Here is a 55,167-nt window from a genome sequence, read left to right as displayed (position 1 = left end):
GGTATCACGTAACGGCAAAGCTCCCAGCCGCGATAGTGCTGGCTTTGAGGAGATTCAATATTCGGGGCCGGTGACATCTTACCAGACGATCATGCGTGCAGGTGCCAATGAAGGTATCGAAGATAGTCGCCTTGCGAAGCACCGGCCGGACATTCAAGCACGTTTTGCGAAGTTCATTGAGCTTTGCCATGCCGAAGGTCGCCTGAACACATCGCTCTCATCAGAGTTGAAAGCTAGCTTTGGCCTCAAAAAGTCAGCAATTCGCGTTCTCGACCCAGATCAGCCTTCGCCCACGATTACCAGCATGCCGGACGATTTGATTCATTATTCAGAGCCGCGAACACTAACAGTCCGAGAGAACGCTCGCCTCCAGAGCTTCCCAGATTTCTTTGAATTCAAAGGAAAATATACGAGCGGGGGAGAGCGCCGCAGACAAGAAGTTCCTCGTTTCACACAGGTCGCAAATGCTGTGCCACCATTAATGGCAGAAGCGATTGGCAAAATGATTGCGTTCAAATTGAGCGGGGGCGAAGCTACTCCCCGAATAGCTTATCAAACAGTTCCTGAAAATCTAATAGATCGACTCTGAGGGTTTTCATTGCCTCGACGGTGATTTCGTCGCCTTTGCGGTCATAAAGCTTTCTTGAAAAACCATCACGCTCAACTCGGATATGAGCCAAATCGTTTCTACGTGGCATAACCTTACTTCTGTAAGATTCAAAGGTATCCTTAAATTCCTGATGGATACCCGCCGCTTTCATGATCTTGATCAGTAATCTGAAGCGCTCGTCACTGGAATACACCAGATGATGCTCTTCCAATTCCTTCACGTGCTTGATTTGTTCTATGGCCTTCAAGGCCTTGTCCAATTGGTCGCGCTTCTCGACAATGCGGTCCTTTACTATCTGCAAAGAGCTTTCTTGCAACTCTTCATGAGTGTCAAAGAGCTTGGCAAGATTCACATTGACAACCTGATCTATGTCGCTTGTTGCTCCCATCACGATGCCGCGTGAGTGGTCTATATCAAGCACCTTCCGCACAAGATTTTCAAATACTCCTTCAACTACGTCCGGCAATTCAGGACGGTGAGCTGTAAAGACGCCCGCAATCTGCTTTTGCGCGATCATAGCGGCCAAATTCGTAGTGGCCTGTCCTGAATAAAAGATGATATCTTTATAGGCGAAGGCATCGCGAACTTCCGCGACTCCTTCGTCCCCCTTCTTTCCCGCGCCAAGATCATAGTCCATTAGCACGAGATCGATGTGGTCGCCGTATATTGAGCTTGAAAGGAACTGGGTTGCTTTTTCGACGGCGGGCGCAAATTCAACAGCCAGACGGAAGCCTTGCTTGCGAATAAGCGCGTCAATCCGCTGCCTCTGAGACTCTACAAGCCCTTGATTGTCTTCAACCCACAACACGTTGAAATCGAGTCTCATTATCGTGCAATCCTTATCAAGAATGCAGCTCCCTTAGCGCCATTTGTCTCAATCACTTCGATTGTTCCGTTCATTTCACCCAGAACGTGTTGAACGTGATACAAACCAAGTCCCGAACCATCTGTTTTAGTGAATCCTTTTTCAAAAACCCGTTCCGTATCTTCGATAGTGGCGTCAAAGCCGCGACCGTTGTCTTCGACAAGGATGTGAACGGTATCTCTGGCGGGGTGGGTGATGTTGAAATTGACCTTCGTGGCACGCGCTTTGCGGGCATTGGATATAAGATTATCGACAACGACTGAGACATCTATTGGCTTGAATTGCTTTGAAAACGATTTGCCATCTCCAATTACCGACAGACTCATCGGGCCGGAGAGAAAATCTTTCGCTACCTGATTTATATACTGCTCAATATATTCAGCGACATCCGCCTCTATTTTCTCGGATTCCAAGCGAAAATTTGCTTTCGTCGCGAATTTGGTGACCCCCATAATTCTGCGGTTCAAAAGTGAAATACCATCCAGAGCTGCTACCACCTCGGCCTTCGAGACAGATGTTTTTCCTTCCAGACCGACGACGAAATTCTCAATTCTCTGCTGCACATCGACCGCATACATCGTAACTTGATGATGAAGGTTGAGTATCGTGTCGACATCCAACGTCGAAACCGAAGTAAGAAATAGGTTCCTCTTCTTTTCTTCGGTTAGCTGTACTGTTGCCGTTTCTGCGATGCGTTCGGCGTCCGAGGCTCGCTTGAGTGCCGCTTCTTTTGCACGGCGCTCCTCATCCGCTTGCCGCCTTGCTCGCTCCTCCGAAATTCGCATTTCTTCGAACCGGCGTTCTGCCTGTTCAATATTCGCAAACAGCGCTCTGTCTTTGGTTTTCTCTGCAATGGCACGGAGACTCGTGAGCGAATTCTCAAACTGTGAGGATCGCTCGTTGAGAATGCCGATTAATTTCGTGCTGTATTCAAGGAGTTCGACGTCTTTGTCATCAACAAGCTTTGCGACCGCGTTGGCAACCCTTGCGCGGCCTGGGTCAGTCATTAGTCGCGATACATCTCCGAAGTTTTTGTCCTCGGAATCGACAAACGTGACCGGCACAACATACTTCTCAAGTCGTATGAGACAATGATCGCGGAAGCAGCGCCTCAGTTGCACCACAGCGGGCGTTTCAATTAGACCTGTGTTTCGGCTAGACGCTTCTTGAAAATCGGCATCAGCGCCTGACACATCTAGGCGTCCTATCACGTCACGAGTGCCGAGAAATCTGGCGTAGCCTTGCTGCTTACGCCTATCCATCCGGAACCAATCGTCGCCTTCTTCCCCGATGGGATAAACTCGAAAGCCATTTCGGAAGACAAAAACTGACCCAAACTGCACGGATGGAACACCCATGCGACGCGCGAAGGTTATTTTGGCAGACTGGTTGAGGAAAAACACCTGACATCTAAAACCTGAAGGCTGGAGCAGGTTATAGGGGTTCGGCTCGCGGATACGATAAATTAGCTCTCCTCGGTCAATCAGAGTTGTCTCAAGGGTGTTTTGATGGGCGTCAATAAAGACTTCTATTGAAGTGGTTTTCTCAGCCAAGGCAGAGAAGATAAAGTTGCCTACCTCACCATTGACTAGCTTCGCTTCGTTGGGCTCTTCGCTCTTCCTGAAGGCATTATTACGTTCGTCGTCATCACCTTCGGCTTCATTGGGTGCGTGAAGAAAAATTTTGAACCCATCAGTAGCCGCGCCAAATGGGTTTATCAGCTTCGCGAGCGCAGATTTTAGCTGAAGTATCTTTTCGCGGTTCCAAAATTGTCGCGTTCGCTCAATTGTTATTACGGTTCCGTGGGCAAGTTCAGGGACGATGGCGGGAGCCTCAAAACCCTGACCATTTTGGCTGTAGACGACATTTATAGAATCAAAATGCTTCCGGTGGTTTTCATCAAACTTTTCCCAGTTAACATAGACGGAATGAACCTTCCCTCGAAGTTCCGTCGCTGGAAGAGTCTGCAATCGAACCGCCGCGCCAAGTCTATCCGATGAAAATCGGCCTATACCCTTGCTACCGGCATAGTTTTTGCGCTCCGCGATACTATCTCGAAAATCGGCTTGCCGGTTTACATCCTTCTTTGCGGAATAGGCGACAAACAACCATTTATCGCGAATGTCGTCGTACGACATCCCAACACCATTATCCGCGATCAGAATTTTCCCATCGTCAAAAACTATATCGACCCGCGTTGCGTCCGCATCGAATGAGTTTTTCACCAACTCAAAGATAGCAACTTCATCGTCTGTGATCAGGTCGCTACCTAGAACGCTCTTTAGGCCGCTGCTAACGTCGAAGTGAAGGTCTGCCAGATTGAACTCCTCGGACAAGTCGAATTGTGGACGTGTAATACATATGCATCTTTGTCGAATTAATTTTCAACCACGGCAACTGTGGATTGGAAAGATAATCACCTCTTTAAACGCCAAACTATCTTGGTCGCCGTCTGTAGCCCTTGTTTTCTGGAGAGTTTGCCTTCTCTTGGCCCTCAGCGAGAGTATTTTTTCCTTTGCTATTTAAAGACCTCCTGACGATGGTGGTCCAAGTATTTCTTGTTTCCTGCGGACAGCATAATAGGCTGCCACGGCACCTGAAGACCAAACGCCTCAATGACTGATGGCGTTAGGCGTTTCGATAAGATCACTGCGCCGGTATCATCAAAAGAAATGAGTCCCCTGTCGAAGAGGCTATCAAGGTGCACTGCCAACAAAATTCCGTTGTCTGGGTCGAGGCGTTCCTTATGAGTCGCAACGGACCAAGGTTTTATGTGTGATGCTCTTAAAAGTTCGGGGATGTCGACGGAAGAAATGACGCACTTGCCCCCGAACCTTTCCAGAAGAGATCGTCGGAATCTTGTTTGACCCAATCGCGCAGCACGCATCGCTTCGCTTTCGGTTCGAGGATCGACGTTCAACTCGTCGCTTTCGGCATACGGAGGCATCTTCGCTCCTATCAGCGCAGCTAAGAACCCTCGGATAGCCGCGTTGGAGGGAAAATCGAAATCAAGCCCGAACGGAATCTCCTCCCGGCCGGTGTGCTTTCTCTTCGGGAAGGCTCTCATGGTGTTATTATGGTAGAAAAAGCTGTTTTGGGGACGCACTGCGCCAGCCAATTTAAACTCCTCCATCATACTTTCCCAAATTGGTGCTACGACCAGCGGAAACGCACTACTCTCGCGCTTCACGTAGCATGTTAACTTCCCGAGCGTCGCTCGTTGAGTTTGAACCCGCGCCGGACCAATTTCAAATCCTGCTGCTGCCAGAGCTGAAAGCACCGCACGCTGCTTGTCAGTACCGAGCCCGTCTGCGTCAAATGTCCACCTGACATTGACTGGAGTTGTATCCTGCACTTCGGTCGCGAAACCTATTCCGGCATAAGTAAATGGATCGCGATTTCGTTCTCGATGAAAAATGTGAGAAGGATATTCATCGGAAACCAATTTACAAATTTCTGGTTGGCCCAACTTAGTTCCAGATTTCGCGCTCCATATTAGTTCTGAGCCATCCCAAAAGCTGTTATGGTCTGGGCCGTTTCTGCCGGGCGTGCCTACATTGCAGAATACAAAAAAATCACCATCGTACTCGGCATAACCCGTATCCCAGTTTCCAGGGCGCTTAGCCGATGGTACGCCAAGAGCATCTTGTAGTTCAGCGCGGGTGAAGGTTGTGCCGATGGCGGCTGTAAATTTCATTTCTTAGGCTCCAGTTCTGGCTGCAGAAACTGCACTAAACTGCAACCGTAAATTTAGCGTAATTAGGGGCCTATCAAAATAATATGCGTCGGGTGTCTGCGTTAACGATGACCTGCCACTGCGAATTTCATCCAGGATGGATTAGAGTCCGGCCCCTTATTGAACCGCTCCCAAACCGCTGGGGCTCTAGTCGCCGTTGGATGAAATTCGCAGTGGCAGGTCAAGAGGCAAACAGGCGGCCATGCTTCCTATCCATCCGGGACAGGAGGCATACCGACCGTTTAAAGGGACTTACAATCCGGATCAGTTACTAAATCGTGAAGAACTCAGATCGAGCCTTTGTAAGTTCTTTTTCCTTCTCCTGGAGTGCTGCTTCACGTATTTTTGCCCACCGCTGCAATCTTATTATCTCGTTGTACTCATTGCGCCGGTCGGTAGTGCTCTGTTCAACGATATTGGCTGGGGGGTCGAATGGCGCTTGATCGCCCTGCCAAGGAAGCGTTCTATCGGGATTGGGTGTCAAAGGCATAAGTGAACCGGTAAACGCAATAATCTGGGGCTGATCGATTCTAATGGTTGTTCCGTCGAATGATGCGTGCGTTGTCTGCTCATATGTCGACTCGGAATACGACCCAGAAATACTAAAGGGTCCCCATCCGGCTGACACCGATGCGGAAATTGCGCTGGTGATTGTCGTTTGATCATTATGGGAAAAGTTTGCTGTTATCTGCAGATTTCTCGCAACAATCATATATTGAGGAAGAAATGGGAAGACTCCAATAGGCCTCTCAGGCGGGTCTATGTTGAGATTTCCGCCATCAGATAGCAACCGGTATCCGAAAGCTGCCTTCCACCACCACCAGCGATAACCAAAAATATCCCGTACCAACCATTTTCTATCTATACGCACTCGCATGTATTCGAAACGAATATCTACGGCGGTGACATCACTATCAGAGTGGGAATAGGTACTACTCCCCGATGCACCACCTCCGATGCTAAATAGACCCCATCCTGCGCTTCCGCCTCCACCCCAAGATGTAGATTTTGAATAATTATAGGTGTCAGTTTCGTTGATTGTTTTCTCAAAAAGTGCCCAGGACGTGCCGGGAGAATTCCATTGCGAAACTGGTGGTATCAAAAAATTTTGGACGTAGGGACCTCGGTTGGGAGATACCTTGTCGTGAAATTGAAAGGTATTTTTGAATCCATTCCAAATGGTGAGCGGATTCCCTTCCGAAAGGTAGATCACTCGCGCCTGATTATTTTCGAACTCATTTCGCTTTCCCACAGTCTGCCAGTTATTAAGCGCATTCTGCATTTTGCCATATAGCTGCTGCAATTTTCCAGGAGCGGGATTTAAGCCATTTGCTTCTTGGGAGTACGCGTCCAGCGCGTCGTAGTAATAGCCGGAGAAGACTGTGTACGTTGCAAGATTATCCGAAATCCATTTGGTAAGTTCATCTATTTCTTTTTGCTCGTCTTTTGAAAGCTTTTTATACGGTAGAGCAGCGCTGTTTAATACCTGCCTATATTGCTCAGAAATAGAGCCGGTCAGTGGTGTGTATATAAACTTGGTGTCTATAAGATCATCCGTCAGAGAGGCCTGAATAGCCATATCATTACTATTGTCGCTCTCCCTGAGGTTGGTGCTTATGAATTGTCCCGGCTGCATCAGCGCATGAAACTCCCCGCTGGAAAGCCCATCGCCGAGAAATAATGGCTTTTCGAGTTCAGCGAAGATATTTTTCAGAAGCTTTAGATTGTCTGCCATAGCGCCCTCCATCTACAATCTGAGATATTTTTAACAAAAAAATAAAAGTTTACACAACTTTATTTTCATGGAATTCAATATGTGATTGCGGAGGATAGAATCATGAGAACTCTTGTAAAGTATATCATTACTGTTCTCGTTGCTTTTAGTATTTCAAATCAAGCATTTGCGGGTTGCGAATGCGCAATGAAACCAAAATACGTGGAGCGCTATGCCGTTCTTTATATAGCCTCATCTCCAGAAGGAGCAGAAGTTACTCTAACCAACGACGGCCAAACCCTAAGTGACAACACGGGGACGCCGTCTACAATATTTTTTCAAAAGAGCAAATTTCCCTACTCAGGCCAAACCTTGGGACTCCTAATTTACAAAGACTGCTTCAGACCGGAATTTGACCGGATCACAGTGAACCGGTGGTATCGTTCGAAAGCGGAAGCGTTGGCGAATCCCCATCAGGTTCGCCCACAGCTTCTGGCACTAAAGAATTGCACACCATGAATAGTGGCGACAGGAAAATAATTCAACTTTAGGGTAATTAAATAACCTGGGTCCGTTAGCTTGAACCGGGATGTTTCGCAATGAACAATGTTCGCCTTTCCGTCCTGTAGGTAAATCAAGAATCGATCTTGTAGGGCACGGAGCGACAAATTGTCGATTTCGTGTTCACCAACGACAAATTCGGGGCGTGTTGTGATCCAAATGTGTGAAAAAGCTTCCAAACTGCGATACCGATTCGTGCAGTGAAACTGCATTTCACATCGCGCTCAGAGTCTCCAAATGGAAGACACTTGGTCTAAGGTTGGTCTGATTGGAAAGCCACGACGCATTCACCTTTTGTGCGCATTGGTGAAGTCGTTAATTTTCATATAGTTATTGGTGATCTCGACGCGATTCGAACGCGTGACCCCCAGATTAGGAATCTGGTGCTCTATCCTGCTGAGCTACGAGACCACTTGAGATGATCCATACAAAAGCAAAGGCGCGAAGCCAAGCCCTTTTACGTCCTAGGGACAATTCGCTTTTGCGGTGCCGTGCGCCCTCGTCAGGCGCGCGGCAAATGGCGGCGGAGCCTCAGGCGCCGAGGCGCTGTTCGGCGAGGCGGACCCAATAGGAGACGCCGTGGGCGATAGCTTCATCCGTGAAGTCGTAGGCGGCGTTGTGCAGGCCTGCCGTGTCGCCATTGCCGATGAAGATGAAGGCGCCGGGGCGGGCGTTCAGCATGTAGGAGAAATCCTCGCCGCCCATCATCGGATCGACATCGGGGACGACGTTGCCCGCACCGGCGATGTCGCGGGCGGCGGCGAGTGCGTAGTCGGTCTCGTCGGCGTGGTTGAAGGTCACCGGATAGTTGCGCTGGAACTCGATATCGACTTCGGCGTCGTGGCTGGCGGCAATGCCGGCGACGATCTGCTTGAAGCGCCGCTCGGCGAGATCGCGGATGGCGGGATCGAGTGTGCGGACCGTGCCGGCGAAACCGGCATTGTCGGGAATGACGTTATAGGCGTTGCCGGCATTGAACTTGGTGACGGTGACGACCACGGACTTCAGCGGATCGGCACTGCGCGAGGCGATCAGCTGCAGGTTGGTGACGATCTGGGCACCGATGGCGATTGGGTCGATGGTCTTGTGTGGCAGGGCGGCATGGCCGCCGCGACCCTTGATGGTGACGGTGAATTCGTCCGTCGCCGCCATGATCGGCCCCTTGCGGATGGCGAACTGGCCGACCGGCAGGCCCGGCAGATTGTGCATGCCGTAGACCTCGGCGATTTCGAAGCGCTCCATCATGCCGTCCTTGACCATGGCGTCGCCGCCGGCGCCGCCTTCTTCGGCGGGCTGGAAGATCACGGCGACATTGCCGCTGAAATTGCGGGTCTCGGCGAGATATTTCGCGGCGCCCAGCAGCATGGCCGTGTGGCCGTCATGGCCGCAGGCATGCATCTTGCCGGGCGTGGTGGAGGCCCAGGGCTTGCCGGAGATTTCGGTGAGCGGCAGCGCGTCCATGTCGGCGCGCAGGCCGACGGTGCGGCCCGGTCCCTTGCCACGGATCAGGCCGACAACGCCGGTGCGGCCGATGCCGGTGACGACTTCATCGACGCCGAACGCCTTTAGCTTCTCGGCGACAAAGGCGGCGGTCTTTTCCACTGCGTAGAGGAGTTCCGGGTTCGTATGGATATGGCGGCGCCATTCGGTCACTTCGTCCTGAAGTTCGGCGGCTCTGTTCAAGATCGGCATATTGACTTTCCTGCTGCTCAATATCGGATTCGGGTTCGGCACTCGGTCTGGCAAACACGTCTCACCATCGCATCGCATGTTTCAAAGCGCTGCGCATGATCAAAAGGCTGTGATCCCAAACCATCCACTTTTCTGTCGAAAAAGAGTAAGATGGTCTGAATTCATGGAACTGGAGCACCCGTTTCGCCCTCGGCGAATGTATGGTCCTCCGGGTAAATAAACTCGTCGATCGCCTTTGCCTTCTCCTAGCCATATAGGTTAAATAGGCGGAGCTTTCGAGAGAATTTCGGACTTCTGAAGGATAGATCGTGCCGACGAAGCAGAATCGTTTGTATGCCGCCTTGCGGCTTGTTCCCATGGCCGCCGCCGCATCCATGCTTTTCGTGTCGACCGCTGAGGTGGCTAATGCCAATCCGCACGTCCTCGTCGATGCCAATACCGGTCGCGTGCTCGATCATCAGGAGGCCTTCAGCAAGTGGTATCCCGCCTCGCTGACCAAGCTGATGACGGCTTACGTCACCTTCCGCGCCATTCAGTCCGGGCAGGTCTCGCTCGACACGCCCGTCGTCATGTCCAAGCTTGCCTCCGCGCAGCCGGCCGCGAAGATGTACTTCAAGCCGGGCCAGAAGATGACGCTCGACAATGCCTTGAAGATGATGCTGGTCAAGTCGGCCAACGACCTCGCCATGGCCGTTTCCGAGACGATAGGCGGTTCGCAGCAGGGCTTCGTGGCGCGCATGAATGCGGAAGCGGCCCGTCTCGGCATGCTCGATACGCACTTCATCAATCCCAACGGTCTGCCCGGCCAGGGCCAGTATACGACCGCGCGTGACCTTGCTGTTCTGAGCGTCGCGCTGCGTCGCGAGTTCCCGCAATATGCCGGCTATTTCTCGCTGGAAGGCTTCACCAATGGCGTCAAGCAGGTACCGAATATCAACATGCTGATCGGCCGCTACGATGGCGCCGACGGCATGAAGACCGGCTTTATTTGCGCTGCCGGCTTCAACCAGATCGCGTCCGCCACCCGCAATGGCCGCACGCTGATCTCGGTCGTGCTCGGCACCGACAGCCTGGCGGCACGCGCCGACGATTCCGCCAATTTCCTGGAAAAGGGCTTCCAGAACCAGTTTTCCGGCAAGGACACGTTGGCAAGCCTCAGGCCCTATGGGCCGGGCCAAGATCAGGTCGCCGACCTCACCGCCGAGATCTGCAGCGCCAAGGGTGCGAAGATCCGCAGCGAAACGCGCGACGAAGCCGGCCGCATGAAGGTGACCTCGCCCTATATCCACGAAATGGATCACGAGCCGAACTTCGTTTATGCCGGCCTGATCGGCGGGCAGGACGCTGCGACCGCGAGCAAGGGCGACAAGACCGACCTGACGGCCAAGGGCGACAAGGCCACGAAGGGCGACAAGATCGCCACCTCGGGTTCCGCCGCCGGCATCCCGATCCCCATGCCGCGTCCCACCTTCTGATCGGATCCGAACCATGAGCAATCCGCAGCAGAGGGTGCCGGTATCGATCCTCACCGGTTTTCTCGGAGCCGGTAAATCGACGCTTCTGAACCGTATCCTCAAGGATCCGGATATGCGTGACGCGGCCGTCATCATCAACGAGTTCGGCGATGTCGGCATCGATCATCTTTTGGTCGAAAGCTCTGGCGATGCCATCATCGAACTCTCCGATGGCTGCCTCTGCTGCACCGTGCGCGGCGAGCTTGTGGATACGCTGGCGAACCTGATGGACGCCATGCAGACCGGCCGCATCCGGCCGCTGAAGCGCGTCGTCATCGAGACGACCGGCCTTGCCGATCCGGCGCCGGTGATGCAGTCGATCATGGGCAATCCGATCATCGCCAACAATTTCGATCTGGACGGCGTGATCACCGTCGTCGACGCCGTCAACGGCTTGCAGACCCTCGACAATCATGAGGAAGCGCGCAAGCAGGTGGCGGTCGCCGACCGGCTGATCGTTTCCAAGACCGGTATTGAGGGTGCTGCTCCCGTCGGTGCCTTGGAAAGCCGGCTAAGGATGCTCAATCCACGGGCGCAAATGCTGAAGGCCGACAGCGACGAGGCCGGCCGCGCGGCCATTCTCGTCAATGGTCTTTACGACCCCGCCTCGAAGATCGCCGATGTCGGCCGCTGGCTGCATGACGAGCTGGAGGCGGATGATCACGACCATGTTCATCACCACCACGACCATAACCATGACCATGACGGACATGGGCACCATCACCACCATGGACATCATCATGGCCACCGGCATCAGCATGCCCATGACGTGACCCGTCATGACGGCTCGATCCGGTCCTTCTCGATCGTCGAGACGCAGCCGATCGATCCGGTCGCGCTGGAAATGTTCATCGATTTGCTGCGGTCCGCGCATGGCGAGAAGCTCTTGCGCATGAAGGCGATCGTTTCCGTGTCCGACAGGCCGGAGCGTCCGGTGGTGCTGCATGGCGTGCAGAATATCTTCCACCCGCCGGTGCGTTTGCCCGCCTGGTCCGATCCGAACGACCGGCGCACGCGCATGGTGATCATTACCAAAGATCTGCCGGAGGATTTCGTGAAGGGCCTGTTCGACGCGTTCTTGAGCAAGCCGAGCATCGACACGCCGGATCGCGCCGCACTTCAGGACAATCCGCTGGCCGTTCCGGGCATGCGGTTTTGAGAACCTAATATCTACCTAGATCACGCAACCCGCCTCGCCCTTCGAGGACCCTGCGGGTCGCCTCAGGGTGAGGCTGATCTTTGTGCATTGCCGCCAAGTTCGTTATCGTTGAAGTCGGGCGGAACTCGCTCCATCCTCATGGTGAAGTGGGAGCGCAGCGACCCTCGAACCACGAGGATGGCCCACCGGCTGCAACTGTTTAACCCCTGCGGATCACGAACCGATGACCTTTGTCAGTCTTCTCGCTGGCAAGCAGGATATGCCCCTGCTCGTTGCAGAGATGCGGGATGTCGATGATCGCCAGGGGATCGGTCGTCTCAACGGTTAAGACCGCGCCGCTTGGCATGCCGCGCAGGCGTTTTTCCGTTTTGATCGCTGGATGTGGGCATTTCAGCCCGCGCAGGTCGTAGACCCCGTCGTCCAGGCTATTCACCCTTGGCCCAGAACTTCCAGAAGGGCGGCTTCTTGGTCGTGTCGGTCTGCGCGGTTTCCACCGGCGGCTGCGCGTAGGCGAGCGGCGCGCTGACCATGGGGTTCATCGGGTTGGCCATCGGGATCGGCACATTCGCGGGAATATTGGCCGCGACAGCGATATCGCCGGTCTGAAGCGGCTGCTCCGCGACAGGACCCACTGGAGCCGGAGCGGCGGTTGCCATGCGGATGCTCGCCGTCGTCGGATTGGCGATGGTAGCGCCGCGGGCGATCTGCTGTGCCGACTGGTTCGACATCATCGATTCCAGGTCGGCGACCTTCATCATCTTGCCAGCGGCGAGTGCCGTGCCGGTCGGGGCATAGGCGAGGTCGTGGCCCTTGCGCTGCTTGGCAACGACGGCCTTGCGCTCGGCTTCGGTCGGGTCATACCAGGCCATGCCGTCGAATTTCTTCAGGGAAGCGCTGTAGTCGGCCTGATATTGCTTGTCATAGGTCGCAAGCGCGGTTTGCAGTGCCGGCGGCGTCGTCATCACCGGGCATTTGCCGCCGGCGGTGAACGGGCCGCCGGACTGCTGGTTGAAGACGTATTTCTTCTCGCAGACCTCGACTTCCGGCGGGCGCTTCGTCACTTCGAAATTGTCGTAGCCGACCTTCAGCATCTTCCAGAATTCGATGTTGGAGCTGAGGCGGTGCTTGACCATGTTTTCCGCCGTCATGCGGAAGGGGAAGGCTTCCAGCTGGATTGTCTTCTGGCCGCCCTTGAAGGCGTCGCGCGCGAAGGCATAGATTTCCAGTACCTGCTGGTCGGTCATCGAATAGCAGCCCGACGACGAGCAGGCGCCGTGGATCATCAGGTTGTTGCCGCTGCGGCCATTGGCTGCGTCATAACGGTTCGGAAAACCGGTATTGATGGCGAGATAATATTTGGAATTCGGATTGAGGTTGGCCGGCGTCAGATTGTAGAAGCCTTCCGGCGCCTGCCGGTCGCCTTCCTTCACCTTCGGGCCGAGACGGCCGGACCAGGCACAGATGCTGTAGCTGGCGATCACCTCGAAGCGATTGTTCTGGTTCGCCTTGAGGATCTCCATCGTACCTTCTTCCTTGAAGATACGGATCATGATCGGCGAATTGCGGTCCATGCCCTTTTTGGTCATGTCGGCAAGGATGCGGTCGGGGAGCGGCTGCTCGACCTTGTTCTTTACCTTCGACAGGTCGATCGACGCGGTATCGAGCGCGTCGTTGCAGCTCGCGAGAGCGAGCGCCATCAGGGACATATAGGCAAGGTGACGGATGCGCATTCTGACAGAGTCCATAGATGCGAAGAGCGGCCGTACGATCTGTTTCGCCGCCCCCTTCGAAACATGAAACAGAAGCATAGACGGCTTATACTTGATAATTCCTTACCAGCCTATGACGCGCCCGTCGGGCGCCCGCAAGCTTTTCTTTGCCAATAATGCTTCGATAACAAGAATGTGGCCAAGATTTGGCCTCATTCCCGTTCCGAACGATCAGGAATCTCGAACCGAAGTTAGAGATTGCGACCCATATTGAGGAATTTCTGACGGCGGTCGCCGCGCAATTGTTCGCCCGAACGGCTGGAGAGCTCGCCGAGCGCGTTGAAAATCACGTCGCCGGCCGCCGCGATCACCGTCTGCGGGTCGCGATGCGCGCCGCCGAGCGGTTCGGGGATGATGCCGTCGATGATGCCGAGACCCTTGAGGTCCTCGGCGGTGATTTTCATGTTGGTGGCGGCTTCCTTGGCGCGGGTGGAATCGCGCCAGAGGATCGAGGCCGCACCTTCGGGCGAAATCACGCTGTAGATCGAATGTTCGAGCATGTAGACGCGGTTGCCGACGGCGATCGCGATCGCGCCGCCCGAGCCGCCTTCGCCGATGACGACGGAGACGATCGGCACTTTAAGGCCAAGGCACATTTCCGTGGAGCGGGCAATCGCTTCCGCCTGGCCGCGTTCTTCGGCGCCGACGCCGGGATAGGCACCCGCGGTATCGACGAGGGTGATCACCGGAAGCTGGAAACGGTCGGCCATTTCCAGGATGCGGATCGCCTTGCGATAGCCTTCGGGGCGCGCGCTGCCGAAATTGTGCTTCAGGCGCGACTTGGTGTCGTTGCCTTTTTCCTGGCCGAGGACGGCGACGGGCTGGCCGCGGAAGCGGGCGAAGCCCGCCTGAATGGCGGCATCCTCGGAAAACTTGCGATCGCCGGCCAGCGGTGTGAATTCCGTGAACAGCGCTTTGGCATAGTCGACGAAATGCGGGCGCTGCGGATGGCGGGCAACCTGGGTCTTCTGCCAGGCGTTGAGCTTGGAATAGATGTCGGCCATCGACTCGCGAACGCGAATCTCGAGCCGGCCCACTTCGTCCGAAGTGTCGATGCTCTCATCTTCGCTCGCGAGCTTCTTGAGCTCGTGAATCTTGCCTTCGAGGTCCGAGATGGGTTTTTCGAAGTCGAGATAATTGTGCATGAGGTGCGTTTCCGATCCTTTTGCCTGTGACGAGAGACGGCCCGTATAAATCTATGTGCCGGTCCTATTCCTGTTTTTTGCCCTGTTTGGCAAGGGGGTGATGCGTTTGCACCAGCTGGTGAAGGCGTTCTTCCAGTACATGTGTGTAGATTTGTGTCGTCGAAATGTCGGAATGGCCAAGCAATTCCTGCACCACACGCAAATCTGCTCCGTTGGCAAGCAGGTGGCTGGCGAAGGCGTGGCGCATGACATGCGGCGAGATCAGCGACGGCGTCAGGCCGGCGCGGATAGCCAGATCCTTCAGGTCGCGCGCGAAAACCTGCCGCGGCAGATAGCCCTGCTTGGAGGCGGCGGGAAAGAGCCAGGGGCTTTCCGGTGCCGGCTGCTTGGCGCTTGCCGCCACCTGCGTCTGAAGCTTGCCATAGGTTCTCAGCGCCGCGATGGCCGATTGCGACAACGGCACCAGCCGCTCCTTGTTGCCCTTACCGCAGATCATCAGGAAGCGCCCTTCCTGGTCCAGCACCTTGGCCGGCAGGGTAACGAGTTCGCTGACGCGCATGCCGGTGGCATAGAGCAGCTCGAGGAGAACCAGCATGCGCAGGTGCTGCAATTGGTCGGGGCCTTCTTCGGCTGCTTCCTTTTCCGCCTGGGTGAGAAGGCGCGTCACTTCCTCGACCCCCATGGTCTTCGGCAAGGCGCGGCCCTTCTTCGGCGCGTCGAGAATACCGGTCGGATCGTCCGTGCGCAGCCCCTCGGCATAAAGGAACTTGTAGAACTGGCGCATGGCCGAAAGCCGGCGTGCCTGTGACGACGGCTTGAAGCCCTGGCGTGAGAGGCTGGAGAGATAGGCGCCGAGATCGTTCGATCCGGCCTCGGTCAGGCGGACGCTACGCTCGGACAGAAAGGAGTGGAGGTCGTCGAGATCGCGCTCGTAGGATTGCAGCGTGTTGACCGCCGCGCCACGTTCCGCGCTCATCATTTCCAGAAAGGCTTCCATATGGACGCGGCTCAAATCCCTCGCCATGACTTCAGCCCTCATGGCTTCACCGAGCCGGTCGTCGGCGGGTTGATCCGTTCCGACGGTAGGCGGATCGTCACGTCGCGTGGCTGCGGATCGACGAAGAGAACCAGAGCCCACATTGCCCCATACACCGATCCGGCGATGACCGCGCAGATGACGAGGAAGCGAAACAGGGTCGGCATCTAAAAAATCTCCTCGTCCCAATCATTGGTCCGGTGACATATTGTAATCATATCCATCAAGCGTTAGCCGAAGGATATTGCAGAGATGTTTACGTCGCTGCGTCTTGACGCTACGGGCGCATTTGACGATACCGTTTCCAAACAAATTGTGAATGGGCCGATGAGTGAACAAGTCCTAACCCTTGGAGAAAGCCTTAAAGACAGGGCGCGCGCCGCACTGGGCACGCGTAATCTTGTCTTCGTCGGGCTGATGGGGGCCGGTAAATCTTCGATCGGTCGGGTGGTGGCAAACCAGCTGGGCATTCCTTTCGTCGATACGGATATCGAGATCGAGCGCGTGTCGCGCATGACGATCCCGGAACTGTTTGCCGCTTACGGCGAAGAGGAGTTCCGGGCGCTGGAAATGCGGGTGATCAAGCGGCTGCTCAAGGGCGGGCCGCGCGTCGTCTCCACCGGCGGCGGCGCCTTCATCAACGAACGCACGCGCCGGCATGTCAAACGCAGCGGTTTGTCGGTCTGGCTGAAGGCCGATCTCGATGTGCTGTGGGAGCGCGTCAGCAAGCGCGATACGCGGCCGCTGCTCAAAACCGAGAACCCGAAACAGACCCTCGAAAGACTGATGAACGCGCGCTATCCGATCTATGCGGAAGCCGATCTCGTGGTTTGGTCCCGCGATGTGAACAAGGATATCATGGTCAATGAAGTCCTTGTGGCCATCGCCGAGGGAAGACAGGAAAGCAAGACGCCATGAATGCGATCACATCCGCGCCTGCGGAACGCCTTGTCCGCGTGCCGCTCGGCGAGCGCGCCTATGATATTTTGATCGGGCCAGGTCTGATCGCCCGCGCCGGCGCGGAGATCGCCGCTAGGCTGAAGGGCCGCAAGGCCGCCGTCATCACCGATGAAAACGTCGCGCCGATCTATCTCGATGCGCTGACAGCGAGCCTGCAGGCGGCGGGTATCCAGTCGTCCAGCCTAATCCTGCCGGCCGGCGAGAAGACCAAGAGCTTTGAGCATCTGATGACCGTCTGCGACGCCGTGCTCACGGCGCGCATCGAGCGCAACGACGCTGTCATCGCACTTGGCGGCGGTGTCATCGGCGACCTCTCCGGCTTTGCCGCCGGTATCGTGCGCCGTGGTGTTCGTTTCGTGCAGGTGCCGACCTCGCTGCTGTCGCAGGTCGATTCCTCCGTCGGCGGCAAGACCGGCATCAACACGCATCACGGCAAGAACCTGGTCGGCGTCTTTCATCAGCCGGACCTGGTGCTTGCCGATACCGACGTGCTGAACACGCTCAGCCAACGCGAATTCCGTGCTGGCTATGCCGAAGTCGCCAAATACGGCCTGATCGACAAGCCGGATTTCTTCGCCTGGCTGGAAGCGAACTGGCGGGATGTGTTTTCTGGCGGTGCCGCACGCATCGAGGCGATCGCCGCAAGCTGCCAGGCGAAATCCGATGTCGTCGTTGCCGACGAGCGCGAAAACGGCCCGCGAGCACTGCTCAATCTCGGCCATACCTTCGGTCATGCCCTGGAGGCGGCCACCGCCTATGACAGCCGGCGGCTGGTGCATGGCGAGGGGGTGGCGATCGGCATGGTGCTGGCGCATGAGTTTTCTGCGCGCCTCAATCTGGCAAGCCCGGATGATGCCAAGCGCGTCGAGGCGCATCTGAAGGCGGTCGGCCTGCCGACGCGCATGGGCGATATTCCGGGCGCGCTGCCGCCGGCCGAAGTGCTGATGGATGCGATCGCGCAGGACAAGAAGGTCAAGAGCGGACAGCTCACCTTCATCCTCACCCGCGGCATCGGCCAGTCCTTCGTGGCCGATGATGTCCCGTCCTCCGAAGTTCTGAGTTTCCTCAGGGAAAAACATCCGCAATGACGGTTGAAGGCACGCTGGCGGTTTTGTTGGAATATTGGCCCGAAATCATCTCGATTGTCGTGCTCGTGCTGCTGTCGGCGTTTTTCTCCGGTTCGGAAACCGCGCTGACGGCGGCCTCGCGCAGCCGCATTCACACGCTGGAGGCCAATGGCGACGAGCGGGCGGGGATCGTGCGCAAGCTGATCGAACGCCGCGACCGCCTGATCGGCGCGCTGCTGATCGGCAACAATCTTGCCAATATTCTGGCGTCGTCGCTGGCTACCAGCGTGTTTCTCGGTCTCTTCGGCAATTCCGGTGTTGCGCTGGCAACGCTGGCCATGACCGTCATCCTCGTCATTTTCGCGGAAGTGCTGCCGAAGAGCTGGGCGATCTCGGCGCCGGATCGGTTTGCGCTCAATGTCGCCGGCACAGTGCGCCTCTTCGTCGCCGTCGTCGGTCCGATATCGAGTTTCGTCAATGCCATCGTCCGGCAGATTCTTGGCGTCTTCGGCATCAACCTCTCCAGGGAAGTGTCGATGTTGTCGGCGCATGAGGAGCTGCGCGGCGCCGTCGACCTGCTGCATCGCGAGGGATCGGTGGTCAAGGCCGACCGCGACCGTCTGGGCGGCGTGCTCGATCTCGGCGAGCTGGAACTCTCCGACATCATGGTCCACCGCACTGCGATGCGTGCCATCAATGCCGACGATCCGCCCGATGTCGTGGTGCGCGCCATTCTCGATAGCCCCTATACGCGCATGCCGCTCTGGCGTGGCACGATCGACAACATCATCGGCGTCGTGCACGCCAAGGATCTCCTGAGGGCGCTGGCCGAGCGCAATGCCGAGCCGGAGAACCTGGATATCGTCAAGATCGCCCAGAAGCCCTGGTTCGTGCCCGACAGCACCAATCTCGAAGACCAGCTGAATGCCTTCCTGCGCCGCAAGCAGCATTTCGCCGTCGTCGTCGACGAATATGGCGAGGTGCAGGGCATCGTCACGCTGGAGGATATTCTGGAAGAGATCGTCGGCGATATCGCCGACGAGCACGATCTGGATATCCAGGGTGTGCGCCAGGAGGCGGACGGCTCGATCGTCGTCGACGGCGTCGTGCCGATCCGCGACCTGAACCGCGCGCTTGACTGGCACTTGCCGGACGAGGAGGCAACGACGATTGCCGGCCTGGTCATCCACGAATCGATGACCATCCCCGAAGAGCGTCAGGCCTTCACCTTCTACGGCAAGCGCTTCATCGTCATGAAGCGGGAAAAGAACCGCATTACCAAGCTCCGTATTCGCCCCGCCGAGACGGAAGAGAACAAGCCGGAATAAGGCTCTCTACCAACGCACCGCTTCTCCAGGCGCTGCCGGTTCCACGGCGAGCGCGTGCAGTCCTGCATCCAATTCCGGTTTCAAAAGCTCGTTGATCGCCCTGTGGCGGGCAAGGCGCGGCATGCCGGCGAACTTGGCGGAGACGATGCGAACTCTTATATGAGTCTCGCCGGTTCCGGTCATGTCGGGCTGGTGGCCGGCGTGCATGTGGCTTTCGTTGATGACCGCGAGACGCTCGGGCGCGAAGGCGTCAGCGAGCTTTTTTTCAATGCGGGATTGCAGCGTCGTTTCCATATTCCCGCCATGTCCTCGTTCGCGAAAAAGGTTCCCACAAAGCCTATAACATTCCCATTTGTCAATTCTTGTTGTGGGGTAATCGAGGCCTCATAATTAGGGCGTCATGAAACTTGATTCAAAATATTTCGATCGCATTCGAACCCGCCGCAGACGTGAGCCGGAGCCCGAACAGGCGCCGCCGACATGCCAGTGGGATGGCTGCGACAAAAAAGGTACGCATCGTGCTCCGGTCGGGCGCAATGCGGAAGGGCAGTTCTTTTTGTTCTGCTTCGAGCACGTCAAGGACTATAATAAGGGCTACAATTACTTCTCCGGCCTCTCGGACGGCGAGATCGCGCGCTACCAGAAGGAAGCGATCACCGGCCACCGTCCGACCTGGACCGTCGGCGTCAACAAGGCGGCGAAGAACAGCCCTCTGCAATCGGAAGTCCGCTCCGGCGCCTATACCCGGGTTCGTGATCCCTTCGGCTTCGTCAAGGATGGCGACGGCCGCGGCAGCGGGCCGCGCTTTCCGGAGCAGCGCAAGCTGAAGACGCTCGAGGCAAAGGCCTTCGATACGATGGGCCTCGGCGCCAACGCCACCTCGACGGAAATCAAGAGCCGCTACAAGGAACTGGTGAAAAAGCACCATCCGGATGCCAATGGCGGCGACCGTGGCTCGGAGGAGCGCTTCCGCGCGGTCATCCAGGCCTATCAATTATTGAAACAGAACGGTTTTTGTTAATTCCTGTCCTTGCTCTCCGTCTTCAATCAGGTATGGTCCAAATCGGCTGAAGCCGTGGGCAACCGCGGCAGGGTGCGCAATTGGCTGGCTGCACCTCGGCCGACTTTCCGGACGCGGCGTTTCTTGTCCGGGACTCTGTTCAAGAATGCTCGCAAGCGGTCATTTCATCGCGTCGAGGTTTCGCTTCAGTCCCGGAGAAGTATCGCCGATGTTCCGACCAGACGGATGCGGGCAATAAACTGCGGCGTCATGATACAAATGGCTGAGATTGATATGGCTGGGTGACAGTCACCCGCCTTGGAGACATGATGAGCAAGATTGACCTTGATATTTCCGAGACTCCCGACACCACCGTTTCGGTCCGTGACGTCTTTGGCATCGATTCCGATATTCGCGTTCCGGCCTACAGCAAGGGCGGCGCTTACGTTCCTGATCTCGACACCGACTATCTGTTCGACCGCGAGACGACGCTCGCCATTCTCGCCGGTTTTGCCCATAACCGCCGCGTGATGATTTCGGGCTACCACGGCACCGGCAAATCCTCGCATATCGAGCAGGTCGCCGCCCGCCTCAACTGGCCCTGCGTGCGTATCAACCTCGACAGCCATGTCAGCCGTATCGATCTCGTCGGCAAGGACGCGATCGTCGTCAAGGACGGGCTGCAGATCACCGAATTCAAGGACGGCATCCTGCCCTGGGCCTACCAGCACAATGTCGCGCTCGTCTTCGACGAATACGATGCCGGCCGCCCGGACGTGATGTTCGTCATCCAGCGCGTGCTGGAATCCTCCGGCCGCCTGACACTGCTCGACCAGAGCCGCGTCATCCGTCCGCACCCGGCCTTCCGTCTGTTCGCGACTGCCAACACCATCGGCCTCGGCGACACGACCGGCCTTTATCACGGTACGCAGCAGATCAACCAGGCGCAGATGGACCGTTGGTCGATCGTCACGACGCTGAACTACCTGCCGCACGAGAACGAGGTCAACATCGTGCTCGCCAAGGTGAAGTCCTTCCGCACGGAGAAGGGCCGCGACACTGTATCCAAGATGGTTCGCGTCGCCGATCTGACCCGCGCCGCCTTCATGAACGGTGACCTGTCGACCGTCATGAGCCCGCGTACGGTCATCACCTGGGCGGAAAATGCGGAAATCTTCGGCGATGTCGCCTTCGCCTTCCGTGTCACCTTCCTCAACAAGTGCGATGAACTGGAGCGGCCGCTGGTCGCCGAGCATTATCAGCGCGCCTTCGGCATCGAGCTGAAGGAAAGTGCCGCCAACATCGTGCTCGAAGCCTAAGGAAGAACCGACAAGTCATGTCAGGTCGCGGAGACAATTCCAAAGCGAAGCCGGGCGCTCCGGTGGACATGGAGCCGTTGCGTCGGGCGATTACCGGCTGCGTGCGCTCGATCGCCGGCGACGCCGAGGTCGAGGTCGCCTTCGCCAACGAGCGCCCGGGAATGACGGGCGAGCGCATTCGCCTGCCGGAGCTTTCGAAGCGGCCGACGGCGCATGAGCTGGCGGTGACGCGCGGTCTCGGCGATTCGATGGCGCTCAGGCTTGCCTGCCATGATGCCCGCGTGCATGCCGTCATGGCGCCGCAGGGTGCCGATGCCCGTTCCATCTTTGATGCCGTCGAGCAGGCGCGGGTCGAATCGATCGGTGCGCTGCGCATGAGCGGGGTGGCTTCCAACATCAGCTCGATGAATTCGGAGAAATACGCCAAGGCGAATTTCTCCGGCATCGAGCGGCAGGAGGATGCGCCGATCGGTGAAGCGATGGCGATGATCGTGCGCGAGAAGCTGACCGGTCAGAAGCCACCGGAAAGCGCCGGCAAGGTGCTCGACCTCTGGCGGTCCTTCATCGAGGAAAAAACCGGCGGCGAACTCGACAATCTCACCTCCAGCATCAACGACCAGCAGAGCTTTGCCCGCGTCGTTCGCAGTATGTTGACGGCCATGGAAATGGCCGAGGAATACGGCGACCAGGAGATGGAGCCGGATTCCGACGAGGAGTCTGCAGAAGAGGACAAGCCGAGCGGCGAAGATCAGGACGACCAGGATGTCGAGAGCGACGATGGCTCCGACTCCGCGCCCGCCGAGGACAGCGAAGCCTCCGACGAGCAGATGGACGACGGCGAGATGGATGGCGCCGAAATCTCCGACGACGACATGAGCGAAGAGGGTGAAGAGGATTCGGAGACGCCGGGCGAAACCCGCCGTCCGAACACGCCCTTTGCCGACTTCAACGAAAAGGTCGACTACCACGTCTTCACCGAGGAATACGACGAGACCACGACGGCGCAGGAACTCTGCGATACGGCCGAGCTCGAGCGCCTGCGTGCTTTCCTCGACAAGCAGCTCGCGCACCTGCAGGGCGCCGTCGGGCGGCTCGCCAACCGCCTGCAGCGTCGCCTGATGGCGCAGCAGAACCGCTCCTGGGACTTCGATCTCGAAGAAGGCTATCTCGATCCGGCGCGTCTGACGCGTCTGATCATCGACCCGATGCAGGCGCTGTCCTTCAAGATGGAGCGCGATACGCAGTTCCGCGATACGGTCGTGACGCTGCTGATCGACAATTCCGGTTCGATGCGCGGCCGGCCGATCACGGTTGCCGCCTCTTGCGCCGATATTCTGGCGCGCACGCTGGAGCGCTGCGGCGTCAAGGTCGAGATTCTCGGCTTCACCACCAAGGCCTGGAAGGGCGGGCAGGCGCGCGAAAAGTGGCTCGCCGGCGGCAAGCCGCAGACGCCGGGGCGCCTCAACGACCTGCGCCATATCATCTACAAGTCCGCTGATGAACCTTACCGGCGGTCGCGCGCCAATCTCGGCCTGATGATGCGCGAGGGGTTGCTCAAGGAAAATATCGACGGCGAGGCGCTGATCTGGGCGCATAACCGCCTGCTTGGCCGCCGCGAGCAGCGCCGCATCCTGATGATGATCTCGGATGGTGCGCCGGTCGACGATTCGACACTGTCGGTCAATCCGGGCAACTATCTGGAACGGCACCTGCGCGCTGTCATCGAGCAGATCGAGACGCGCTCGCCGGTGGAACTCCTGGCGATCGGTATCGGCCATGACGTTACGCGCTACTATCGCCGCGCCGTGACGATCGTCGACGCCGACGAATTGGCCGGCGCCATGACCGAGCAGCTCGCCTCGCTGTTCGAGGATCAGGCGAGCCAGCCGCGCTCGCGCATGCGCCGCGCAAGCTGAATCTCTTAGGCTGTGCAGCATCGGCCGTTCGGCCGGTGCGCGTACTGATAGCCGTCCCGATCCCGTAGGCCCCGTGAGAGCCCATGAAACGTTTCTGCCGTGCGACCATGCTCGTGATGCTGCTCGCCGGCTGCGCCGCCGTGGATACGCCGGAAGGTGGCCCGGCGGAGATTCATGCGACGGCGATCTCGGCCTTCAAACCCGGTTCCGGGCAGACCCGCTTCGGCGCGCTCGAGTTCCTGGGCGGTCTTGAGCTTAGCTCTGGTAATTCCCTCTTCGGTGCTGTCTCCGCTATCCGCTTTCGTCCAGATCAGCGCCGTTTCATCTCGGTGCTGGATACCGGCCACTGGCTGACCGGGACCATCGAGCGCGATGGGGATGGCAGGCTGAAGGGCATTGCCGATGCGCGCATCATGCCGATGATCGATCGCCGCGGCATGACGGATGCCGGCAAGGGGGCGATGGATGCGGAGGGGCTGGCGCTTAGGGGCGACCATGTGCTCGTCAGCTATGAGCAGTATCACCGGGTCGATGCCTATCCCGACCCCGGTTTCGAGACATCGTCGCCCGATGGCACCATTCCGATTCTCATCTCGCGAAAGGAATTGCGCGCCAACCGCAGCCTCGAAGCCTTGATGATCGCGCCGCAATCGAGCCCGCTTGCGGGTGCTGCGGTGATCGTCGCGGAGGATAGCCTGGACGATCAGGGCAACATGCTGGCGGCGATCTTGGATGGGCCGCTGAAGGGCCGCTTCACCGTGCGGCATTCCGACGATTTCGACGCCAGCGACGGCGTGTTTCTGCCGGATGGCGATCTGCTCCTGTTGGAGCGGCGCTTCGATCTGGCGCATGGCATCGGCGTGCGAATCCGCCGTATTGCCGGCGGCGATATCAGGCCGGGCGCGGTCGTCGACGGCACCGTTATCTTCGAGGCCAATTCCAGTTACCAGATCGACAATATGGAAGGGCTGGACGCCTTCAGCGCGGCCGACGGCACGATCCATCTGATCATGGTCTCCGACGACAATCATTCGATCTTGCAGCGAAGCCTGATGCTAGAGTTTCGGCTGCGCGACGAGAGCCTGGTCAGCCTGAATTGAAAAGCCCGCGACTTGCACGGGCTTTTTCGTATTTATAGCGGCCGGTATTTATGCAGTCGGCGCCTGCTGGATCGGCTTCAGCATGTTCATCAGCGCGCCGTAGGGCAGCAGCATGACGAGGCCGACCGTCACCTTCACCGAGAAATCGCCGATCGCCCAGGAGATCCAGCGCGGGGCCGATGTGGAAAACACGCCGAGGATGGGCGCCCAGTCGATGGCGAAGGGATCGTTCGGGCCGAAGAAGACGAACAGGGGCGCGAAGGCGAAGGAGAAGAAGATCAGCGTGTCGAGCATCGAACCGATCAGCGAACCGAACAGCGGCGCGCGCCACCATGCCATGCGGCGCAGGCGGTTAAACACCGAGATGTCGAGCAGCTGGCCGGCGAGATAGGCCGAGCCGGAAGCAATTGCGATGCGCGGCTGGGCGGTGACGAAGGAGAGCGCGACACCGACGACGAAGCCGGCGAATACCACTTTGCGCGCGGCCTTCGGGCCGAACTGGCGATTGGTCAGGTCGGTGATCAGGAAGGCGACGGGATAGGTGAAGGCGCCCCAGGTCAGGATGTCGGCAAGATTGATGCCGGCGAGCGTCGCCTGCAGTGGATACTGCACGAGGATGTTCGAGGCGACGACGACAAGCGTCATCAGCAGAACGTAGATCAGGGTATGGCGCGATTTCATAAGCATTTTTTTATCCTGGGAGATGCCACCAGTTGGAGTGAAAACCGGACATGGGAAAAGGCTTGCCCGGAGATGATCCGTGCAAGCCTCTCAGCCCGTATGCTAGTCAGACGTACTAAAGCTTAAGCGGCTACAGCAGCAGCGGCTTCGGCAGTCTTCTTGATGATCTGGCGACGCAGCAGGCGCGCACGCTGGCTGAGCTCGTTTTCGCTGGCCTTCAGAAGGAAAGCGTCGAGACCGCCACGATGCTCGACCGAACGGAGGCCTGCAGCGGAAACGCGCAGACGATAACGCTGGCCAAGAACGTCAGAGATCAACGTGACCTGGCAGAGGTTCGGAAGGAACCGACGCTTGGTCTTGTTGTTGGCGTGGCTGACATTGTTGCCCACGAGGACGGCCTTGCCGGTCAATTCGCACATGCGGGACATGGAACACCTACTTTTGTTTTTCTCGGCCGCTGAAAAGTCGTTCCGGGCAAAACCCATCGCGCAATCCAACAGGCCATAATTGGAAAGTTGCGGTTCTATAGTCAGAGCAGCCGTCCGCGTCAAGCCAAACCTTGAGCTTTCCCGCAATTCCGTCAAAAAGCTGCTATTTTCTGGCGGTCGCAGTAAGCGCATAAAGCGCCTATATATCTTGCCTGCTCTTTGTTGTTTGGTGAAGGCTTCGGTGATGATTCATTTTCGGAAGTGGCTCTTTCTTTCGGCCCTGGTAGCGTCGATGCCCCTGTCGGCATCGGCCGATCCGGTGCGGCATGAAACCCAATACCGCGTTTCGCTTGCCGGCCTTCCGATCGCAAGGGCGGATTTCAAGACCGAGGTCAAGGACAAGCAGTTCACCATCCGCGGCGATATCACCTCGTCGGGTCTTGCCGATCTCGTCACCTCGATAAACGCGAGAACGGATGTGACCGGCGTGGTCAGTGACAGCAAGCTGCAGGCGACGCATTATACGCTCTACTACAAGAGCGGCAAACGGGAGCGTACCTATGACGTCGCCTATACCGACGGCAATGTGACCTCGAACAGTATCACGCCGGAACCGAATCGGCCGGCGAGCTGGATTCCGCTTGGTGGCGGCGATCTGAAATCGGTTCTCGACCCGATTTCCGGCATGATTTTCCCGGCGACGCCTAAGCTCAATCTCTGCAACCAGACCCTGTCCGTCTTCGACGGCGAAATGCGGATGGATTTGAAACTGTCGCCGAAGGGGTCGCATCCGTTCTCGACGGATGGTTTCAAGGGTAAGACGATCGCCTGCGGCGTCCGCTTCACCCCGAAGAGCGGCTACAAGTCAACACGCAAGGACTATCTCTATCTCGCCAAGAGCGACGGGATGGAGATCTGGTTTGCCAAGGCCGAGGTCATGAATGTATATGCTCCGGTTTACGTCCGCATCCCGACGCAATATGGGACCGTGACGATCACCGCCGTCAAATACGGCAGTTAAGAGGGTTTTCGCGGCGGAGCTGCCCGCGGCGACGGACCGGGGGCAGAGTTGAAGTTTCGCGCGACATTGACGGGGTTCACGGCCATCGTGATGTGGTCGTTTCTGGCGCTGCTGACGGTCGCGTCCGGCAAGATGCCGCCGTTCCAGCTGCTCGCCATCTGTTTCGCCATCGGCAGCATCCCCGGTATCGTCGTTCTCGCATTGAGGCCTGAACGCCTGCGACTGCTGCGCCAGCCGGCCAAGGTTTGGATCATCGGTATCGCCGGGTTGTTCGGCTATCATTTCCTCTATTTCACGGCATTGCGCCGGGCGCCTCCGGTCGAAGCCGGACTGATCGCCAATCTCTGGCCTCTCTTGCTCGTTGTCGGTTCGGCGTTGCTGCCGGGTGAGAGGCTGCGCTGGTATCACATAGTCGGGGCGCTGATGGGGCTTGCCGGCACGGTGCTGATCGTCGGCCGTAACGGATTTCACTTCGAGGGTGCCTACGCCATCGGCTATGGCGCTGCTTTCCTCTGCGCCTTCACCTGGTCCGGCTATTCGCTGATCACACGCCGCTTCGAGGCGGTGTCGACCGATGTCGTGACGATCTTTTGCATGGCGACCTCGGCCCTTTCTCTGGTGTGTCATCTCGGACTGGAGGACACGATCTGGCCGGAGACGGCATCGCAGTGGACAGCGGTGCTGGGGCTCGGGCTCTTTCCGGTTGGCGCCGCCTTCTATGCCTGGGATTATGGCGTCAAGAACGGCGATATTCAAATTCTCGGCGCGGCGAGCTATGCCGCACCGCTGCTGTCGACCTTGATCCTGACGCTTTTCGGCTTTGCCGAGCCGAGCTGGGGTATCGCGCTTGCCTGCCTGCTGGTCACCGGCGGCGCGGTTCTGGCCGCGCACCGAATGATCCTGCGCCGCGATAGTGGTGCGGCGGCGCAGGCGGAAGTGGCAGAACGGGCGTAGTTTACGCGCCCGAAGCGGACCGTGTTATTTCTTGAAGACCTTCTCCAGAAACGCCACCAGCGACGGCCGCCAGACATCCATCTCATGCTGGAGGTCCGGATATTCGTGATAGTCGTGGGCAATCTTCTTTTCGTCCAGGATTGCCTTGAGCCCGGCTATATCCTTGCCGGTGACCTGGTCCTTCGAGCCGACCGTCACCGTGAAGCCGCGCAGTGCCTTGTTGATCTTGTCAGGATCGTTCAGCGCGGCATCAACGGCTTTGTTCGGCACGGTGGTCGTCGAGACGCCGCTGAAGGTCGCAACCCAACCGAAGGTGCCGAGATGCGAGAGGCCGGAGACAAGCGCCTGATATCCGCCCTGCGACAGGCCCACGACCGCGCGTCCGTCGGCATTGTCGCGCACCCGGTAGTGCTTCTTCATGTAGGGGATGAGGTCCTGGGTCAGCTCCCGGTCGGCCGCGTCCGCGTTGATCGGATAGAAATTCTTGCGGCGGTCGGCGCCGGGGAAATTCTCGGCGATCGCGTCCGGAATATCGGTTTCCGTGTCGGGAATGACGACGATCATCGGCTCGATCTTCTTTTCCGCGAGAAGATTGTCGAGGATCTGCGGTGCCCGGCCCTGGGTCACCCAGGAGGCCACTGTGTCGCCGAAGCCGTGATAGAGATAGACGACCGGAAGTGGCTTTGAGGCGTCGGTGTAGCCGGGCGGCGTATAGACATACATCTGCCGCTCGGAATTCAGCGCCTTGGAATGGAGCGTCACCAGCCTGAGGTCGCCATGCGCGACGTTGCGGGTGTCGAGGATGCTGCCAGGCACCAGAATGAGGCTGGTATTCACCTGCCGCTGCGGCTTGGGCGCATTGGCGCCGGTGTCGATGCTGCGGAAACCGTCGATGTTGAAATAATATTCATAGAGATTGGGTTTCAGCGGCTCGCTCTTGGCGCTCCACACGCCGTCGTCGCTACGTTGCAGCGCGACTGGATCGCGCGAGCCGAGAACGACGGACACGGCCTTGGCCGAGGGGGCATAGAGGCGGAAGGTGATCGACCCGTCTTTTTCGACGGAGGTGACGAATTCCTTCAATGGCCGATCCGCCGGCGGTGAGGCGGGGGCATCAAGGGCCAGGACGGGAACACTCATGACGCAGCCTGCCACGACGAACAAGGGAAATAACAAACGCACCAGAAAACCTCCTCCGAATGAATCAATAGTCTCTCTCCCGGTCTAAAGCTGACACAGTGCGAAGGTTTTTCAAGGCGGCAGGTGCACGCAGCGGCCCTGGGTCGCTTATCGCGTCGATGAATGGTAAATGTTTAGGACGAGGCGGGCTTCCAGTCCGGGGGCGCCATTTCGAAACTGGAAAATTCAAAACCGGGCGCGACCGTGCAGCCGACCAGGGTGAAGTCGCCGAGGCTTTCGGCGGACTGCCACCAATCGGCGGGAATGATCGCCTGCGGGCGCTCACCTTTCGGAAGATCGACGCCGAGGACGATCGTCTCGCTCGCCTTGCCATCGGCGGAGCGGTGCAGAGCGAGCGGTGCGCCGGCATAGTAGTGCCAGACCTCGGCCGCATCGTGCACCCGATGCCAATGCGAGCGTTCGCCGGCCTGCAGCAGGTAGTAGATCGCGGTGGAATGACCGCGCTCGCCGCCGTGATCGTCCCGGAATGTCTGGACATACCAGCCGCCTTCCGGATGTGGCTGCATGGAGAGCGCTTGGATGATGTCTTGTGGCCGCATCAGAAATTATCCTTGCGCTTGCGGATCTCGGTAAAGACCTCTTCGTTGCTGCGGCTTTCCATCAGAAGATGCCGGCGGATCGACGGGTCGGCGGCGCGCAGGAAGGGGTTGGTTTCCTTCTCCAGCGCCAGCGTCGTCGGAATGGTGAATTTGCCCGCGGCCCGTAGCGCCTCGATATCGGCGGCACGGCTTTTCAGCCGTTCATTGTCGGGGTCGATCGTCAGGGCGAAACGGGCGTTGGACAGGGTATATTCGTGACCGAAATAGATCGCCGTCTCGTCCGGCAGCACGGCAAGTTTCTGCAATGATGCCCACATGTCCATCGCCGGGCGTTCGAACAGCCGGCCGCAGCCGAGCGCGAACAGCGTGTCGGCGGCAAACAGCAGCTTGTCGTCGACGAAGTGGTAACAGATATGGCCGGCGGTGTGGCCGGGCGTCTCGATGACATTGACGGTATGATTGCCGAACTCGAAGCTATCGCCGTCGCCATAAGCACGGTCGAGGCCTGGAATGGCGACGGCCTCACCGATCGGGCCGATGATCTCGCAGCCGAATTGCTCCTTCAGCGCCAGATTGGCGTCGACATGGTCGGTGTGGTGATGGGTGGTGAGGATGTGGGTGATCGTCCAGCCGCGCCGTTTGGCGGCTGCCAGAATGGGGCCGGCCTCCGGGGCGTCGATCGAGGCGGTATAGCCGGTTTCGGGGTCGTGGACCAGGACGCCGAAATTGTCGGAGCGGCAAATAAATACCTCTAATTCCAAAGGTTTCATGGTCGAAATCGTCCTTATTTCACGGGGGTTGATTCGAAATGTAGGTGGTTCGGCCTTGAAGTCCAACGCTCGGCTGATAACATTTGAGGCAATGCACGCCGATATCGTCGACCTCCGCCAATTCTATCATTCCGAGCTCGGTCGCTTGGCGGAGCAATCTATTACCATGGCGCTGTCCTCGATCTGGGCGCGCCTGCCCGAGGAGCGTCTTGTCGGTCTCGGCTATGCCGTTCCCTATCTCGACCGTTTCCGCGCCGACACAGAGCGCACCTTCGCCTTCATGCCGGCGGGGCAGGGGGCGGTGAACTGGCCGATGGATTCGGCTTCCTCGACGGCGCTGATCTTCGACGAGGAGCTGCCGCTGCCGGACAGCTCCATCGACCGGGTGCTGATGGTGCATTCGCTGGAATTCGCCGAGAGCCCGCGCGAGACGCTGAAGGAGCTGTGGCGGGTGCTGGCGCCCGGAGGCCGGCTTGTCATCGTCGTGCCGAACCGCAGGGGCGTCTGGGCGCGCATGGAGCATACGCCCTTCGGCTCCGGCCGGCCCTATTCGCGTGGCCAGCTCACCTCGCTGTTGCGCGAGACCAATTTCACGCCGGGGGCGACAGCCGAGGCATTGCTCTTTCCGCCCTCGAAGCTGCGCACGGTCCTGAGCCTCAGGCGCGCTTTCGAGCGGGTCGGGCGCACGCTCTGGCCGGCCTTTTCCGGTGTTATCATCGTCGAGGCGCAGAAGCGGCTCTATCAGGGCCTGCCGGTTGCCGTCCGCGCTTCGCGTCGCGTCTTCGTGCCGGTGCTGGCGCCGCGTGGCATACCGACGACGCGCGATGGGGTTTGACGCCATCTCTTGCCGTGCAAACACTCGACAAATTCGTCAATCCGCTTTAATGCGACGGGGTGTTTAAAGCCGGTCTTTTCCGGCGCTTCCCAAGGTCGATCCCATGAGCATGGAAATGAGCAAGCCCGTCCCGCGCCCCGGCATTCTCGATATCGCCGCCTATGTGCCGGGCAAGGAGCATGCGCCGGGCGTGGCGCGGGTGTTCAAGCTCTCCTCGAACGAAACGCCGCTCGGCGCAAGCCCAAAGGCTATCGAGGCTTTCCGGGAAACGGCGACGAATCTGGAACGCTATCCGGACGGACAGGCCAAGGAATTGCGCCAGGCGATCGCCGACGTGCATGGGTTGAACCCGGCCAATATCCTCTGCGGCAACGGTTCCGACGAGCTGCTCGGCCTGCTCTGCCATGTCTATCTCGGCACGGGCGATGAGGCCATCATCACCGAACACGGTTTCCTGGTCTACAAGATTCAGATCAAGGCTGCGGGCGCCACGCCGGTCACGGTGAAGGAAAAGGACTGCACGGTCGATGTCGATGCGATCCTCGCCGCCGTCACCGAAAAGACCAAGATGGTTTTCATCGCCAATCCGGGCAATCCGACCGGTACCTATGTCCCGGTCAGCGAAATCCGCCGCCTGCAGGCGGGCTTGCCGAAGCATGTCATTCTCGTGCTCGACGCTGCTTATGCCGAATATGTCCGCCGCAACGACTACGAGGCCGGCCTCGAGCTTGTTTCCGCGAACCCCAACGTCGTCATGACCCGCACCTTCTCCAAGGTCTATGGCCTCGCAGCGCTGCGCGTCGGCTGGGTCTATGCGCCTGCCGATATCATCGATGCGCTGAACCGCGTACGCGGCCCGTTCAACATGAACGCCGGCGCCATTGCAGCTGGCGCTGCCGCCGTTCGTGATCAGGCCTTCACGGAAAAGGCCGTCGCGTTCAATACGCTTTGGCTCGACAAAGTGACGCAGGCGCTTGAGGCGATCGGTCTCAAGGTGACGCCGTCGGTCGCCAATTTCGTCCTCGTCCACTTCCCCGATGTCGATGGCAAGCGCGCGACTGAGGCCGATGATTTCCTGACCAGCCGCGGTTACATCGTGCGCGCGGTGCGGTCTTATGGCTTCCCGAATTCGCTGCGCATCAGCATCGGCACGGAAGAGGCCAATCTCGGTTTCATCGATGTGTTAACCGAATTTATGGGTCGCAAGGCATGAGCAGCGTTCAGTTCGACCGGATCGCGCTGATCGGCATCGGGCTGATCGGCTCTTCGATTGCCCATGACATCAAGCGCCTCGGCCTTGCCAAGGAAGTGGTCATCTCGACGCGCAGCGCCGAGACGCTGAAGCGCGCAGAGGAGCTGAAGCTCGGTGACCGCTATACGCCGTCGTCGGCTGAGGCGGTCAAGGATGCCGATCTCGTCATCGTCTCCGTGCCGGTCGGTGCGTCCGAAAGCGTCGCCAAGGAGATTGCCGCGCATCTGAAGCCCGGCGCCATCGTTACCGATGTCGGCTCGACCAAGGCCTCCGTCATCGCGCAGATGCAGCCGCATATGCCGGAAAACGTGCATTTCATCCCCGGCCATCCGCTGGCGGGCACGGAAAAGTCGGGACCGGACGCGGGCTTTGCCGGTCTGTTCGAGGGCCGCTGGTGCATCTTCACGCCGATCCCCGGCACCGACGAAACGGCCCTCAAGACACTTCGACATTTTTGGGAAACGCTCGGTTCGCGCGTCGACGAGATGGATCCGGAACATCACGACAAGGTGCTGGCGATCGTCTCGCACCTGCCGCATCTGATCGCCTACAACATTGTTGGCACGGCCGACGATTTGGAGACGGTGACGGAATCGGAAGTGATCAAATATTCCGCCTCCGGCTTCCGCGATTTCACACGACTGGCCGCGTCGGATCCGACCATGTGGCGCGACGTTTGCCTGCACAATCGCGATGCCATTCTGGAAATGCTGTCGCGATTCTCGGAAGATCTGGCTTCCCTGCAGCGGGCGATCCGCTGGGGCGAGGGCGACAAGATCTTTGAACTCTTCAGCCGCACCCGTGCCATCCGACGCTCGATCGTCGAGGCCGGCCAGGATGTCGACACCCCGGACTTCGGCCGTCATGCGCTGGACGCGAAGAAGTAGCGGCTCTCTTCCGTTCTCCCCTCGGGGAGAAGGTGCCCGACAGGGCGGATGAGGGGGCGTTACTGGGGAAGAGATACCTCTTACTTCCGTTCAAGGTCTCGAAGCTTCGCTCCGAGCCCCCTCATCCGGCCGCTCTCGACTTCGTTTCACTCCGCCATTCGCGTCCACCTTCTCCCCGCCGGGGAGAAGGTGTTGAACCTCAAATCGGCGGGATCTTCCCGAGCGGGATGAAGCCGCTGAGGGAGAGGCGGCCGCGATCGGCGGTCAAGTCGACGGAGACCTTGTCGCCGCCGCTGGCGAGCGCCTTCAGTAGCTTGGTGGCGGTGTTGACGATATTCTTGGCGGCGGGGATCGTTGCTTTCAGGCTATCGCCCCAGGGGCCGATCTGATTGATCTCCAGCTTGAACTGGCCGGACAGCAGGCCCTGATCATCGAAATTAAAAGGTCCGGAGAGGGTCATGACGCGGCCATCACCGATATCGATGACGGCCTGATGCAGCACGCCGGCGGCGCCATGAAGGCCGTTGCTGTCGCTGCCGTCGAGCATGCCGGCCTTGCCGGTGAGCGTGATATTAGCACTGGTCGATGCTGTAGGCAGCACCTGCGGGAAATCCTTGATGGTGGCATTGGCGTTTTCGATGCCGATCGCCAGTTCCAGATCCTCGCCGTTCTGGCGCGCATGCATCTCGGTATGATCGGCGGTCACATCGGCGTTCTGGCCGGTGGAGGAGGAGACGATGTTGGCCTTCAGCCCGTCGATGACGGTCTGGCTCTGTTCGATGCCGCGCCCCTTGGCGACGAGATTGGATTGCAGGTCGGTCCATTCGGCCGAGACGGTCAGGCCTTGCGCGGTGCGCAATTGCGTCGGTGATTTCAGCGTCCAGGCGATATGGTTCGGCTGATAGACCGGCGCCGAAGCCTGGAGGTTGCCGAAGGCTGTGGAAACGCCCTTGGTCTGATTGTCGACGCTTACCTTGGAGCAGGAGAGGCCGATCGAGAAGGGAAAGCCGCTAAAGGCCATGTCGGCGCATTCGCCTGAAATGCCGGTGTCGTTCTGCTGGCCGAGCGCCTTCAGCACATTTGCCCTCACCATCGTCGTCGCATAGTACCAGCCGCCGGTGTAAAGCCCGGCAAGGATCACGATCAGCCCCAATCCGACGGGCCAAATGCGTTTGCCTCTGCCGGATGTGACGCTCTGGCTTGACGCTGCCATGTTGTTCTCCAATGGTTGAACTGATGTGGTCACAATGATTTGGCGTTGGATATGGACGAATTTTGGGTATTTGGCTACGGATCGCTCATGTGGAATCCGGGCTTTAGTCATGTCGAAAAATCAGAGGCGCTGATTTTCGGCTATCGGCGCTCCCTTTGCGTCCATTCCTGGGTCCATCGCGGCACGGAGGCGAGCCCCGGCCTGGTGCTGGGTCTCGATCGCGGCGGTTCCTGCCGCGGCATGGCGTTTCGCGTCGCTGCCGCCGAGTGGGATGAGGTACTGACCTATCTGCGCGAGCGCGAGCTGGTTACTCATGTCTATCTGGAAAGGACCTTGGCGATCCGGCTTGCCGATGGCCGGCGGGTGACCGCCGTCGCCTACATTGTCGACCGCGACCACAGGCAATATGCCGGCGGGCTGGACGCCATCGATGCGGCCCATATCGTTGAATCGGCGATCGGCCAGTCCGGTCCTAACGATGCCTATGTTTTCAACACGCTGGCGCATCTGCGCGAGATGGGCATTCGTGACCAATGGCTGGAGCAGGTCGCCGGCGAGATCGAGCGGATGCGGGAAGCGTCCTAGATAGCTGTGGCCACCTTGGCCTTGCCTATTTCCGCCAAGCGTTGTGCGGCTGTCGCCGGCACGGGCAGGCCCGGGTTGCTGGTGATGGTTTCCACCAGCAGCTCGTCGCTTGCCTTCTCGGTTTCCTGAACCAGCCGTTCGAAGAAGGCGTCCGGGTCCATGCCCGGCTGGATCGGCGGCAGGATGCGGACCTTGAAGTGGCCGGGATACTTGCGGAAGGTGCGGCGCGGCCAGAACAGGCCGGGATGCATGGCAACCGCGACGACCGGAATATCCAGGTCGCGATACATGCGGGCGATGCCGTATTTGTAGACTGGCTCGGCGCCCGGCGGGCGGCGGGTTCCCTCGGGGTAGATGATGAGCTGGCGGCCGGTGGAGAGTTCTTCGCGCGTGCGCTTCAGCACGTCGAACATCACCTTGCCGCGGGCGCTGCGGTCGACCGGGATCATGCGCTGCTTCTTCGCATACCAGCCGAACAGCGGAATCCACATCAACTCGCGCTTCAGGATATAGACCGGATCGTCGAGATAGGGCAGCAGCGCGAAGGTGTCCCAGAAGGATTGGTGCTTCGGCGCGAAGATGAAGCTGCCCTTGGGGATGTTCTCCAGGCCTTCGATCTCGAAGGTGGTGCCGACGATCTTTTCCATCAGCCAGACGCTGGATTTTGCCCAGGCCTTGGGGATCGCATAGGCGGCCTTGCGCGGCATCAGGAAATAGATCGGCGTGAGCACGATCATGCGAATAATCAGATTGGCATAGAAGGCGATATTGAACAGGATCGAACGCAGCGTGATCATCAAGGCTTTCCCAATACGCCGGCTTGCGACGGCATCCGAAGCCTTGCCTACACGATTACGCTGTCAATAAAAAGTCGGCCCGCGCGCCACCCGGCATCTCAGTCCGGATCGTCGCTCTGTTCTTGCGAACGCAGGCCGAGCGGGCGCCCGAGACCGGTGATATTGCGGGCGCCGGCGAGAAGAACCTTGGCGTATTCATAGATCATGGTGCGTAGCGCGTTGGGGTCCGTGAACCAGTTCTTGGTCTTGAGGTCGGAATTGACCACCGGATAGGGAATGAAGTCCGTGCCCGGATCGACATATTTCAGCTCGGCCAGGCTGCGCGGCATGTGATAGTTGTTGGTCACCACCAATATGCTTTTATAACCCTTGGCGTGGATCCATTTTGCCGCCTCGCGGGCGTTGCCGATGGTGTCGATGGCGTCGTAGCCGATATCAACGCAGCAATTGAAGAGGTTGGCGGGGCTCTGTGTCAGCTTGCGGATTTGCGACGGCGTCGTCGTCGGATGCGCGCCGGAGATCAGGAGCCGGTTGCCGGCGCCGGTGCGCAACAGCTCCACGGCCTGGTCTATGCGCTGGTAGCCGCCGGTCAGAACGATAATCGCATCCGCCTTCGGCTCCAGTGGCGGCTTCAACGTGGCGATCGAATCGGCAAAATGCAGGAAGCCGCCGAAAACGATGGCGACGAGGAAGACGAAGGCAAAGCCGCCCCAGCGCAGAAAACGGCGGAAAAAGCTGCGCCGCACGGGCCTGTCGCTGTGGAAGCGCTCCCACAACGATTGAGAACTCACAGCCTTGCGAGTCATCAGGTCCATGCTCATGATTCGTTATTATACGCGAAATGCGGCAAGGAACGGGCCATCGAACCGTAAAAAATAATTACCAAAGCGTCAATTCTGTACATTTTCGGTCCTTCCTGGGTCGGAACGAACCAAATCGATCTCGTCGATCGTACGCATGACGGTGAAGCGCGCCGTGACCGTGGTGAGCAAAGCGATGATGAGCATGGTTGCGAGAATGCCGAGATAGCCGAGAGTGCCGACCGAAAACGTGCCGAAGAGGGCGGTTGCCTGGTCGGTCTGCGGCGTGGCGATTGTGCTTCGTTGCAGAAGGCCGGCGGTGGCGAAAAACAGGGCGGCAAGCGCACTGCCGGCGGCGGAACCCTTCAGGCTGATCTTCAAAAAATGCTTCTGGAACTCGGTGGCGACGAATGTGCTCTCGGCGCCGACGAAATGCAGCACCTCGACGATGTGGCGGTTGCCCGAGAGCGCGCCGCGAGTGGCGAAGACTACGGTCAGCACCATGGCCGTGAAGACCAGCAGCAGGATTCCGGTGCCGATGAGGACGGTGGTGTGTGCCATCGAGACCAGCCGGTCGACCCAGGTGCGGTGGTCATCCAGTGTCGCCTGCGGAATCTCTCCCTTGAGGAGGCTGCGCATCGCCTCGAAGTCCGGCGGGTGTGTTTCATCGATGGTGATGATCACCAGGCGCGGAACGGGCAGTTCCTTGAGGTCGAGGCCGGAGCCGAGCCAGGGTTCGAGCAGGCGTGCGGTTGCTGCCTCGTCGACGATCTGGCCGCTTTTCGTGCCGACGAAGCCAAGCGCGATATCGCGGGCGCTGATAAGCGCCTTGTCCATGTCGAGATTATCGTCGGGCTTGATCTGGATGGTGATCTCGCGGGCGATCTGGCTCTCCCAGCTCGCCGCCGTCGAGCGCACCATGCTGACGGCGCCGAGCGTCAGGCAGGCGAGGAACGCCATGATGGCGATGACGACGATCAGCGCATTGCCCTGGATGTTGGAGGAAGGCACGATCGGCCCTGTCGGGCGCACGCGCATCTCCGGCCGTCTCTTCTCGGGCGGCGTGGTCGTGGGTCTCTGCGCGTTGCCAGCAGCCCCTGGGTTCGCGGGGCTCCTGCGGGGTGTGGGCTCAGTCATAGATATCGAGATGCCCTCCCGACAAGATCATGCGCCGTGCCTCGACCTGATCCATCAGCGTCAGGTCGTGCGTGGCGATGACGACGGCCGTGCCGAGGCGATTGAGCTCGAGAAACAGGTTGAGCAGGCGCCGTGCCATCGGCGGATCGACATTGCCGGTCGGTTCGTCGGCAAGCAGGATTTCGGGCCGGTCGATCAGCGCGCGCGCAATGGCGGCGCGCTGCTTCTCGCCGCCCGACAGCACCGGCGGCAGCACGTTGATGCGCTCGCCGAGGCCGACCCATTTCAACAGTTCCAGCACATCGTTGCGATAGGAGCTTTCGTCCTTGCCGCGCACGCGCAGAGGCAGCGCGACGTTCTCATAGGTCGTCAGATGGTCGAGCAGGCGGAAATCCTGAAAGACGATGCCGACGCGGCGGCGCAGCAGCGGCAGCTCGTTGCGTGGGATCGAGGAGATCTCTCGGTCGAACATGCGGATCAGCCCGCGGGTCGGCTGTAGCGACATGAACAGCAGGCGCAGCAAGGTCGTCTTGCCGGCGCCGGAGGGGCCTGTCAGGAACTGGAACGATTTCTTCGGAATGTCGAAGGTCAGGTCGCGGAGAATTTCCGGACCCATGCCATAGCGCAAACCGACGTTCTCAAAATGGATCAACGGGCAGTCCAGTCTTCCGCGGTGTTCAATCAGGCGACTTGTTAACCAATTGCGTTAACGGACGGTAAATTTTGCTGGGAAGGCGCCCCATTCATGGCGGTCTTTGCGAAGCATTAACCATTAAAATTTACGACTGGGCAGGATTCGTTTCAATGCCCAGAATTCAGATGGGCGTGGAAACCATGTGGATCACCGGAAAGGGAGGTCGTCATGGGTGCTTTTCGCCACCGTCGGCAGCAGGCGGGGCTGGTCTATGACCTGCTTCCGCCCGAACGCGTAGCGGCTTCGCAACTACCCCATCGTTTCGGGCAGAAGCCGGATATTGTCGACGCCGAGTTCGTGACCGTCATTCCCGGCCGCGCCAACGGCAACTTTGACAGGGCTACTCGCACACAATCGCAGCCCCGGCCGGCTCCGGGTGGCGTTCACGTTCGCGCGATCACCGGCTTGCGGCTTGCCGAGGGATGGCTGCAGCAGGCATCGCGGCGCAGTTTCGTGGCTTTGATTGCGGCACTCGCGATCCTGGTTTTCGGTCTTGCTGGCGGCTTTTCCGGATTATCCGGCACGCCGGCGCAGGCAACATCGGAACCGCTGCAATTTACCCATGTGACGCTGACGCCGCGCGACGAGAACGGCATGCGGGTGCTGACCGTCAACGGCATCATCGAGAACCAGACAGGTGCCACGCTGACCGTGTCGCCCGTGCGCGCCGATATCTTCTCCGGCAATCAGTTGCTGACCAGCGTTGTGGTGAACCCACCCGTGGACCGTATCGGGCCGCATGAAAGCCGTGGTTTTTCCACCAGATTGCAGCATCCCGGTGGAAAAACGCCGGATGTTCGGCTTTCCTTCATGCCATAGGGGGTGTGTCGGCTCTTATGATTGTGCTACGGGCTAGGGCTTGATCAGCGGACAAGTGCCGCAGCACAGCCATGGAGCATGCCAATCAATGCCTGTCGTACGCGGGAAGAATATCGAGCCGCTTTTCACCGCCGAGCAGATCGCCGAGCGTAACAAGGTTTTGGCGGCGCAGATTGCCAGCGGGCCGACGAAGGATCTCCTCGTCATCGCCATCCTCAAGGGCTCGTTCATCTTCGCAGCCGATCTGTTGCGCGCGCTGCATGACACCGGGCTGGCACCGGAGGTCGAATTCATCACGCTTTCGAGCTATGGCGCCGGCACGACGTCCCAGGGCGTTCGCATCGTCAAGGACATCGACAGCGACGTAAAGGATCGTGACGTGCTGCTGGTCGACGATATCCTGGAATCCGGCCGGACTCTGCGCTTCGCCAAGGAACTGCTCTATGAGCGCGGCGCCCGCAACGTCTCGCTCGCTGTCCTGCTCGACAAGAGCGTCAAGCGCCAGGAAGAGCTGGAGGCCGATTATGTCGGCTTCGAATGCCCCGACTATTTCGTCGTCGGCTACGGCATGGACGTCGCCTATGCCTTCCGCGAATTGCCCTTCGTGGGCGTTGTGACCGGCGACGCCGACGAATAGTCTTGGCACGTCGGGCGCCGATTCCAGGTTAATCCGGCGCTCCGTCAAGCTGTCCCAATATGCTCCAGCGATGACGAACCGTTAACCACGGGACGGGATTGCACCTCTGTCGTTTACCGATCGCAAACGGAATTCTGGTGATTTCGGTCTCGGAACATGATGGACCACGGAGCATAGACCATGGCAAGAATTCTGATCACGGAAGACGAGGACTCTCTTCGCACCTTTGTCGCCCGGGCGCTGCGCCTGGATGGCCACGAGACCGAAGAGGCGGCCGACGGCGCCGAAGGTCTGGAAAAACTGAAGCAGGGCGTCTACGACCTGCTGCTCTCCGATATCCGCATGCCGGTGATGGATGGCATCGAGCTGGCGCACCAGGCGGCCTCGACCTGCCCAGGCATGAAGATCCTGCTGATGACCGGCTATGCCGAGCAGCGCGAGCGCGCCGACGACCTCATGGAAAAGATCGTCGATGTCGTCTCCAAGCCCTTTGCCCTGCCGGATATCCGCAAGGCGGTCGCCCGCGCCCTGGCGGCTTGATCGGCCCTATCGAGGGAGAGCCTTCGCCCATGATGGCGAAGGCGATGCAAGCCTACTGCCTCATATCGAGCAGGCGTTCCAGATAGTTCCGTTCGTCGGACAGTGACGGATTGTTGCTGAGACGCTCGCGGATGGCGTCGAGAATTTCTCGGGCGCGCTGCGCCTTGATGATATCTGGTACTTTGTTCTCGTTGGTTTCGTCGAATATGCCGGGTTTGCCGTCGCGCAGACGGCCAAGTGGGTCGCGGCCGTTCTGATTACCCTGGCCGTTTTGTCCCTGCTGCTGGCCCTGGCCTTGACCCTGCTGCTGCATCTGCGCCATGAGCTGGTTCATCATGTCGCGCGTGCCCTTGCGCAGCGCGTCGAGCGCACGGCCCTGGCCCTGCACGGCGGTCTCGCCATTGCCCTGGCCGAGCTCGCCGGCCGCACCCTTCATCTCCTGCTGCGCCTTGCCGTAATTCTGGTTCGGCTTCATGCCCATGGAGCCGAGTTCCTTTTGCAGCTCGCCGAGTTGTTTTCCGAGATCATCCTGCTGCTGGCGCAATTGCTTCAGCGCATCGCGCAACTGGTCGGCGGTCATGCCGTCCGTCTCGTTGTCGCCTTGCTTCTGACCCGGTTGCTGCTGGCCCTGCTGGTTCTGGCCCGGCCGCTGGTTCTGGTCCTGCTGGCCCATGTCCGGTTGTTGCGGATCGCCGAGGCCCGGCATGGGCTGGTTCAGCGCGTCGTCGCCGTCCTCGTTGGGATCGCCGCGCTGCATGCGGTCGCGCATGGTCTGGTCGAGCTTGAAGGTCTGTTCCATCAGCTTCTGCTGGTCGCGCAGGATACGGCCAAGCTTATCCATCTGCTGGCGCATCTTGTCGTTTGCTTCGCCCTGCTGCTGATTCTGGTCGCGCTGCGGCCTGCCTGCCTGCAGGTTGTTCATCATCTGCTGCAGCTCGGACAGCATCTGCTGCGCCGCCTGGCGGTTGCCGGAGCGGGCGAGATTCTCGATCTGGTCCATCATCCGCTGCAAATCCTGCTGGCGCAGGATATTGGCGGACTTCTGGTTGGGCTGCGCCGGCATGTTCTTCATGCGCTCGGCGAGCTCCTTCATATAGTTGCCCATCGCCTTGCGCAGCTCGTCCATCAATTTCTTGATTTCCGCGTCGGGCGCATTGCGTTGCAGCGCATCGGAGAGCTTCTGCTGCGCGTCGCGGAGTGCTTTCTCCGCGTCGGTCAGCTGCGCGTCTTCCATGCCGAGCGCGATCTGCCAGAGATAATCGGCAGTATCCTTCAGCGCGGCGTCGCCGCTGGCGAGCTTCATGCGCGTCAGCGCCGATTTGATCAGCAGGTAATTGCCGAGATCGGGGATCGTTTCGTCCGGGCGGATCGTCAACGACTTGTTGAGCTCGATCGCCTCCGGCATCTTGCGGGTGTCGAGCGCGAAAACCTGGCGTTCCTCGGCGACGGCGGCGGCAAGCGGTTGGCCGAAGTTGCGCGAGGGCAGGGTCATCTCATAGGGCGCGCTGCGGCCGGTCTGGCCGGCGCCGTCGCGTGCGACGAGGGTGACGCGCACCTTCTTGCCGGCAAGCGGATCCTGCGTCAGATCGCGGCTCGTCAGTCCCTTGCCGTCACGGCGGTCGCGACGCGGGATTTCCAGCTTGTATTCCGGCAGGCCATAAAGCGGCGTGGCTTGCGGATCGGCATCGACTGGCATGATCTCGGCACGGGCTTCCTCGACGCCATAATCGTCCTTCACCTTAAAGCCGATTTCGAGTGAGCCGTTGGTAGTGGCATGCGGAATGCCGTCAAAGGTGATTTCCGGCGGCTTGTCGACGACCACGTTGAAAGACCAGGACTTGCCGTTGACCGTCAGTTTGCCGCCCTTTTCGAGCTTCAGCACATGGGTGCGGGCAACCATCGCAGCTGCGCCCGACGAAGCGGTGTCGGCGACCGGCGGCTGGGCGGTGGGGACGGCCGTGTCGCCATTTGCCGATGCCTGTTTGCCGGCGTCGGCGACCTGTTCGGGGATCTCGGTGCTGGTGTCGCTGTCGGCGGGCTTGAACAGCGCTTTCTCATTCGCAGAGGCGCCGGTGACGCGCACGGTGAGCTCGGAGAATTGTGGGACGTTGACGCTGTCGCCGGTGTTGGCGGCATTGCCGGTCAGATAGACCGGCGCTTCGCCGGTGTAATAAGGCGGCGTCACCCAGGCATCGACGCGGACATCCGGATTGTTCGACGTGATGACGGGTGCGATGAAGGCATCGCTCAGCGAGCCGCCGCTGTTGGACATGGAAAAGCTGAACGCCGTCACCAGCAGCAGCGCCGGAACGGTGCGGAGTGCAAAGCGGTCGTAGCGGGCGATATCCGGTCGCGGGAAGCCGGCGTCCAGGGCGGCGATGCGCGCCGCCATGCGGGCCTGATGCTCCCGCCACAGCGCCCGGGCAAAGGGCGTGTCGAAAGCCGGCTCGTCTTCCTGCACGGTGACCGGTTGATGCGGGAGGCCGTTGCGCTCCTCCAGCATCCGGTCGGCTTCATCAACGGTTGGCCAGCGCAGGCGGCGGAAGGGGAAGCAGGCGGCGGCGAAGGCGATCGTGAAAACGGCGAGCAGGGCAAGGCGCAGCATATCCGGCGCGATGCGGAAGATGCCAAACCAGGCGGCAGAGAGGAAAAGGGCAAGGATCGACAGAGGCAGCAGCAGCAGCGGCAGGATCTGCTCGGAGACCAGCACCAGCCGTGCGAAGAGACGTTTGACCGCAACCAGCCGTGCCAGCGCCGGACGGCTGGCGAAAGCGCCCTTCTTGGGGTTGCTTGGGCTGGTCATCGGTCCGGTTTTCTCCCCGTTCTGACGTGGATGGCTATCTGCCCATTGGAAATGGCTGGGCGTCCCACACGCCCAAGTTTACAGCGCCCGGCGAGACGCCTGTCATGGAAAGATAACATTCTTTGTGGCGAAGACGAGAGCAAGCGGCGCCAAAGGCCACTTTTTCAGCGGATTTCGCTTAAACGTGATTAAGTCTCTTAATCGAGCCAGGCAGGAATCGAATCGAGACCGATCAACTCTTCATAGGTCCGGCGCGGACGAATGACGTGGAAATCGCCGCCCTTGACCAGCACTTCGGGCACCAGAAGCCGGCTGTTATAGGTGCCAGCTTGCACCGCGCCATAGGCGCCGCCGGAGCTGACGGCCAGGAGATCGCCGGGCTTCGGCATCGCCATTTCACGGTCGAGCGCCAGATAGTCGCCGGTCTCGCAGACCGGGCCGACGATATCGGCCTTGATGCGCGGCGCATTGGCGGCGGTGATCTCCACGGGGCGGATTTCGTGATAGGCCTCGTAGAGCGTCGGGCGAATGAGGTCGTTCATGGCGGCGTCGACGATGACGAAGCTCTTGTTGCCGCCGTCTTTCACATAGATGACCTCCGTCACCAGGATGCCGGCATTGCCGACGATCAGGCGGCCGGGCTCGGTGACGATCTTGCAGTTCAGGCCGCGCAGCTGATCCTTGACGATATGGGCATAGGCGTCCGGCAGCGGCGGTGGCGTGTTATCGTCGCGATAGGGGATGCCGAGGCCGCCGCCGATATCAACGTGGTGGATGTCATGGCCATCGCCGCGCAGCGTCTCGACGAGTTCGCGCAGCAGCTTGAAGGCATCCTCGAACGGCTGCAGCTCGGTGATCTGGCTGCCGATATGCATGTCGATGCCGGTGGCGTCGATGCCCGGTAGATTGGCGGCGCGAGCATAGACGGCGCGGGCGCGCTCCCAGGAGATGCCGAACTTGTTTTCCTTCTTGCCGGTCGAAATCTTCGCATGGGTGCGGGCATCGACGTCGGGATTGATGCGGAAGGACACGGGGGCAATCTTGCCGGCCCGGACGGCGCGCTGGTTCAGCACTTCCAGTTCCGGCTCGGATTCGACATTGAAGCAGTAAATGCCGGCTTCGAGCGCGACATCCATCTCCTGAGCGGTCTTGCCGACGCCGGAGAACATGATGCGGTTCGCCGGGATGCCGGCGGCCAGAGCGCGTTGCAGTTCGCCAACGGAGACGACATCGACGCCGGCGCCGAGACGGCCAAGCGTCTTCAGCACCGCCTGGTTGGAATTGGCCTTCATGGCGTAGCAGACCATGGCGTCGACATCGCTGAAGGCTTCGGAAAAGACGCGGTAGTGCCGCTCGAGCGTTGCCGTCGAATAGACGTAGAAAGGTGTTCCGACCGCCTTGGCGATCTCGGGAACAGGAACGTCCTCGGCGTAGAGAATGCCGTCGCGATACTGGAAATGGTTCACGGTCGCGGCCTGCTCAGAGAAGCGGATCGAGGAGGAACTTCTTGTCCTCGGTGCCTGGCTGTTTCGTTGGCTTGGAGACGTCGCCGCCCTTGGTCGCCGCAGCGCTTGGCGGATCGAGATCGCCCTTGCGGCCACATCCGACGACGGCAAGGCCGATGACCGAAAGGACGACGGTCAGGCGGATGATATGCGGCATGTTGATCTGCATCGAAATCCTCTTGGGCGGCAAACGCGGAAGCAATCTTCATAGCGAAGTTTCCGCGCCTTGTGCACCCTGATTGTTAGAGTGTGGTTTCCGGCGATTGTCTCAGTTGCGGGCGCGCCAGAAGGCGATCTGCTTGCGCACTTCCGATGGCGCCGTGCCGCCGAAGCTCTTGCGGCTGGCGACCGAGGCCTCGACCGTCAGCACGTCGAAGATCTTGTCGGTGATCGCGGGGTGGATCGCCTGCAGATCTTCCAGCGACAGTTCAGCTAGATCGCAGGATTTGCTTTCGGCAAGCGCCACGGCGCGGCCGGTGACGTGATGGGCGTCGCGGAAGGGAAGGCCCGCTTCACGTACCAGCCAATCGGCAAGGTCGGTGGCGGTCGAGTAGCCGGAGCCGGCGGCGGCCTTCATGCGGGCGGCGTTGATCGTCATGTCGCGCACCATGCCGGTCATGGCGGCAATCGCCAGTTCCAGGCTTTCGGCGGCGTCGAAGACCTGTTCTTTGTCTTCCTGCATGTCCTTGGAATAGGCGAGCGGCAGGCCCTTCATGATGGTCAAAAGCGCAACCAGTGAGCCGTTGATGCGGCCGGTCTTGGCGCGCACCAGCTCGGCCGCGTCGGGGTTCTTCTTCTGCGGCATGATCGAGGAGCCGGTAGAGAAGGCGTCGGACAGGCGCACGAAGCCGAATTGCGGCGTCGACCAGATGACGATCTCTTCGGCCAGCCGCGACAGGTGCATGCCGGCGATAGCGGCGATCGACAGGAACTCGATCGCGAAATCGCGGTCAGAGACGGTGTCGATCGAGTTGCGGGTCGGCTCGCGGAAGCCGAGCGCCTTGGCCGTCATGTGGCGGTCGATCGGGAAGCCGGTGCCGGCAAGGGCGGCGGCGCCGATCGGCGATTCGTCCATATGCTCGATGGCATGGCGCACGCGCGAACGGTCACGGCCGAACATCTCGACATAGGCCATGCAATGATGGCCGAAGGTGACCGGCTGCGCGGTCTGCAGATGCGTGAAGCCGGGCATGACGGTGTCGGCGTGCTCTTCGGCGCGGTCGAGGAAGGCGGCGATCAGGCCGGTCAGCGCCTGTTCGCATTTCAGCAGCTCTTCCTTGACCCAGAGGCGGAAATCGAGCGCCACCTGGTCGTTGCGCGAACGGGCCGTGTGTAGCCGTCCGGCGGCGGGGCCGATCAGGGCCGCAAGCCGCGACTCGACGTTCATATGAATATCTTCGAGGCTGCGGGAGAATTCGAAATTTCCGGCTTCGATCTCTGACAGGATCGTGTTCAGCCCGTGAACGATCTTGTCTTTATCCTCGGTTGAAATGATGCCTTGATGGGCGAGCATGGTGGCATGGGCGATGGAACCGCGGATATCCTGCGCAAACAGCTTCTTGTCGAAACCGATCGATGCATTTATCTCCTCCATGATGGCCGCGGGGCCGGAGGCGAAACGTCCGCCCCACATCTGGTTGGAGGATTTGGTGTCCGTGCCGTCAGCCATGAGATGCCTACCTGGAGAATGTAATGACAGCGAAGAAGCCGTTTGGTCTGCCGTCCGTGAAACTTGTCCTGCTTGCCGCCGTCGCCGGGGTCGTCGCCGGTGCGGCAGCGGTATACGTGAAGGAGGCGGGGTATGGCAATGGTATTGGTGAAACGGCCTCCTCCGGGCAATGCGAAACGGCCAAGGATCGCGCCGCGGCCCTGACGCCCTTCACCAAGGGACAGGTCGCCGCCATGGCCGCGCCGCAGACGCCGATCTCGCTGCACGACGTTTCCTTCAAGGGGGCGGACGGCCAGCCGCTGTCGATCGCCAATTTTTCGGGCAAGACGCTGCTGCTCAATGTCTGGGCGACCTGGTGCGTGCCCTGCCGTGAGGAAATGCCGGCCTTGAACGCGCTGGAGAAGAGCATGGGCAACGACAAGTTCGAGGTCGTCGCCGTCAATATCGACACCGGCGACGATGAGAAGCCGAAAGCCTTCCGCACCGATTACGGCATCGACAAGCTCGGCTATTATCGCGACAGCACCATGGGCGTCTTCAACGCGCTGAAGAAACAGGGCCTGGCCTTCGGCCTGCCGGTGACGCTCTTGATCGACGACAAGGGCTGCCTCGTCTCGGCCATGAATGGTCCGGCGGCATGGGATAGCGACGATGCGAAAAACCTGATCAAGGCGGCGGTGGGGATTTGACATTCCTCCTTCTCCCCCTCGGGGAGAAGGTGCCTGACAGGGTGGATGAGGGGGAGTGCGTCATATTCAGGCGCATCTATTGGGAAAAAAGCGCCGCCCTCCCGGTAACGTCCCCTCACCCCGCGCGTTCCGCGCGACCCTCTCCCCGTTGGGGCGAGGGGGTTTATTACCGTGTCGGAACCGGCACTTCGCCGCGATAATCGTAGAAGCCGCGGCCGGATTTGCGGCCGAGCCAGCCGGCTTCGACATATTTCACCAGCAGCGGGCAGGGGCGGTATTTCGAGTCCGCCAGGCCGTCGTGCAGCACCTGCATGATCGACAGGCAGGTGTCGAGGCCGATGAAATCGGCAAGCTGCAACGGACCCATCGGGTGATTGGCGCCGAGCTTCATGGCGGTGTCGATGGCATCGACGGTGCCGACGCCTTCGTAAAGCGTGTAGATCGCCTCGTTGATCATCGGCAGCAGGATGCGGTTGACGATGAAGGCCGGGAAGTCTTCGGCCACCGTGATCGTCTTGTCCAGCGAGCTGACATATTCCTTGGCGGCGGAGAAGGTCGTTTCCTCGGTGGCGATGCCGCGCACCAGTTCGACCAGCTTCATCACCGGCACCGGGTTCATGAAGTGGATGCCCATGAAGCGTTCCGGCCGGTCGGTCGCGGAGGCGAGCCGGGTGATCGACAGCGATGAGGTGTTGGTGGCGAGCATCGCCTCGGGCTTCAGGATCGGACAAATCTGGGCATAGATCTTGCGCTTGACGCTTTCGTCCTCGGTCGCGGCCTCGATGGCGAGGTCGACCTGGGCGAGATCGTTGAGGTCGGAAGAGCCTGATATCAGCGCAAGCGCCGCCTTGCGTTCCTCGTCGGTCATCTTGCCGGAAGAGACCTGGCGGGCAAGGTTGCCGTTGATGGTGGCAAGGCCGCTCTCGATGCGTTCCTGCGACAGATCGTAGATGTGCACCTTATAGCCGGCCATGGCGGATACGTGGGCAATGCCGCAGCCCATCTGGCCCGCTCCGATAATACCGATCGTCTTCAGCGAACTCATTGCCAACTCCCCCGGGGCGGCGCGTTCTCGGCGGCGCGCCATGCTATTCGTCATAAATTTGCCGGACTATTTCTAGCCCGGCAAGATTGATAGACCCATAAAGGACAATTTTCCAGTCTTTCGCAACTGCGAAAGAGATCAAGAGGCGCGATCAGAGCGCCTTTTCGAGTTCCGGCAGCGCCTCGAAGAGATCGGCGACGAGGCCATAGTCGGCGATCTGGAAGATCGGGGCCTCTTCGTCCTTGTTGATGGCGACGATGACCTTCGAGTCCTTCATGCCGGCAAGATGCTGGATGGCGCCGGAAATGCCGCAGGCGATATAGAGCTGCGGAGCGACCACCTTGCCGGTCTGACCGACCTGCCAGTCGTTTGGCGCGTAGCCGGCATCCACCGCTGCGCGCGATGCGCCGACGGCGGCACCGAGCTTGTCGGCGACGGGAAGGATGACTTCGCGGAACTTCTCGGCGGAACCAAGCGCACGGCCACCGGAGATAATGATCTTCGCGGACGTCAGTTCCGGACGGTCGGATGAGGACAGCGCATCACTGACGAAGCTGGAAAGGCCGGGATTGGCAACGGCCGCGATCGCCTCGACGGCAGCCGAGCCGCCTTCAGGCGCAGATGCGAAGGATGCCGTGCGAACGGTGATCACCTTCTTCGCATCGCTCGACTGCACCGTCTGGATGGCGTTGCCGGCATAGATCGGGCGCTTGAAGGTGTCGGCGGAAACGACGTCGGTGATCTCCGAGATCTGGGCGACGTCGAGCAGGGCCGCGACACGCGGCAGCACGTTCTTGCCGACCGAGGTGGCAGCCGTGATGACGGTGTCGTAGCCGGCGGCCAGCGATACGATCAGATCGGCCAGCGGTTCGGCGAGGTTGTTGGCAAGCTCGTCACTTTCGGCCAGCAGCACCTTGGAGACGCCGGCAAGCTTTGCAGCGGCATCGGCGGCAGCCTTGGCGCCCTTGCCTGCGACGAGGATATGAATGTCGCCACCGATCTTGGCGGCAGCCGTCAGCGTCTTGGCGGTCTGGTCGGAAAGGCTTTGGTTGTCGTGGTCAGCCAGAAGAAGAATGGCCATGATGATTGTCTCCCTTTCCTATCCTAGAGCACGCCGGCTTCGGTCTTGAGCTTCTCGACAAGCTCGGCGACCGAACCCACCTTGATACCCGCCTTGCGGCCGGATGGCTCTTCCGTCTTCAGCACCTTGAGGCGCGGCTCGGTCGAGACGCCGAAGTCGGCCGGTGTCTTCTTGTCGAGCGGCTTCTTCTTCGCCTTCATGATGTTCGGCAGAGAGGCATAGCGCGGCTCGTTGAGACGAAGGTCTGTCGTGACAACAGCCGGAAGCTTGATCTCGATGGTCTGCAGGCCGCCGTCGACTTCGCGGGTAACGGTTGCCTTGCCGTCGCCGATCTCGATCTTCGAGGCGAAGGTCGCCTGCGCCGAGCCCAGGAGGGCGGCCAGCATCTGGCCGGTCTGATTGCTGTCGTCATCGATCGCCTGCTTGCCGACGATGATCAGGCCCGGCTGTTCGGCGTCTGCGACACCCTTCAGGATCTTGGCGACGGCGAGTGGCTCGACGGCATCATCGGTCTCGACCAGGATCGCCCGGTCGGCGCCCATGGCGAGTGCGGTGCGCAGCGTCTCTTCAGCCTTGGCAGGCCCGATCGAGACGACCACGACTTCCTCAGCTTTGCCGGCTTCCTTCAGCCGCAGCGCTTCCTCAACCGAGATCTCGTCGAACGGGTTCATCGACATCTTGACGTTGGCAAGCTCAACGCCAGTACCATCCGGCTTCACGCGGATCTTGACGTTGTAATCAACTACCCGCTTCACGGGGACGAGAATCTTCATGGAATCCTTCCTTCAACACTGCGCTCCAGACCATGGCCTGTTCCGCGCCGTTCCGTTTGTCGAATGGCGACATGGATACGCGTTTTTTCCCCAATTACAACGCTTCCATGCCGCAGACAGGCAAATTGCTTCAGGGGTGTAAATAACGTTTACGTTAACGTCAATACGGTCACCCGGTAGGAGACATAATTTGCCTTGTTACCGATTCTTGCCGGGAACCCAGAGCACATCGGCGCGGCCGCGATCATTGGCATGGCGCGCGGCGACAAACAGGAAGTCCGAGAGGCGGTTGACGTATTTCAGTGCTGCCGGGCTGACACGCTCGCCCTTGCTGCGTGACAGGGCCACCATCAACCGCTCGGCACGCCGCGCGATGGTGCGGGCGAGGTGGAGATGGGCGGAGGCCGGACTGCCGGCGGGCAGGACGAAGGAATTCAGCGGTTCGAGACCGGCATTGAGAGCATCGATATCATGTTCGATGCGCGACACCTGATTGTCGATGATGCGCAGCGGCTCGTAGGGGAGCGGCTCGTCCGTCTCCGGTGCCGAGAGGTCGGCGCCGAGATCGAACAGATCGTTCTGGATGCGCATCAGCATGGCGTCGAGCTCGGGCATATCGGCCGTATGCAGCCTGGCGACGCCGATCGCGGAATTGGTTTCGTCGATCGTGCCGTAGGATTCGACGCGCAGATCGTGCTTCAGCCGGCGCGGGCCGGAGACGAGGCCGGTCGTGCCGTCGTCGCCGGTCTTGGTATAGATCTTGTTGAGCTTGACCATCTTGATCCCGCAATCAGGCTGGACGGCCGCCGCCGGTCAGCCACAGCGTCAGCATGATCAGGATGACGGCGACCGCCTGCAGCAGCACGCGAAGCTGCATCAGCCGGTTGGAGAGATTGGGGTTGTCACCCTTCATCATGTTGAACAGGCCGCGGATGAGGACGAGCACCACGAGGCCCATGACAATGATGGCGGCGATATAGGTAAATGTGGACATGGCTCCTCCGTCCCCGTCTTTCAATCCAGCCGGCGCATCAGGCGATAGAAAAGGTTAGCCGGCAACAGCCTTTTCAGAAGAACGCCCTGCTTGGCAGGGGTAGTCACGAGATAGTGCGGACGCGGATTTTTCGCATTCAAGGTGGATTTTAACACGTCATAGACCGCTTCGGGTCCCAATTTATGCTTGTTGACCGGACCTGTGCCATTCAGTCGCGCCAGCTGCCGCCGGTATTCGACGGCATGGGCCGAATGTTTGAGGTCGATGTGTTCCTCGATCTTGGCGAGCGCATTGGCGGTGAAGCGCGTGGCGATCGGCCCGGGCTCGATCAGGCTCACATGGATGCCGCTATCCTGCAGCTCCATCCTGAGCGTGATCGTCAGCCCCTCCAGCGCGAATTTCGAGGCGGTGTAGGCGCCGCGGAAGCGATAGGGGATGAGGCCGAGGATGGAAGAGCAATTAACGATCCGGCCCTGGCCTCGGGCGCGCATCAGCGGGATCACCTGCCGCGTCAGCTCATGCCAACCAAAGAAGTTCGTCTCGAACTGTTCGCGCAGCACATCCGTGGAGAGGTCTTCGACGGCGCCCGGCTGGCCGTAGGCACCGTTGTTGAACAGGGCGTCGATGCGGCCGCCGGTCCGTTCGCGCACGGTGGCAACCAGGGCCGAGATCGTGTCCGGCCGGGTATAATCCATCAACAGGGTCTCGATGCCGTCGGCTTCGAGCGGGCCAAGGTCCGCCTCCTTGCGCACGGTCGCAAAAACCCGCCAGCCATCGGCCTTCAGCGCCCGGGCGCAATAGGCGCCGATGCCGGAGGAGCAGCCCGTCACGATAATGGTGCGTTGATCGGCCATGGAATGATTCCTGTACAAAGTGGGAGTCGTTTCCCATATTCAGGAGCCCGATACAATCGACAACCGGTGGATGAGGACCGGGAGCAAGCGGAGATGGAATGCCGACATTCGTGCGTGCGCTTTACAAGGTCATCTACGATGCAGTGTTCCATTTCGTCGAGGACGACGGGTTCGCCATGGCGAGCCATGTCGCGCTTTCGACGCTGCTGGCGGTTTTCCCGTTCCTGATCTTCGGCACCGCGCTTGCGAGCTTCCTCGGCGCCAGCCAGTTTTCCTCGACGGCGGTGCATCTGATCTTCGACACCTGGCCGGAGGCGATCGCCAAGCCGGTGGCCGATCAGGTGGTGCAGGTGCTGACCATTCCACGCGGCGGGTTGCTGACGATCTCGGTGCTAGCGGCCGCCTACTTCGCCTCCAACGGTGTCGAGGCGCTGCGGATCTCACTTAACCGCGCCTACCGCGTGCCGGAAACGCGGCCGTGGTATTTCAACCGCCTGGCCAGCCTTGGCTATGTGCTGATCGCGGTTCTGATCTTTGCGCTTCTGAGCATCCTGCTGGTCGCCGTGCCGCTGGCGCTCAATTATACGCGGCAGTGGCTGCCGGGGCTTGCCGATATCCTCGACGTCGTTTTCAGCTGGCGGATCTACGGCACCATCTTCCTGTTGGTGGCGGGGCTGCTGATCCTGCATCTGTGGCTGGCGGCCGGGCGGCGGCGGTTGTTCGACGTCATTCCCGGCGTCTTCCTGACCCTGGTCTTCTGGTCGATCGGCGCGCTGCTCTTTGCCTATTATCTCTCGACCTTCGCCAATTACACCGCCACCTATGCCGGCCTCGCCTCGGTGATGATCGTCTTGATCTTCCTCTATATGCTCGCGGTGATTTTCATCATGGGGGCGGAAATCAATGCGGCGCTGATGAAGTTCAAGGTGCGGCGCCTGCTGTTCGGCAAGGTGGCTAGCCCGCAAGCCGACAAGCCAGACGTCGACAAGCAGCAATCAGAGGCCGATGCGGCGGCGAAGCTGCGCCGGTGACAGGCCTTGCCGGCGCCATTCGGCAATGCCGGTGTCGCCCTGACTTTTTGACAGCTTCCGGCTGTCGTCGCCGAGGATCAGCCGGTGATGGTGGTAGAGCGGTTCCGGCAGACCGAGCAAAGCTTGTAACAGTCGGTGGATCGAGGTGGCGTGAAAGAGGTCGAGGCCGCGCACGACATGGGTGATGCCTTGCGCCGCGTCATCGACGACCACGGAGAGATGATAGCTCGACGGCGCGTCGGAGCGTGACAGAACAACGTCGCCCCAGGCTGCGGGATCGGCCAGGATATCGCCCGTCTCGCCATCGCCGCTTTCGCGCCAATGAAGCGGCTGGCCGACCTCGGCGATGGCTTTTTCCATGTCGAGCCGCCAGGCGTGCTTGAGACCGGCACCCAGCAATCGCTGTCGCTCCTCCGGACTGCGCTTGCGGTCATCGGACGGATAGAGCGGCGTTCCGTCTGGATCGCGCGGCCAAGATCTTCCGCCGACCTCACCTGCAGCGACCCGTGCCTTCACCTCGCCGCGCGTGAAAAAGGCGGGATAGACGAGGCTGCGGTCGATCAGCGACTGCAGGGCGCTCTGATAGGCCGGGAAATGCTCGGACTGCCGGCGCACCGGTTCTTCCCAGGCAAGGCCAAGCCAGCGGAGGTCGGTCAAAATCCCCGCTTCGAAATCGGGTGTACAGCGGGCCTGATCTATGTCCTCGATGCGCAGGAGAAAATCGCCGCCGGCCTTGATCGCCATCTCGTGATTGAGGATCGCCGACAGCGCATGGCCGAGATGCAGCGGGCCGTTCGGGCTCGGCGCAAAGCGGAATCTCGGCTTTTGACGGGGAATCGCGATCATGCTTTCTTCTGCCACGAATTCCACCGAGGGACCATCAGGCGCCATGCACATCATTCGCGATGAAGACGATATTAGGCAAGGACTGGCGGCGCTGGTCGAACTCGATCCACGCCTGCGGCGGATTATCTCCGAAGCCGGCCCGGTGCCGCTGCGCCTGCGCGAGCCGGGCTTCGAGGGGCTGGCCCATATTATCGTCTCGCAGGTTGTATCGCGGGCAAGCGCCGACGCGATCTGGGGGCGGATGATGGCGAGGCTCGACCGGGTGACAGCCGAGACCTATGCCGGGCTGGAGCCGGATGCCTGGCGGACCTTTGGTCTATCGCGAATCAAGGCCGATACGCTGGCGCGTGTTGCCGATGCTGTTGTTGAGGGCCGAATCGATCTGCATTCGTTGAGCACCGAGCACCCGGAAAAGGCGCTGTCCGAACTGACGTCGATCAAGGGGATAGGACCGTGGACGGCTGAGGTCTATCTGATGTTTTGCGGCGGTCACGCAGATGTGTTCCCGGTCGGCGATGTCGCCCTGCAGGCGGCCGTCGGCATGGCGTTCGGCCATGAGATCAGGCCCCTGCCGAAGCTCTTGGCCCGGGAAGCGGCGGTCTGGGCGCCCTGGCGCTCGGTCGCGGCCCGGCTTTTCTGGGCTTATTATGCCGTCAAGACCCGGCGCGACGCGCTGCCTATCGATTAATCAGTGGGTCTCATAGATTCGCCTCTTTGCACTGAATTTATTGGACTTCACAATCCTGTAACAACCGGCCTAATATACAGGTGCAGATGCCGAATCGATCAGGAGGGTTCCTTGACGATTGCAGTCTCCCCGCAGTCCCTGCCGGCGCTCGTCCTGAACGCTGACTACAGACCGCTGAGTTATTACCCCTTGTCGCTCTGGTCCTGGCAGGACGCGATCAAGGCGGTTTTCCTTGACCGTGTGAATATCATTGCCGAATACGATCAGTGCGTATCGTCGCCGAGCTTCTCAATGCGGCTGCCGAGCGTTGTCTGCCTCAAGACTTACGTTCAGCCGTCCCGCAACCCGGCCTTTACCCGGTTCAACGTCTTCCTGCGTGACCGGTTCGAATGCCAGTATTGCGGCACCCATGACGACCTGACCTTCGACCATGTCATCCCGCGCGCCCATGGCGGCGAGACGACCTGGCAGAACGTCGTGGCGGCCTGCTCGCCGTGCAACCTGCGCAAGGGCAGCAAGCTGCCGAAGCAGGCGGGCATGTTCCCGGCACAGAAGCCGTATCAGCCGACCGTGCAGGACCTGCACAATAACGGCCGCCTGTTCCCGCCGAACTATCTGCACGACAGCTGGCTCGACTATCTCTACTGGGATACGGAGCTGCAGCCTTAGGATTGGGCGCCTGCGGAGGTCGGGCGAGTTTCGCTTTGCCGCACCTATTATGCACGGCCCCTCACCCTAGCCCTCTCCCCGCAAGCGGGGCGAGGGGACTACGGGTTATAAAACCAAGCTCATCATGTGGAGTACGATCCCGGCGGGTCGCTAAGCTCCCTCGCCCCGCTTGCGGGGAGAGCGACTGTCTTGTTGGTCAAGCTGATTGCCATGGTTTTTGATCCCGGATGATGGCATTGA

Annotated in this window: 56 protein-coding genes and 1 tRNA gene (1 of these 57 only partly in view); 24 read left to right on the top strand and 33 right to left on the bottom strand. The window is 59.8% G+C overall.

Annotated elements, in window-relative coordinates; all coding sequences use genetic code 11:
- Positions 1-589 carry the final stretch of a DNA cytosine methyltransferase gene (locus tag AC1RO0_RS19610; protein WP_498594482.1) on the top strand. The gene continues 698 nt to the left of window position 1, outside the view, so the window shows 589 of its 1,287 coding nt (coding positions 699-1,287); the start codon falls outside the window, past its left edge; it ends in the stop codon at positions 587-589.
- Here AC1RO0_RS19610 and AC1RO0_RS19605 read toward each other — a convergent pair.
- From AC1RO0_RS19605 to AC1RO0_RS19590, 4 genes are all read right to left on the bottom strand, one after another.
- Positions 534-1,436, bottom strand: a complete 903-nt coding sequence (locus AC1RO0_RS19605; protein ID WP_498594481.1) for a hypothetical protein — start codon at positions 1,434-1,436, stop codon at positions 534-536. The genes AC1RO0_RS19610 and AC1RO0_RS19605 overlap by 56 nt on opposite strands.
- Positions 1,436-3,811, bottom strand: a complete 2,376-nt coding sequence (locus AC1RO0_RS19600; RefSeq protein ID WP_498594480.1) for an ATP-binding protein — start codon at positions 3,809-3,811, stop codon at positions 1,436-1,438. The genes AC1RO0_RS19605 and AC1RO0_RS19600 overlap by 1 nt, the downstream gene beginning before the upstream one ends.
- A 182-nt stretch (positions 3,812-3,993) precedes the next feature.
- Complete coding sequence (locus AC1RO0_RS19595) at positions 3,994-5,172, bottom strand: HNH endonuclease (protein WP_498594479.1); 1,179 nt, start codon at positions 5,170-5,172, stop codon at positions 3,994-3,996.
- A gap of 310 nt (positions 5,173-5,482) precedes the next feature.
- Positions 5,483-6,946 carry a hypothetical protein gene (locus AC1RO0_RS19590; RefSeq protein WP_498594478.1) on the bottom strand — a complete coding sequence of 488 codons (1,464 nt, stop codon included), beginning with the start codon at positions 6,944-6,946 and terminating at the stop codon, positions 5,483-5,485.
- A 102-nt stretch (positions 6,947-7,048) separates the two neighbouring features.
- Here AC1RO0_RS19590 and AC1RO0_RS19585 point away from each other — a divergent pair, with 102 nt between their 5' ends.
- Positions 7,049-7,444, top strand: a complete 396-nt coding sequence (locus AC1RO0_RS19585; protein ID WP_498594477.1) for a hypothetical protein — start codon at positions 7,049-7,051, stop codon at positions 7,442-7,444.
- Positions 7,445-7,820: 376 nt separating this feature from the next.
- On the opposite strand, the gene AC1RO0_RS19580 is transcribed toward AC1RO0_RS19585, so the two are convergent.
- Together AC1RO0_RS19580 and AC1RO0_RS19575 are read right to left on the bottom strand one after the other, a co-directional pair.
- A tRNA-Arg gene (locus AC1RO0_RS19580) sits at positions 7,821-7,897 on the bottom strand.
- A 120-nt stretch (positions 7,898-8,017) separates the two neighbouring features.
- Complete coding sequence (locus AC1RO0_RS19575) at positions 8,018-9,178, bottom strand: M20 aminoacylase family protein (protein ID WP_498594476.1); 1,161 nt, start codon at positions 9,176-9,178, stop codon at positions 8,018-8,020.
- 308 nt (positions 9,179-9,486) lie between these two features.
- Between AC1RO0_RS19575 and AC1RO0_RS19570 the strand changes: the two genes are divergently transcribed.
- Together AC1RO0_RS19570 and AC1RO0_RS19565 are read left to right on the top strand one after the other, a co-directional pair.
- The gene (locus AC1RO0_RS19570; RefSeq protein WP_498594475.1) at positions 9,487-10,653 is read left to right on the top strand and encodes a D-alanyl-D-alanine carboxypeptidase family protein; all 1,167 of its coding nucleotides are present in this window, start codon (positions 9,487-9,489) and stop codon (positions 10,651-10,653) included.
- Positions 10,654-10,666: 13 nt separating this feature from the next.
- Positions 10,667-11,851: a CobW family GTP-binding protein gene (locus AC1RO0_RS19565; protein ID WP_498594474.1), complete on the top strand. Its 1,185-nt coding sequence runs from the start codon at positions 10,667-10,669 to the stop codon at positions 11,849-11,851.
- A gap of 199 nt (positions 11,852-12,050) precedes the next feature.
- On the opposite strand, the gene AC1RO0_RS19560 is transcribed toward AC1RO0_RS19565, so the two are convergent.
- The 5 genes from AC1RO0_RS19560 to AC1RO0_RS19540 all read right to left on the bottom strand — a co-directional run bounded on the left by AC1RO0_RS19560 (position 12,051) and on the right by AC1RO0_RS19540 (position 15,968).
- Positions 12,051-12,284, bottom strand: coding sequence for a sulfurtransferase TusA family protein (locus tag AC1RO0_RS19560; RefSeq protein ID WP_498594473.1), 234 nt, complete (start codon positions 12,282-12,284; stop codon positions 12,051-12,053).
- Positions 12,277-13,581, bottom strand: coding sequence for a L,D-transpeptidase family protein (locus tag AC1RO0_RS19555; RefSeq protein WP_498594472.1), 1,305 nt, complete (start codon positions 13,579-13,581; stop codon positions 12,277-12,279). The genes AC1RO0_RS19560 and AC1RO0_RS19555 overlap by 8 nt, the downstream gene beginning before the upstream one ends.
- Positions 13,582-13,811: 230 nt before the next feature.
- Complete coding sequence (locus tag AC1RO0_RS19550; protein ID WP_498594471.1) at positions 13,812-14,765, bottom strand: acetyl-CoA carboxylase carboxyltransferase subunit alpha; 954 nt, start codon at positions 14,763-14,765, stop codon at positions 13,812-13,814.
- A gap of 64 nt (positions 14,766-14,829) precedes the next feature.
- Positions 14,830-15,789, bottom strand: coding sequence for a site-specific tyrosine recombinase XerD (gene xerD / locus AC1RO0_RS19545; protein ID WP_498594724.1), 960 nt, complete (start codon positions 15,787-15,789; stop codon positions 14,830-14,832).
- Positions 15,790-15,800: 11 nt separating this feature from the next.
- Complete coding sequence (locus AC1RO0_RS19540; protein WP_007690010.1) at positions 15,801-15,968, bottom strand: hypothetical protein; 168 nt, start codon at positions 15,966-15,968, stop codon at positions 15,801-15,803.
- Between the two features lie 160 nt (positions 15,969-16,128).
- On the opposite strand from AC1RO0_RS19540, the gene AC1RO0_RS19535 reads away from it, so the two are divergent.
- From AC1RO0_RS19535 to AC1RO0_RS19525, 3 genes are read left to right on the top strand one after another with little or no spacing between them, the layout of a single operon-like run.
- Positions 16,129-16,719 carry a shikimate kinase gene (locus tag AC1RO0_RS19535; protein ID WP_498594470.1) on the top strand — a complete coding sequence of 197 codons (591 nt, stop codon included), beginning with the start codon at positions 16,129-16,131 and terminating at the stop codon, positions 16,717-16,719.
- Positions 16,716-17,849 (top strand): 3-dehydroquinate synthase, encoded by a 1,134-nt coding sequence (aroB, locus tag AC1RO0_RS19530; RefSeq protein WP_498594469.1) that lies wholly within the window; start codon positions 16,716-16,718, stop codon positions 17,847-17,849. Before AC1RO0_RS19535 ends, aroB begins: the two co-directional genes overlap by 4 nt.
- Positions 17,846-19,156, top strand: coding sequence for an HlyC/CorC family transporter (locus AC1RO0_RS19525; RefSeq protein ID WP_498594468.1), 1,311 nt, complete (start codon positions 17,846-17,848; stop codon positions 19,154-19,156). Before aroB ends, AC1RO0_RS19525 begins: the two co-directional genes overlap by 4 nt.
- Positions 19,157-19,162: 6 nt before the next feature.
- Here AC1RO0_RS19525 and AC1RO0_RS19520 read toward each other — a convergent pair whose 3' ends face one another.
- Entirely contained in the window at positions 19,163-19,450 is a 288-nt protein-coding gene (locus AC1RO0_RS19520) for a BolA family protein (RefSeq protein WP_449088423.1), read from the bottom strand.
- Positions 19,451-19,556: 106 nt separating this feature from the next.
- Between AC1RO0_RS19520 and AC1RO0_RS19515 the strand changes: the two genes are divergently transcribed.
- The 4 genes from AC1RO0_RS19515 to AC1RO0_RS19500 all read left to right on the top strand — a co-directional run bounded on the left by AC1RO0_RS19515 (position 19,557) and on the right by AC1RO0_RS19500 (position 24,491).
- Positions 19,557-20,177 carry a J domain-containing protein gene (locus AC1RO0_RS19515; protein WP_007689999.1) on the top strand — a complete coding sequence of 207 codons (621 nt, stop codon included), beginning with the start codon at positions 19,557-19,559 and terminating at the stop codon, positions 20,175-20,177.
- 308 nt (positions 20,178-20,485) lie between these two features.
- Positions 20,486-21,475, top strand: coding sequence for a cobaltochelatase subunit CobS (gene cobS / locus AC1RO0_RS19510; protein WP_007689997.1), 990 nt, complete (start codon positions 20,486-20,488; stop codon positions 21,473-21,475).
- Positions 21,476-21,492: 17 nt separating this feature from the next.
- Positions 21,493-23,391, top strand: a complete 1,899-nt coding sequence (gene cobT, locus AC1RO0_RS19505) for a cobaltochelatase subunit CobT (protein WP_498594467.1) — start codon at positions 21,493-21,495, stop codon at positions 23,389-23,391.
- An 83-nt stretch (positions 23,392-23,474) separates the two neighbouring features.
- Positions 23,475-24,491, top strand: a complete 1,017-nt coding sequence (locus tag AC1RO0_RS19500; RefSeq protein WP_498594466.1) for an esterase-like activity of phytase family protein — start codon at positions 23,475-23,477, stop codon at positions 24,489-24,491.
- A 48-nt stretch (positions 24,492-24,539) separates the two neighbouring features.
- On the opposite strand, the gene AC1RO0_RS19495 is transcribed toward AC1RO0_RS19500, so the two are convergent.
- Positions 24,540-25,178 (bottom strand): queuosine precursor transporter, encoded by a 639-nt coding sequence (locus tag AC1RO0_RS19495; RefSeq protein WP_498594465.1) that lies wholly within the window; start codon positions 25,176-25,178, stop codon positions 24,540-24,542.
- Between the two features lie 116 nt (positions 25,179-25,294).
- A complete protein-coding gene (rpmB, locus tag AC1RO0_RS19490; protein ID WP_007693604.1) occupies positions 25,295-25,600 on the bottom strand; it encodes a 50S ribosomal protein L28 in 306 nt (101 codons plus the stop codon).
- A gap of 244 nt (positions 25,601-25,844) precedes the next feature.
- Here rpmB and AC1RO0_RS19485 point away from each other — a divergent pair, with 244 nt between their 5' ends.
- Positions 25,845-26,621 (top strand): DUF3108 domain-containing protein, encoded by a 777-nt coding sequence (locus AC1RO0_RS19485; RefSeq protein WP_498594464.1) that lies wholly within the window; start codon positions 25,845-25,847, stop codon positions 26,619-26,621.
- A 48-nt stretch (positions 26,622-26,669) separates the two neighbouring features.
- Positions 26,670-27,575 (top strand): aromatic amino acid exporter YddG, encoded by a 906-nt coding sequence (gene yddG, locus AC1RO0_RS19480; RefSeq protein ID WP_498594463.1) that lies wholly within the window; start codon positions 26,670-26,672, stop codon positions 27,573-27,575.
- Between the two features lie 24 nt (positions 27,576-27,599).
- Here the strand turns inward: yddG and AC1RO0_RS19475 are convergent, their stop codons facing one another.
- From AC1RO0_RS19475 to gloB, 3 genes are all read right to left on the bottom strand, one after another.
- Positions 27,600-28,757: an esterase gene (locus AC1RO0_RS19475; protein ID WP_498594462.1), complete on the bottom strand. Its 1,158-nt coding sequence runs from the start codon at positions 28,755-28,757 to the stop codon at positions 27,600-27,602.
- 131 nt (positions 28,758-28,888) lie between these two features.
- Positions 28,889-29,314 carry a cupin domain-containing protein gene (locus AC1RO0_RS19470; protein ID WP_498594461.1) on the bottom strand — a complete coding sequence of 142 codons (426 nt, stop codon included), beginning with the start codon at positions 29,312-29,314 and terminating at the stop codon, positions 28,889-28,891.
- The gene (gene gloB, locus AC1RO0_RS19465; RefSeq protein WP_498594460.1) at positions 29,314-30,084 is read right to left on the bottom strand and encodes a hydroxyacylglutathione hydrolase; all 771 of its coding nucleotides are present in this window, start codon (positions 30,082-30,084) and stop codon (positions 29,314-29,316) included. The genes AC1RO0_RS19470 and gloB overlap by 1 nt, the downstream gene beginning before the upstream one ends.
- A 55-nt stretch (positions 30,085-30,139) precedes the next feature.
- Between gloB and AC1RO0_RS19460 the strand changes: the two genes are divergently transcribed.
- The 3 genes from AC1RO0_RS19460 (at position 30,140) to AC1RO0_RS19450 (ending at position 33,058) form a co-directional block, all read left to right on the top strand.
- A complete protein-coding gene (locus tag AC1RO0_RS19460; RefSeq protein ID WP_007693610.1) occupies positions 30,140-30,919 on the top strand; it encodes a class I SAM-dependent methyltransferase in 780 nt (259 codons plus the stop codon).
- Positions 30,920-31,022: 103 nt separating this feature from the next.
- The gene (gene hisC / locus AC1RO0_RS19455; RefSeq protein ID WP_498594459.1) at positions 31,023-32,132 is read left to right on the top strand and encodes a histidinol-phosphate transaminase; all 1,110 of its coding nucleotides are present in this window, start codon (positions 31,023-31,025) and stop codon (positions 32,130-32,132) included.
- Positions 32,129-33,058, top strand: a complete 930-nt coding sequence (locus tag AC1RO0_RS19450) for a prephenate/arogenate dehydrogenase family protein (RefSeq protein ID WP_498594458.1) — start codon at positions 32,129-32,131, stop codon at positions 33,056-33,058. The genes hisC and AC1RO0_RS19450 overlap by 4 nt, the downstream gene beginning before the upstream one ends.
- A 199-nt stretch (positions 33,059-33,257) precedes the next feature.
- Here AC1RO0_RS19450 and AC1RO0_RS19445 read toward each other — a convergent pair whose 3' ends face one another.
- On the bottom strand, positions 33,258-34,271 hold the full coding sequence (locus AC1RO0_RS19445) for a DUF2125 domain-containing protein (protein ID WP_498594457.1): 1,014 nt from the start codon (positions 34,269-34,271) through the stop codon (positions 33,258-33,260).
- Positions 34,272-34,322: 51 nt separating this feature from the next.
- Between AC1RO0_RS19445 and AC1RO0_RS19440 the strand changes: the two genes are divergently transcribed.
- Complete coding sequence (locus tag AC1RO0_RS19440; protein WP_498594456.1) at positions 34,323-34,856, top strand: gamma-glutamylcyclotransferase; 534 nt, start codon at positions 34,323-34,325, stop codon at positions 34,854-34,856.
- Here AC1RO0_RS19440 and AC1RO0_RS19435 read toward each other — a convergent pair.
- The 4 genes from AC1RO0_RS19435 to ftsE form a co-directional block, all read right to left on the bottom strand.
- The gene (locus tag AC1RO0_RS19435) at positions 34,853-35,653 is read right to left on the bottom strand and encodes a lysophospholipid acyltransferase family protein (protein WP_498594455.1); all 801 of its coding nucleotides are present in this window, start codon (positions 35,651-35,653) and stop codon (positions 34,853-34,855) included. The two genes, AC1RO0_RS19440 and AC1RO0_RS19435, sit on opposite strands and share 4 nt — an antisense overlap.
- A gap of 98 nt (positions 35,654-35,751) precedes the next feature.
- Entirely contained in the window at positions 35,752-36,459 is a 708-nt protein-coding gene (locus tag AC1RO0_RS19430; protein WP_498594723.1) for a YdcF family protein, read from the bottom strand.
- 84 nt (positions 36,460-36,543) lie between these two features.
- Positions 36,544-37,590: a cell division protein FtsX gene (locus AC1RO0_RS19425; RefSeq protein ID WP_498594454.1), complete on the bottom strand. Its 1,047-nt coding sequence runs from the start codon at positions 37,588-37,590 to the stop codon at positions 36,544-36,546.
- Positions 37,583-38,242 carry a cell division ATP-binding protein FtsE gene (gene ftsE / locus AC1RO0_RS19420; protein WP_007693621.1) on the bottom strand — a complete coding sequence of 220 codons (660 nt, stop codon included), beginning with the start codon at positions 38,240-38,242 and terminating at the stop codon, positions 37,583-37,585. Before ftsE ends, AC1RO0_RS19425 begins: the two co-directional genes overlap by 8 nt.
- Before the next feature lie 210 nt (positions 38,243-38,452).
- On the opposite strand from ftsE, the gene AC1RO0_RS19415 reads away from it, so the two are divergent.
- The 3 genes from AC1RO0_RS19415 to AC1RO0_RS19405 all read left to right on the top strand — a co-directional run bounded on the left by AC1RO0_RS19415 (position 38,453) and on the right by AC1RO0_RS19405 (position 40,280).
- Positions 38,453-39,103: a hypothetical protein gene (locus AC1RO0_RS19415; protein WP_498594453.1), complete on the top strand. Its 651-nt coding sequence runs from the start codon at positions 38,453-38,455 to the stop codon at positions 39,101-39,103.
- A gap of 88 nt (positions 39,104-39,191) precedes the next feature.
- Positions 39,192-39,740 carry a hypoxanthine phosphoribosyltransferase gene (gene hpt / locus AC1RO0_RS19410; protein WP_498594452.1) on the top strand — a complete coding sequence of 183 codons (549 nt, stop codon included), beginning with the start codon at positions 39,192-39,194 and terminating at the stop codon, positions 39,738-39,740.
- A 180-nt stretch (positions 39,741-39,920) separates the two neighbouring features.
- Positions 39,921-40,280: a response regulator gene (locus tag AC1RO0_RS19405; protein ID WP_007693627.1), complete on the top strand. Its 360-nt coding sequence runs from the start codon at positions 39,921-39,923 to the stop codon at positions 40,278-40,280.
- Positions 40,281-40,332: 52 nt separating this feature from the next.
- Here AC1RO0_RS19405 and AC1RO0_RS19400 read toward each other — a convergent pair whose 3' ends face one another.
- From AC1RO0_RS19400 to argH, 4 genes are all read right to left on the bottom strand, one after another.
- Positions 40,333-43,083, bottom strand: a complete 2,751-nt coding sequence (locus AC1RO0_RS19400) for a TIGR02302 family protein (RefSeq protein ID WP_498594451.1) — start codon at positions 43,081-43,083, stop codon at positions 40,333-40,335.
- 197 nt (positions 43,084-43,280) lie between these two features.
- A complete protein-coding gene (gene lysA / locus AC1RO0_RS19395) occupies positions 43,281-44,549 on the bottom strand; it encodes a diaminopimelate decarboxylase (protein ID WP_498594450.1) in 1,269 nt (422 codons plus the stop codon).
- A 13-nt stretch (positions 44,550-44,562) separates the two neighbouring features.
- Entirely contained in the window at positions 44,563-44,757 is a 195-nt protein-coding gene (gene lptM, locus AC1RO0_RS19390) for an LPS translocon maturation chaperone LptM (protein ID WP_007693633.1), read from the bottom strand.
- Between the two features lie 99 nt (positions 44,758-44,856).
- Entirely contained in the window at positions 44,857-46,257 is a 1,401-nt protein-coding gene (gene argH / locus AC1RO0_RS19385; protein WP_498594449.1) for an argininosuccinate lyase, read from the bottom strand.
- Between the two features lie 23 nt (positions 46,258-46,280).
- On the opposite strand from argH, the gene tlpA reads away from it, so the two are divergent.
- Complete coding sequence (gene tlpA, locus AC1RO0_RS19380) at positions 46,281-46,946, top strand: thiol:disulfide interchange protein TlpA (protein ID WP_498594448.1); 666 nt, start codon at positions 46,281-46,283, stop codon at positions 46,944-46,946.
- 166 nt (positions 46,947-47,112) lie between these two features.
- Here tlpA and AC1RO0_RS19375 read toward each other — a convergent pair whose 3' ends face one another.
- The 6 genes from AC1RO0_RS19375 to AC1RO0_RS19350 all read right to left on the bottom strand — a co-directional run bounded on the left by AC1RO0_RS19375 (position 47,113) and on the right by AC1RO0_RS19350 (position 51,693).
- Entirely contained in the window at positions 47,113-47,991 is an 879-nt protein-coding gene (locus AC1RO0_RS19375) for a 3-hydroxybutyryl-CoA dehydrogenase (protein ID WP_007693639.1), read from the bottom strand.
- Between the two features lie 151 nt (positions 47,992-48,142).
- Positions 48,143-49,072: an electron transfer flavoprotein subunit alpha/FixB family protein gene (locus tag AC1RO0_RS19370; protein WP_498594447.1), complete on the bottom strand. Its 930-nt coding sequence runs from the start codon at positions 49,070-49,072 to the stop codon at positions 48,143-48,145.
- A gap of 23 nt (positions 49,073-49,095) precedes the next feature.
- The gene (locus tag AC1RO0_RS19365; RefSeq protein ID WP_034521550.1) at positions 49,096-49,845 is read right to left on the bottom strand and encodes an electron transfer flavoprotein subunit beta/FixA family protein; all 750 of its coding nucleotides are present in this window, start codon (positions 49,843-49,845) and stop codon (positions 49,096-49,098) included.
- Between the two features lie 198 nt (positions 49,846-50,043).
- Positions 50,044-50,622, bottom strand: coding sequence for a cob(I)yrinic acid a,c-diamide adenosyltransferase (locus AC1RO0_RS19360; protein WP_498594446.1), 579 nt, complete (start codon positions 50,620-50,622; stop codon positions 50,044-50,046).
- 13 nt (positions 50,623-50,635) lie between these two features.
- Positions 50,636-50,839: a twin transmembrane helix small protein gene (locus tag AC1RO0_RS19355; RefSeq protein WP_007693648.1), complete on the bottom strand. Its 204-nt coding sequence runs from the start codon at positions 50,837-50,839 to the stop codon at positions 50,636-50,638.
- A gap of 20 nt (positions 50,840-50,859) precedes the next feature.
- Positions 50,860-51,693 (bottom strand): SDR family oxidoreductase, encoded by an 834-nt coding sequence (locus AC1RO0_RS19350; protein WP_498594445.1) that lies wholly within the window; start codon positions 51,691-51,693, stop codon positions 50,860-50,862.
- A gap of 98 nt (positions 51,694-51,791) precedes the next feature.
- Between AC1RO0_RS19350 and AC1RO0_RS19345 the strand changes: the two genes are divergently transcribed.
- Positions 51,792-52,724, top strand: coding sequence for a YihY/virulence factor BrkB family protein (locus tag AC1RO0_RS19345; RefSeq protein ID WP_498594444.1), 933 nt, complete (start codon positions 51,792-51,794; stop codon positions 52,722-52,724).
- On the opposite strand, the gene gluQRS is transcribed toward AC1RO0_RS19345, so the two are convergent.
- On the bottom strand, positions 52,689-53,570 hold the full coding sequence (gluQRS, locus tag AC1RO0_RS19340) for a tRNA glutamyl-Q(34) synthetase GluQRS (RefSeq protein ID WP_498594443.1): 882 nt from the start codon (positions 53,568-53,570) through the stop codon (positions 52,689-52,691). The genes AC1RO0_RS19345 and gluQRS overlap by 36 nt on opposite strands.
- Between gluQRS and AC1RO0_RS19335 the strand changes: the two genes are divergently transcribed.
- Positions 53,569-54,258, top strand: coding sequence for a DNA-3-methyladenine glycosylase family protein (locus tag AC1RO0_RS19335; protein ID WP_498594442.1), 690 nt, complete (start codon positions 53,569-53,571; stop codon positions 54,256-54,258). The genes gluQRS and AC1RO0_RS19335 overlap by 2 nt on opposite strands.
- A 111-nt stretch (positions 54,259-54,369) precedes the next feature.
- Positions 54,370-54,927 carry an HNH endonuclease gene (locus tag AC1RO0_RS19330; RefSeq protein ID WP_007693658.1) on the top strand — a complete coding sequence of 186 codons (558 nt, stop codon included), beginning with the start codon at positions 54,370-54,372 and terminating at the stop codon, positions 54,925-54,927.
- The last annotated feature ends 240 nt before the right edge of the window (positions 54,928-55,167 follow it).

It is taken from the genome of Rhizobium sp. GW821-FHT14E12 (genome assembly GCF_058803745.1).
Note: the sequence above shows the minus strand (reverse complement) of the source record. Positions and strands in the feature narration are given on the sequence as shown.

What these genes read in the sequence shown, in the direction of transcription:
- AC1RO0_RS19605 (WP_498594481.1), bottom strand. Translation starts at nt 1,436, where the DNA reads ATGAGACTCGATTTCAACGTGTTGTGGGTTGAAGACAATCAAGGGCTT.
- AC1RO0_RS19595 (WP_498594479.1), bottom strand. Translation starts at nt 5,172, where the DNA reads ATGAAATTTACAGCCGCCATCGGCACAACCTTCACCCGCGCTGAACTA.
- AC1RO0_RS19590 (WP_498594478.1), bottom strand. Translation starts at nt 6,946, where the DNA reads ATGGCAGACAATCTAAAGCTTCTGAAAAATATCTTCGCTGAACTCGAA.
- AC1RO0_RS19585 (WP_498594477.1), top strand. Translation starts at nt 7,049, where the DNA reads ATGAGAACTCTTGTAAAGTATATCATTACTGTTCTCGTTGCTTTTAGT.
- AC1RO0_RS19575 (WP_498594476.1), bottom strand. Translation starts at nt 9,178, where the DNA reads ATGCCGATCTTGAACAGAGCCGCCGAACTTCAGGACGAAGTGACCGAA.
- AC1RO0_RS19565 (WP_498594474.1), top strand. Translation starts at nt 10,667, where the DNA reads ATGAGCAATCCGCAGCAGAGGGTGCCGGTATCGATCCTCACCGGTTTT.
- AC1RO0_RS19555 (WP_498594472.1), bottom strand. Translation starts at nt 13,581, where the DNA reads ATGCGCATCCGTCACCTTGCCTATATGTCCCTGATGGCGCTCGCTCTC.
- AC1RO0_RS19550 (WP_498594471.1), bottom strand. Translation starts at nt 14,765, where the DNA reads ATGCACAATTATCTCGACTTCGAAAAACCCATCTCGGACCTCGAAGGC.
- xerD (WP_498594724.1), bottom strand. Translation starts at nt 15,789, where the DNA reads ATGGCGAGGGATTTGAGCCGCGTCCATATGGAAGCCTTTCTGGAAATG.
- AC1RO0_RS19540 (WP_007690010.1), bottom strand. Translation starts at nt 15,968, where the DNA reads ATGCCGACCCTGTTTCGCTTCCTCGTCATCTGCGCGGTCATCGCCGGA.
- AC1RO0_RS19535 (WP_498594470.1), top strand. Translation starts at nt 16,129, where the DNA reads ATGAGTGAACAAGTCCTAACCCTTGGAGAAAGCCTTAAAGACAGGGCG.
- aroB (WP_498594469.1), top strand. Translation starts at nt 16,716, where the DNA reads ATGAATGCGATCACATCCGCGCCTGCGGAACGCCTTGTCCGCGTGCCG.
- AC1RO0_RS19525 (WP_498594468.1), top strand. Translation starts at nt 17,846, where the DNA reads ATGACGGTTGAAGGCACGCTGGCGGTTTTGTTGGAATATTGGCCCGAA.
- AC1RO0_RS19520 (WP_449088423.1), bottom strand. Translation starts at nt 19,450, where the DNA reads ATGGAAACGACGCTGCAATCCCGCATTGAAAAAAAGCTCGCTGACGCC.
- AC1RO0_RS19515 (WP_007689999.1), top strand. Translation starts at nt 19,557, where the DNA reads ATGAAACTTGATTCAAAATATTTCGATCGCATTCGAACCCGCCGCAGA.
- cobS (WP_007689997.1), top strand. Translation starts at nt 20,486, where the DNA reads ATGAGCAAGATTGACCTTGATATTTCCGAGACTCCCGACACCACCGTT.
- cobT (WP_498594467.1), top strand. Translation starts at nt 21,493, where the DNA reads ATGTCAGGTCGCGGAGACAATTCCAAAGCGAAGCCGGGCGCTCCGGTG.
- AC1RO0_RS19500 (WP_498594466.1), top strand. Translation starts at nt 23,475, where the DNA reads ATGAAACGTTTCTGCCGTGCGACCATGCTCGTGATGCTGCTCGCCGGC.
- AC1RO0_RS19495 (WP_498594465.1), bottom strand. Translation starts at nt 25,178, where the DNA reads ATGCTTATGAAATCGCGCCATACCCTGATCTACGTTCTGCTGATGACG.
- rpmB (WP_007693604.1), bottom strand. Translation starts at nt 25,600, where the DNA reads ATGTCCCGCATGTGCGAATTGACCGGCAAGGCCGTCCTCGTGGGCAAC.
- AC1RO0_RS19485 (WP_498594464.1), top strand. Translation starts at nt 25,845, where the DNA reads ATGATTCATTTTCGGAAGTGGCTCTTTCTTTCGGCCCTGGTAGCGTCG.
- AC1RO0_RS19470 (WP_498594461.1), bottom strand. Translation starts at nt 29,314, where the DNA reads ATGCGGCCACAAGACATCATCCAAGCGCTCTCCATGCAGCCACATCCG.
- gloB (WP_498594460.1), bottom strand. Translation starts at nt 30,084, where the DNA reads ATGAAACCTTTGGAATTAGAGGTATTTATTTGCCGCTCCGACAATTTC.
- hisC (WP_498594459.1), top strand. Translation starts at nt 31,023, where the DNA reads ATGAGCATGGAAATGAGCAAGCCCGTCCCGCGCCCCGGCATTCTCGAT.
- AC1RO0_RS19450 (WP_498594458.1), top strand. Translation starts at nt 32,129, where the DNA reads ATGAGCAGCGTTCAGTTCGACCGGATCGCGCTGATCGGCATCGGGCTG.
- AC1RO0_RS19445 (WP_498594457.1), bottom strand. Translation starts at nt 34,271, where the DNA reads ATGGCAGCGTCAAGCCAGAGCGTCACATCCGGCAGAGGCAAACGCATT.
- AC1RO0_RS19440 (WP_498594456.1), top strand. Translation starts at nt 34,323, where the DNA reads ATGGACGAATTTTGGGTATTTGGCTACGGATCGCTCATGTGGAATCCG.
- AC1RO0_RS19435 (WP_498594455.1), bottom strand. Translation starts at nt 35,653, where the DNA reads ATGATCACGCTGCGTTCGATCCTGTTCAATATCGCCTTCTATGCCAAT.
- AC1RO0_RS19430 (WP_498594723.1), bottom strand. Translation starts at nt 36,459, where the DNA reads ATGACTCGCAAGGCTGTGAGTTCTCAATCGTTGTGGGAGCGCTTCCAC.
- AC1RO0_RS19425 (WP_498594454.1), bottom strand. Translation starts at nt 37,590, where the DNA reads ATGACTGAGCCCACACCCCGCAGGAGCCCCGCGAACCCAGGGGCTGCT.
- AC1RO0_RS19415 (WP_498594453.1), top strand. Translation starts at nt 38,453, where the DNA reads ATGGGTGCTTTTCGCCACCGTCGGCAGCAGGCGGGGCTGGTCTATGAC.
- hpt (WP_498594452.1), top strand. Translation starts at nt 39,192, where the DNA reads ATGCCTGTCGTACGCGGGAAGAATATCGAGCCGCTTTTCACCGCCGAG.
- AC1RO0_RS19405 (WP_007693627.1), top strand. Translation starts at nt 39,921, where the DNA reads ATGGCAAGAATTCTGATCACGGAAGACGAGGACTCTCTTCGCACCTTT.
- AC1RO0_RS19400 (WP_498594451.1), bottom strand. Translation starts at nt 43,083, where the DNA reads ATGACCAGCCCAAGCAACCCCAAGAAGGGCGCTTTCGCCAGCCGTCCG.
- lptM (WP_007693633.1), bottom strand. Translation starts at nt 44,757, where the DNA reads ATGCAGATCAACATGCCGCATATCATCCGCCTGACCGTCGTCCTTTCG.
- argH (WP_498594449.1), bottom strand. Translation starts at nt 46,257, where the DNA reads ATGGCTGACGGCACGGACACCAAATCCTCCAACCAGATGTGGGGCGGA.
- tlpA (WP_498594448.1), top strand. Translation starts at nt 46,281, where the DNA reads ATGACAGCGAAGAAGCCGTTTGGTCTGCCGTCCGTGAAACTTGTCCTG.
- AC1RO0_RS19375 (WP_007693639.1), bottom strand. Translation starts at nt 47,991, where the DNA reads ATGAGTTCGCTGAAGACGATCGGTATTATCGGAGCGGGCCAGATGGGC.
- AC1RO0_RS19370 (WP_498594447.1), bottom strand. Translation starts at nt 49,072, where the DNA reads ATGGCCATTCTTCTTCTGGCTGACCACGACAACCAAAGCCTTTCCGAC.
- AC1RO0_RS19365 (WP_034521550.1), bottom strand. Translation starts at nt 49,845, where the DNA reads ATGAAGATTCTCGTCCCCGTGAAGCGGGTAGTTGATTACAACGTCAAG.
- AC1RO0_RS19360 (WP_498594446.1), bottom strand. Translation starts at nt 50,622, where the DNA reads ATGGTCAAGCTCAACAAGATCTATACCAAGACCGGCGACGACGGCACG.
- AC1RO0_RS19355 (WP_007693648.1), bottom strand. Translation starts at nt 50,839, where the DNA reads ATGTCCACATTTACCTATATCGCCGCCATCATTGTCATGGGCCTCGTG.
- AC1RO0_RS19350 (WP_498594445.1), bottom strand. Translation starts at nt 51,693, where the DNA reads ATGGCCGATCAACGCACCATTATCGTGACGGGCTGCTCCTCCGGCATC.
- AC1RO0_RS19345 (WP_498594444.1), top strand. Translation starts at nt 51,792, where the DNA reads ATGCCGACATTCGTGCGTGCGCTTTACAAGGTCATCTACGATGCAGTG.
- AC1RO0_RS19335 (WP_498594442.1), top strand. Translation starts at nt 53,569, where the DNA reads ATGCTTTCTTCTGCCACGAATTCCACCGAGGGACCATCAGGCGCCATG.
- gluQRS (WP_498594443.1), bottom strand. Translation starts at nt 53,570, where the DNA reads ATGATCGCGATTCCCCGTCAAAAGCCGAGATTCCGCTTTGCGCCGAGC.